45 protein-coding genes (1 of these 45 running past the window's edge) are annotated in these 57,671 nt (G+C 67.6%); 20 read left to right on the forward strand and 25 right to left on the reverse strand.

Annotated elements, in window-relative coordinates; genetic code table 11:
- The 3 genes from J8I82_RS32800 to J8I82_RS32810 all read right to left on the reverse strand — a co-directional run.
- The coding region (locus J8I82_RS32800) for an efflux RND transporter permease subunit (RefSeq protein WP_209763806.1) at positions 1-3,017 on the reverse strand (3,017 nt) is incomplete at its 3' end.
- A gap of 129 nt (positions 3,018-3,146) precedes the next feature.
- Positions 3,147-4,391 carry an efflux RND transporter periplasmic adaptor subunit gene (locus tag J8I82_RS32805; RefSeq protein ID WP_209763807.1) on the reverse strand — a complete coding sequence of 415 codons (1,245 nt, stop codon included), beginning with the start codon at positions 4,389-4,391 and terminating at the stop codon, positions 3,147-3,149.
- Positions 4,392-4,574: 183 nt separating this feature from the next.
- Positions 4,575-5,525 carry an alpha/beta hydrolase gene (locus tag J8I82_RS32810; protein ID WP_209763808.1) on the reverse strand — a complete coding sequence of 317 codons (951 nt, stop codon included), beginning with the start codon at positions 5,523-5,525 and terminating at the stop codon, positions 4,575-4,577.
- A 386-nt stretch (positions 5,526-5,911) separates the two neighbouring features.
- Here J8I82_RS32810 and J8I82_RS32815 point away from each other — a divergent pair, with 386 nt between their 5' ends.
- The 3 genes from J8I82_RS32815 to J8I82_RS32825 all read left to right on the forward strand — a co-directional run bounded on the left by J8I82_RS32815 (position 5,912) and on the right by J8I82_RS32825 (position 9,345).
- Positions 5,912-6,847, forward strand: coding sequence for a LysR family transcriptional regulator (locus J8I82_RS32815; RefSeq protein ID WP_209763809.1), 936 nt, complete (start codon positions 5,912-5,914; stop codon positions 6,845-6,847).
- A 130-nt stretch (positions 6,848-6,977) separates the two neighbouring features.
- Complete coding sequence (locus J8I82_RS32820; RefSeq protein ID WP_209763811.1) at positions 6,978-7,577, forward strand: superoxide dismutase family protein; 600 nt, start codon at positions 6,978-6,980, stop codon at positions 7,575-7,577.
- A gap of 190 nt (positions 7,578-7,767) precedes the next feature.
- The gene (locus J8I82_RS32825; protein WP_209763813.1) at positions 7,768-9,345 is read left to right on the forward strand and encodes a phospholipase D family protein; all 1,578 of its coding nucleotides are present in this window, start codon (positions 7,768-7,770) and stop codon (positions 9,343-9,345) included.
- 9 nt (positions 9,346-9,354) lie between these two features.
- On the opposite strand, the gene J8I82_RS32830 is transcribed toward J8I82_RS32825, so the two are convergent.
- A complete protein-coding gene (locus J8I82_RS32830; protein WP_209763814.1) occupies positions 9,355-9,618 on the reverse strand; it encodes a hypothetical protein in 264 nt (87 codons plus the stop codon).
- 204 nt (positions 9,619-9,822) lie between these two features.
- Entirely contained in the window at positions 9,823-11,079 is a 1,257-nt protein-coding gene (locus J8I82_RS32835; protein WP_209763815.1) for a M20/M25/M40 family metallo-hydrolase, read from the reverse strand.
- A 200-nt stretch (positions 11,080-11,279) separates the two neighbouring features.
- Here J8I82_RS32835 and J8I82_RS32840 point away from each other — a divergent pair, with 200 nt between their 5' ends.
- Positions 11,280-12,380, forward strand: coding sequence for a helix-turn-helix domain-containing protein (locus tag J8I82_RS32840; protein ID WP_431831602.1), 1,101 nt, complete (start codon positions 11,280-11,282; stop codon positions 12,378-12,380).
- A gap of 12 nt (positions 12,381-12,392) precedes the next feature.
- On the opposite strand, the gene J8I82_RS32845 is transcribed toward J8I82_RS32840, so the two are convergent.
- On the reverse strand, positions 12,393-13,124 hold the full coding sequence (locus J8I82_RS32845) for a BON domain-containing protein (protein ID WP_209763817.1): 732 nt from the start codon (positions 13,122-13,124) through the stop codon (positions 12,393-12,395).
- A 147-nt stretch (positions 13,125-13,271) separates the two neighbouring features.
- Entirely contained in the window at positions 13,272-14,930 is a 1,659-nt protein-coding gene (locus J8I82_RS32850) for an AMP-binding protein (RefSeq protein WP_209763818.1), read from the reverse strand.
- A 288-nt stretch (positions 14,931-15,218) separates the two neighbouring features.
- Here J8I82_RS32850 and J8I82_RS32855 point away from each other — a divergent pair, with 288 nt between their 5' ends.
- The 3 genes from J8I82_RS32855 (at position 15,219) to J8I82_RS32865 (ending at position 18,161) form a co-directional block, all read left to right on the forward strand.
- A complete protein-coding gene (locus J8I82_RS32855; protein WP_209763819.1) occupies positions 15,219-15,893 on the forward strand; it encodes an SOS response-associated peptidase in 675 nt (224 codons plus the stop codon).
- A 526-nt stretch (positions 15,894-16,419) separates the two neighbouring features.
- Positions 16,420-17,505 carry a calcium:cation antiporter gene (locus tag J8I82_RS32860; protein ID WP_209763820.1) on the forward strand — a complete coding sequence of 362 codons (1,086 nt, stop codon included), beginning with the start codon at positions 16,420-16,422 and terminating at the stop codon, positions 17,503-17,505.
- Positions 17,506-17,639: 134 nt separating this feature from the next.
- Positions 17,640-18,161, forward strand: coding sequence for a DsbA family protein (locus tag J8I82_RS32865; protein WP_209763822.1), 522 nt, complete (start codon positions 17,640-17,642; stop codon positions 18,159-18,161).
- 8 nt (positions 18,162-18,169) lie between these two features.
- Here the strand turns inward: J8I82_RS32865 and J8I82_RS32870 are convergent, their stop codons facing one another.
- The 4 genes from J8I82_RS32870 to J8I82_RS32885 all read right to left on the reverse strand — a co-directional run bounded on the left by J8I82_RS32870 (position 18,170) and on the right by J8I82_RS32885 (position 23,564).
- Positions 18,170-20,374, reverse strand: a complete 2,205-nt coding sequence (locus J8I82_RS32870) for a TonB-dependent siderophore receptor (protein ID WP_209763824.1) — start codon at positions 20,372-20,374, stop codon at positions 18,170-18,172.
- A gap of 211 nt (positions 20,375-20,585) precedes the next feature.
- Entirely contained in the window at positions 20,586-21,134 is a 549-nt protein-coding gene (locus J8I82_RS32875) for a TetR/AcrR family transcriptional regulator (RefSeq protein WP_209763826.1), read from the reverse strand.
- 116 nt (positions 21,135-21,250) lie between these two features.
- A complete protein-coding gene (locus J8I82_RS32880; protein ID WP_209763828.1) occupies positions 21,251-22,651 on the reverse strand; it encodes a dihydrolipoyl dehydrogenase in 1,401 nt (466 codons plus the stop codon).
- A 181-nt stretch (positions 22,652-22,832) separates the two neighbouring features.
- A complete protein-coding gene (locus J8I82_RS32885) occupies positions 22,833-23,564 on the reverse strand; it encodes a glutathione peroxidase (protein ID WP_209763829.1) in 732 nt (243 codons plus the stop codon).
- A gap of 258 nt (positions 23,565-23,822) precedes the next feature.
- On the opposite strand from J8I82_RS32885, the gene J8I82_RS32890 reads away from it, so the two are divergent.
- A complete protein-coding gene (locus J8I82_RS32890) occupies positions 23,823-25,595 on the forward strand; it encodes a dipeptidase (protein ID WP_245180387.1) in 1,773 nt (590 codons plus the stop codon).
- 71 nt (positions 25,596-25,666) lie between these two features.
- Here the strand turns inward: J8I82_RS32890 and J8I82_RS32895 are convergent, their stop codons facing one another.
- Complete coding sequence (locus J8I82_RS32895; protein ID WP_209763830.1) at positions 25,667-26,146, reverse strand: nuclear transport factor 2 family protein; 480 nt, start codon at positions 26,144-26,146, stop codon at positions 25,667-25,669.
- Positions 26,147-26,430: 284 nt separating this feature from the next.
- Here J8I82_RS32895 and J8I82_RS32900 point away from each other — a divergent pair, with 284 nt between their 5' ends.
- Together J8I82_RS32900 and ada are read left to right on the forward strand one after the other, a co-directional pair.
- On the forward strand, positions 26,431-27,180 hold the full coding sequence (locus J8I82_RS32900) for a 2OG-Fe(II) oxygenase (RefSeq protein ID WP_209763860.1): 750 nt from the start codon (positions 26,431-26,433) through the stop codon (positions 27,178-27,180).
- A gap of 8 nt (positions 27,181-27,188) precedes the next feature.
- Complete coding sequence (gene ada / locus J8I82_RS32905) at positions 27,189-28,283, forward strand: bifunctional DNA-binding transcriptional regulator/O6-methylguanine-DNA methyltransferase Ada (RefSeq protein ID WP_245180388.1); 1,095 nt, start codon at positions 27,189-27,191, stop codon at positions 28,281-28,283.
- 8 nt (positions 28,284-28,291) lie between these two features.
- On the opposite strand, the gene J8I82_RS32910 is transcribed toward ada, so the two are convergent.
- Positions 28,292-30,049, reverse strand: a complete 1,758-nt coding sequence (locus J8I82_RS32910; protein WP_209763831.1) for an FAD-dependent oxidoreductase — start codon at positions 30,047-30,049, stop codon at positions 28,292-28,294.
- A gap of 211 nt (positions 30,050-30,260) precedes the next feature.
- Between J8I82_RS32910 and J8I82_RS32915 the strand changes: the two genes are divergently transcribed.
- From J8I82_RS32915 to J8I82_RS32925, 3 genes are all read left to right on the forward strand, one after another.
- Complete coding sequence (locus tag J8I82_RS32915; RefSeq protein WP_209763832.1) at positions 30,261-31,004, forward strand: YceH family protein; 744 nt, start codon at positions 30,261-30,263, stop codon at positions 31,002-31,004.
- 277 nt (positions 31,005-31,281) lie between these two features.
- A complete protein-coding gene (locus J8I82_RS32920) occupies positions 31,282-32,184 on the forward strand; it encodes a patatin-like phospholipase family protein (RefSeq protein ID WP_209763861.1) in 903 nt (300 codons plus the stop codon).
- A 48-nt stretch (positions 32,185-32,232) separates the two neighbouring features.
- Positions 32,233-32,832, forward strand: a complete 600-nt coding sequence (locus tag J8I82_RS32925; protein ID WP_209763833.1) for a TetR/AcrR family transcriptional regulator — start codon at positions 32,233-32,235, stop codon at positions 32,830-32,832.
- Between the two features lie 27 nt (positions 32,833-32,859).
- Here J8I82_RS32925 and J8I82_RS32930 read toward each other — a convergent pair whose 3' ends face one another.
- From J8I82_RS32930 to J8I82_RS32945, 4 genes are read right to left on the reverse strand one after another with little or no spacing between them, the layout of a single operon-like run.
- Complete coding sequence (locus J8I82_RS32930; protein ID WP_209763834.1) at positions 32,860-33,396, reverse strand: hypothetical protein; 537 nt, start codon at positions 33,394-33,396, stop codon at positions 32,860-32,862.
- A complete protein-coding gene (locus tag J8I82_RS32935; protein WP_209763836.1) occupies positions 33,393-33,578 on the reverse strand; it encodes a hypothetical protein in 186 nt (61 codons plus the stop codon). The genes J8I82_RS32930 and J8I82_RS32935 overlap by 4 nt, the downstream gene beginning before the upstream one ends.
- A gap of 32 nt (positions 33,579-33,610) precedes the next feature.
- Positions 33,611-34,294, reverse strand: coding sequence for an Hpt domain-containing protein (locus J8I82_RS32940; RefSeq protein WP_209763837.1), 684 nt, complete (start codon positions 34,292-34,294; stop codon positions 33,611-33,613).
- Between the two features lie 45 nt (positions 34,295-34,339).
- The gene (locus J8I82_RS32945) at positions 34,340-34,963 is read right to left on the reverse strand and encodes a response regulator transcription factor (RefSeq protein WP_209763838.1); all 624 of its coding nucleotides are present in this window, start codon (positions 34,961-34,963) and stop codon (positions 34,340-34,342) included.
- A gap of 571 nt (positions 34,964-35,534) precedes the next feature.
- Here J8I82_RS32945 and J8I82_RS32950 point away from each other — a divergent pair.
- Positions 35,535-37,457, forward strand: a complete 1,923-nt coding sequence (locus J8I82_RS32950; protein WP_284183234.1) for a PAS domain-containing sensor histidine kinase — start codon at positions 35,535-35,537, stop codon at positions 37,455-37,457.
- Between the two features lie 32 nt (positions 37,458-37,489).
- Here the strand turns inward: J8I82_RS32950 and J8I82_RS32955 are convergent, their stop codons facing one another.
- Positions 37,490-37,963 carry an Lrp/AsnC family transcriptional regulator gene (locus J8I82_RS32955; RefSeq protein WP_063240375.1) on the reverse strand — a complete coding sequence of 158 codons (474 nt, stop codon included), beginning with the start codon at positions 37,961-37,963 and terminating at the stop codon, positions 37,490-37,492.
- Positions 37,964-38,361: 398 nt separating this feature from the next.
- Between J8I82_RS32955 and hppD the strand changes: the two genes are divergently transcribed.
- The 6 genes from hppD (at position 38,362) to J8I82_RS32985 (ending at position 46,389) form a co-directional block, all read left to right on the forward strand.
- A complete protein-coding gene (gene hppD, locus J8I82_RS32960) occupies positions 38,362-39,441 on the forward strand; it encodes a 4-hydroxyphenylpyruvate dioxygenase (RefSeq protein ID WP_209763839.1) in 1,080 nt (359 codons plus the stop codon).
- A 183-nt stretch (positions 39,442-39,624) separates the two neighbouring features.
- Positions 39,625-41,019, forward strand: coding sequence for an amino acid permease (locus J8I82_RS32965; RefSeq protein ID WP_209763840.1), 1,395 nt, complete (start codon positions 39,625-39,627; stop codon positions 41,017-41,019).
- 118 nt (positions 41,020-41,137) lie between these two features.
- Entirely contained in the window at positions 41,138-42,334 is a 1,197-nt protein-coding gene (locus J8I82_RS32970; RefSeq protein ID WP_209763841.1) for an amino acid aminotransferase, read from the forward strand.
- Positions 42,335-42,589: 255 nt separating this feature from the next.
- On the forward strand, positions 42,590-43,162 hold the full coding sequence (locus J8I82_RS32975) for a (2Fe-2S)-binding protein (protein ID WP_209763842.1): 573 nt from the start codon (positions 42,590-42,592) through the stop codon (positions 43,160-43,162).
- A gap of 8 nt (positions 43,163-43,170) precedes the next feature.
- Positions 43,171-44,163 carry an FAD binding domain-containing protein gene (locus J8I82_RS32980; protein ID WP_209763843.1) on the forward strand — a complete coding sequence of 331 codons (993 nt, stop codon included), beginning with the start codon at positions 43,171-43,173 and terminating at the stop codon, positions 44,161-44,163.
- Between the two features lie 12 nt (positions 44,164-44,175).
- Positions 44,176-46,389, forward strand: coding sequence for a xanthine dehydrogenase family protein molybdopterin-binding subunit (locus tag J8I82_RS32985; protein ID WP_209763844.1), 2,214 nt, complete (start codon positions 44,176-44,178; stop codon positions 46,387-46,389).
- A gap of 893 nt (positions 46,390-47,282) precedes the next feature.
- On the opposite strand, the gene J8I82_RS32990 is transcribed toward J8I82_RS32985, so the two are convergent.
- The 7 genes from J8I82_RS32990 to J8I82_RS33020 all read right to left on the reverse strand — a co-directional run.
- The gene (locus J8I82_RS32990; protein ID WP_209763845.1) at positions 47,283-50,681 is read right to left on the reverse strand and encodes an error-prone DNA polymerase; all 3,399 of its coding nucleotides are present in this window, start codon (positions 50,679-50,681) and stop codon (positions 47,283-47,285) included.
- Positions 50,678-52,246, reverse strand: coding sequence for a Y-family DNA polymerase (locus J8I82_RS32995; protein WP_209763847.1), 1,569 nt, complete (start codon positions 52,244-52,246; stop codon positions 50,678-50,680). The genes J8I82_RS32990 and J8I82_RS32995 overlap by 4 nt, the downstream gene beginning before the upstream one ends.
- Positions 52,179-53,093 (reverse strand): translesion DNA synthesis-associated protein ImuA, encoded by a 915-nt coding sequence (gene imuA / locus J8I82_RS33000; RefSeq protein ID WP_209763848.1) that lies wholly within the window; start codon positions 53,091-53,093, stop codon positions 52,179-52,181. The genes J8I82_RS32995 and imuA overlap by 68 nt, the downstream gene beginning before the upstream one ends.
- Positions 53,094-53,287: 194 nt before the next feature.
- Positions 53,288-53,719, reverse strand: coding sequence for a PaaI family thioesterase (locus J8I82_RS33005; RefSeq protein ID WP_209763863.1), 432 nt, complete (start codon positions 53,717-53,719; stop codon positions 53,288-53,290).
- Between the two features lie 138 nt (positions 53,720-53,857).
- A complete protein-coding gene (locus J8I82_RS33010; protein ID WP_209763850.1) occupies positions 53,858-56,002 on the reverse strand; it encodes a PQQ-dependent dehydrogenase, methanol/ethanol family in 2,145 nt (714 codons plus the stop codon).
- Positions 56,003-56,038: 36 nt separating this feature from the next.
- Positions 56,039-56,959, reverse strand: coding sequence for a transporter (locus tag J8I82_RS33015; RefSeq protein WP_209763852.1), 921 nt, complete (start codon positions 56,957-56,959; stop codon positions 56,039-56,041).
- A 52-nt stretch (positions 56,960-57,011) separates the two neighbouring features.
- A protein-coding gene (locus J8I82_RS33020) for an aldehyde dehydrogenase family protein (RefSeq protein WP_209763854.1) crosses the window boundary here: on the reverse strand, positions 57,012-57,671 show its end. 759 nt of this gene lie beyond the right edge of the window; 660 of the gene's 1,419 nt are visible here — the last part of the coding sequence; the start codon falls outside the window, past its right edge — the gene reads right to left on this strand; the stop codon is at positions 57,012-57,014.

Here is a 57,671-nt window from a genome sequence, read left to right on the forward strand (position 1 = left end):
ATCTCCGAGCCGGCACCGCTGGACACCACCAGCGGCACCACGCCCATGATGAACGCGAACGACGTCATCAGGATCGGGCGCAGGCGCAGGCGGCTGGCTTCGATCGCCGCCTGCACCACGCTGCGGCCGTGATGCTCAAGCTCGCGCGCAAACTCGACGATCAGGATCGCGTTCTTGGCCGATAGCCCCACCAGCACGATGAAGCCGATCTGCGTGAAGATGTTGTTGTCGCCCTGCGTCAGCCATACGCCCGTCATGGCGGCCAGCAGGCTCATTGGCACGATCAGGATCACCGCCAGCGGCAGCGTCAGGCTTTCGTACTGGGCAGCCAGCACCAGGAACACCAGCAGCACGCACAGCGGGAAGATCCACACACCCGCATTGCCGGCCAGGATGTCCTGGTAGGTCAGCTCGGTCCACTCGAACTTCATGCCCTTCGGCAGTGTTTCGGCGGCGATGCGCTCGGCGGCGGCCTGCGCCTGGCCCGACGAGAACCCGGGCGCGGGCCCGCCGTTCATGTCGGCAGCCGTGAAGCCGTTGTAGCGCACCACGCTGTCCGGGCCGAAGCCCTGCTTCACCTGCACCAGCGACGACAGCGGCACCATGTCGCCAGCGGCATTGCGCGTCTTCAGCTGCAGGATGTCCTCGGCATGGGCGCGGAACGGCGCATCCGCCTGCACCTTGACCTGGTAGGTCCGGCCGAACTTGTTGAAGTCGTTGACGTACGCCGAGCCCAGGTAGGTCTGCAGCGTGTCGAACACTTCCGTCACCGGCACGCCCAGCTGCTTGGCCTTGACGCGGTCCAGCTTGACGTCGAGCTGCGGCACGTTGACCTGGTAGTTGCTGAAGATGCCGGTCAGCTCGGGCGTGGCGCGCGCCTTGGTGGCGAACGCATTGGTCGCCTCGAACAGCGCGTCATAGCCCAGCGCGGCACGGTCCTCGATCATCAGCTTGAAACCGCCGATGGTGCCGAGGCCCTGCACGGGCGGCGGCGGAAACACCGCGATAAACGCATCCTGGATCGCCCCATACTTCTTGTTGAGATCGGCGGCAATGGCCGCGCCAGACAGCTCCGCGCTCTTGCGCTCTTCAAACGGCTTTAGCGTCGCGAACACGATGCCGGCGCTCGGGCTGTTGGTGAAGCCGTTGATCGACAGGCCCGGGAAGGCAACGGCCGATTCCACGCCCGGATGCTTCAGCGCGATCTCGCTCATCTTGCGGATCACGTCCTCGGTACGGTCCAGCGTGGCGCCATCGGGCAGCTTGGCGAAGCTGACCAGGTACTGCTTGTCCTGCGCCGGCACGAAGCCCTTGGGCACCAGCTGGAACACGCCCCAGGTCAGCGCCAGCATCACCGCATAGACGCCGAACACCGAACCCTTGCGACGGATCACGCCCTTCACGCCACGGCCATAGCTTTCCGCGCTGCGGCCGAAGAAGTTGTTGAAGCGCTTGAAGAAGCCGCCGAACACGCGGTCCATGCCGCGCGACAGCCAGTCCTTCGGCGCGTCATGGCTCTTCAGCAGCAGGGCCGACAGCGCCGGCGACAGCGTCAGCGAGTTGAACGCGGAGATGATGGTCGAGATGGAGATCGTCAGCGCGAACTGCTTGTAGAACTGCCCGGTCAGGCCGGTCATGAAGGCCAGCGGCACGAACACAGCGATCAGTGTCAGCGCGATGGCGATGATGGGGCCGCTGACTTCGCGCATGGCCTTGTAGGTGGCTTCCTTCGGCGTCAGCCCTTCCTCGATATTGCGCTCGACGTTCTCCACCACCACGATCGCATCGTCAACCACGATACCGATCGCCAGCACCAGTCCGAACAGCGACAGCGCGTTGATCGAGAAGCCGAACGCATGCATCAGCCCGAAGGTACCGACGATCGACACCGGCACCGCCAGCAGCGGAATGATCGACGCGCGCCAGGTCTGCAGGAACAGGATCACCACCAGCACCACCAGCGCGATGGCCTCGAACAGCGTATGCGTCACCGCCTCGATCGAGTGGCGCACGAACTGCGTGGGGTCGTAGACGATGCTGTAGTCGATGCCGTCCGGGAAGTTCTGCTTCAGCTCTTCCATGGTCTTGCGCACGTCATCCGAGATCTGGATGGCGTTGGAGCCCGGCGCCTGGAAGATGGGGATGGCAACCGCCGGCTTGTTGTCCAGCAGCGAGCGCAGCGCGTACTCGGATGCGCCCAGCTCGATGCGGGCAACGTCCTTCAGGTAGGTCACGGCGCCGTCGGCGGAGGTGCGCACGACGATGTCGCCGAACTCCTCCACCGTGCCCAGGCGGCCCTGCGCATTGACCGACAGCTGCAGGTCGGCGCCCGGCAGCGACGGCGACTGGCCGATCACGCCGGCCGCCACCTGCACGTTCTGCTCGCGGATGGCCTTGATCACGTCGCTGGTGGCGAGCTGGCGCTCGGCCATCTTCTCGGGGTTGAGCCACACGCGCATGGCGTAGTCGCCCGAGCCGAACAGCTGCACCTGGCCCACGCCCTGGATCCGCGCCAGGCGGTCCTTGACGTTGATCACCGCGTAGTTGCGCAGGTACGTCATGTCATAGCGGTCGTTGGGCGAGACCAGGTGGACCACCATGGTCAGGTCCGGCGAGCTCTTGACCGTGGTAATGCCCAGCCGGCGCACGTCTTCCGGCAGGCGCGGCTCGGCCTGCGACACGCGGTTCTGCACCAGCTGCTGCGCCTTGTCGGGGTCGGTGCCCAGCTTGAAGGTCACGGTCAGCGTGAGCAGGCCGTCGCTGTTGGACTGCGACGACATGTACAGCATGTCCTCGACGCCGTTGATCTGCTCTTCCAGCGGCGAAGCCACGGTTTCGGCAATCACCTTGGGGTTGGCGCCCGGATACTGCGCGCGCACCACCACCGAAGGCGGCACCACTTCCGGGTACTCCGAGATCGGCAACTTGAACATCGAGATGGCGCCAATCAGGAAGATCAGCACCGACAGCACCCCCGCGAAGATGGGGCGGTCGATAAAGAATTTAGAGAGATTCATGTTGGTCTCTGCCTGCATTGGCCTGCATTGGCCTGCGTTGGCGTAGCACGCCCCCTGGCGGCCCGCCGTGGCGGGCGCCATCCACATCTACGGGGAAGTGCTAGCGTTTTTCTGCTGTCGGTGGGCTGATCAGCTCACCGGCTTGCCTTCGTTGCCGTCACCCTTGCCGCTGGCGGCCTGCTTGCGGTCAGGCGCTGCCTGGCGCGGCTCAAGCTCGCTGCGGTAAGCCATGGCCACGGCCTTGGGCTGCACCGTGTCGCCCGGCCGCACGCGCTGCAGCCCGTTGACGACAATGCTCTCGCCCGGCTTCAGCCCCTTGCGGATCACACGCAGGCCTTCATAGTTGGGCCCGAGCTCGACTTCGCGGTAGACCAGCTTGTTGGCCTTGTCGACCACCAGCACGAACTTCTTGCCCTGGTCGGTGCCGACGGCACGGTCGTTGACCAGCACCGCCGCATGCGGCGCGCCGCCGCCCATCTTGACCTTGGCGTACAGGCCCGGCAGCAGGCGCCCGTCGTCGTTGTCGAACACCGCGCGCACGCGGATGGTGCCGCTGCGCGTATCGAGCCGGTTGTCGACCGACTGGATCTTGCCCTGGTGCGGATGGCCGTCTTCGTTGGCCAGGCCGAGGTAGACCGGCAGGTTAGCCTGCCCGCCGCCCGCGCCGGGAGCGGTGTAGCGCAGGTAGCTCTGCTCGTCGATCTCAAAGCTCGCGTAGATCGGCGACACCGACACCACCGTGGTCAGCGGCGGCGTCGCCACGCCCGGGGCCACGAGGTTGCCCACCGTGATCTCGGCGCGCGAAACGCGGCCAGACACTGGCGCGGTGATGCGGGTATAGGCCAGGTTCAGGCGCGCGGTTTCCAGCTGCGCTTGCGCGGCGCGCACGTTGGCGCTGGTTTCGCGCGCGGCGTGGATGCGTTCGTCGAACTCGCGGCGCGAAATGGCGTTGTCGTCCAGCAGCCGCTGTGCGCGTTCGCCCTCGGTTTTCGCATGCGCCGCGCGAACTTGCGCGGCGGCCAGCGCGGCCTCGGCGCGTGCGACTTCCGCGGCGTAGGGGCGCGGGTCGATGGTGAAGAGCGGATCGCCCTTCTTCACCAGCGCGCCCTCGCGGAAATGGACCGCATCGATGGTGCCGCCCACGCGCGGGCGGATCTCCACGCGGTCTACCGCCTCCAGGCGGCCGGAAAACTCGTCCCACTCGGTGATGGTCTGGCCCACCGCGGCGGCCACTTCGATCGACGGGGCCGGCGGCGGGGTGTTGGCATGGGCCTCGCCGCTGTGCCACGGGCGCAGGACCGAACCGGCCACGCCGGCACCGAGCACCACGACGATGGCAAGAGCAATCAGGGTACGTCGCTTCTGCTGCTGCATTTCTCAAACTCCTGTTCGGGTTTTCTTCAACCGGAAAAGCAAATGGCCGAACGCCGCCTGCCGGTTCGCGCAGGGCGGATCGGAACCGATTCAGATTGGATGGTCGGACTTAGGGCCGCCCATGCAAACCGGCGGACCTGGCTCTGGCCGATACAGAGCCGGCTGGCGATTGGCTGGAGCGGCTCAGCCGGCGGGCTTGGCTCCAGGCCGGCTGGCGCTCGCGCCAGCCGGGCGTTCGGTCAGGGGTGAGGTATCGTCGGCCGCAGCCAGACATCGCTGCAGGAACCGCGCACCTTCGTCGACCCATGCCTGACACGCGTCATGGGTCTCTTCCACGCCGTCGCCACAGGCGCCGGGCATGATCATGGCCTGGGCCGGCACACCGGCCTTGCCCAGGCGCTGCGCGAAGGCTTCGCCTTCGGCGCGCAGCGTATCCTGTTCCGCGACCTGGACCAGCGTGGGCGGCAGCCCGGCCAGGCGCGAGGCCATCGCCGGCGCGGCATAGGGATGCACGCTGTCCGCCGGCGTCGGCAAGTAATCGCGATAGTTGCAGGCCATGCGCCGCAACGTTTCCATCAGCACCTGCCCGCTGCCGAAGCCCGCGCACGACGCGTGCTGCAGGCACGGGTCGGTCACCGGCCGGATCAGCCACTGGCCGCGCGGCTGCGCGGTGCCGCGGTCGCGCAGCATCTGCGCCAGCGCGATCGCCAGGTTGCCGCCGGCTTCCTCGCCCACCAGTGCGAAGCGGGTCTTGTCCAGCTTCAGGCGCCGGGCATTGCGCAGCACCCATTGCACCGTGCTGTGCGCGTCTTCGGGCGCGGCCGGGAACGGGTTTTCGGGCGCCAGCGAATAGGCCGGCGTCACCACCACGGCCGGCACTGCCGTGGCCAGGTCCTGCACCAGCTTGCGTGCATGCTCCAGGCCGCCATCGACAAAGCCGCCGGCATGCAGGTACACCAGCCAGGGCAGCCACGTGGCCGCCTCGGCGCCTGGCGCGGGATAGCCCGGCGGGTAGCACACGCACACCGCGATCTCGCGGCCGTCGCTCGTTACCGTATGCTCGGCCACGCGCGGCTCGCCCTGGCCGGTGGCGGCGGGAGCGGCATTCTGGCGTTGGCCTGGCTTGTTTGGCATGGCGTCCGGCGCACGGGAAAAACAATGCGCTTGAGTGTTGCGATGCAACGGATTATGGTGATTGACGAGGATGGGATAAAGCGAGAGAACGCCAATGCACTGTTCCGGGATTGGAATAATCGAACTGCTGACGACGACCGAAACCCCACGCGTGACAAGGTCATCGGAAATGTGATTCACTCCAGCTCCTGGCACGCACGGCGCGATTCGCAACTTTGCCCTCGTTGCGGGCGCTGCACGCCCTGACAAACCCACGCCGGCCCGCGCCCCCGCGCATCCGGCGCCAGCCAGCCGGCAGCAACTCCCCCAATAACAACAGCCAGCCACGCCGTGCGCGTCACGAGCGCGCGCGGCACGCCGTTCGGATCTCTCGTCGGAACCTCATCATGGACCGTCTCGTATCAATGCAGGCATTCACACGGGTCGTGGACGTCGGCAGCTTTGCGCGCGCCGCCGAATCGCTGGACCTGCCCAAGGCCACGCTGACCCGCCTGATCCAGAACCTGGAGACGCACCTCGGCGTCAAGCTGCTGCACCGGACCACGCGCCGCATCAGCGTGACCAACGATGGCGCGGCCTACTACGAACGCTGCGTGCGCATCCTCGCGGACGTGGAAGAAGCCGAGCAGTCGCTGACGCGGCAGAACAATTTGCCGCGCGGCACATTGTCGGTCGACACCACCGCGCCGCTGGCCAACCTGGTCCTCGTGCCCGCATTGAATGACTTCCTGCAGGCCTACCCCGACCTGAAGCTGGAACTGACCATCAACGGCAAGCCCATCGATCTGCTGCAGGAAGGCGTCGACGTGGTGTTGCGCGTGGGGATCCCGCTGGATGAATCGATGGTGGCCCGCCGCATCGGCCACGTAAAGCTGGCGTTCTACGCCTCGCCGATCTACCTGAACCGCGCCGGCACGCCGCGCGACCTGGCCGAGCTGGCGCAGCACAAGGCGGTGAACTACCTGTCGAACCGCAACGGGCGCGAGATGCCGTGGCCCATGGCGCGCGGCCCGGAGCGCGGCGAGGTGCTGCTGCCCTCTGCGATCTCGACCAACGATCCCGAGGTCTACGTGGGCTGCACGCTGGAAGGCCATGGCATCGCCCGCATCTCGCGCGCCATGGCCGAGCCTTACGTGGCCAGCGGCAGGCTGGTCGAGATCATGGCCGACTGGCAGACCGACGAACTGCCGATCTCGGCGATGTATCCGCAGAACCGGCACCTTTCGGCCAAGGTGCGGGTGTTCGTCAACTGGGCGGCGGACCTGTTCTCGCGCCACCCGCATTTTGGTGCGGTACAGCAGCCCCTGGCGGTGGCGGCCTGACCTGCGCGCTGGCGCAAGCTGCAAGCGCCGGACCACCCGAAACGTGCCGCATAGGACAAAACCGGAAGCCGCGAGCGCGTTGCCCGACCTATACTGTTTCATCCGAAATCACGACGAGAAGAGGATTCCGATGAAACAAGTGCTTATCCCCCTGGCCGCCTGCGTTGCCGCCACCGTGGTGCTGGCCGGCTGCTCCGGTTCCGGCAAGAGCGCCTCGGCCTCATCCAGCGCTACCGGCGCCAGTGCCAGCGCTTCGGCCGCATCGTCGTCGGCCACGAGCGGTGCCCGCGCCGCGGCCGCGCTGCAGCCCAAGAGCGGCACCAACACCGCCGGCACCGTGACATTCCAGCAGCAGCCGGGCGGCGTGCTGATGACCGCCGCGATCACCGGACTGCCACCGAATACCGTCCACGGCTTCCACGTGCATGAAAAAGGCGACTGTTCCGCGCCCGACGCGATGAGTGCCGGCGGCCATTTCAATCCGGGTGGCAAGCCGCACGGCCAGATGACCACGCCAGATCACCACGCCGGCGACATGAACAACATCACCGCCGACTCCAGCGGCAATGCCAGGGTCAGCATGCTGCTGCCGTCTCTGTCGGTGGGTACCGGAGCCAACAGCGTGATCGGGCGCGCAGTGGTTGTGCACAAGGATCCTGACGACTACAAGACACAGCCGACCGGCAATGCGGGCGGGCGCATTGCATGTGGAGTGGTGGCGGCTTCGTAAGCCGCAAGCGTTTCGCCCCTGCTGGTGTCTCCTCTTCCTCTCCCGTTCGCGGGAGAGGGTCGGAATGTCATTGAAGTCCGCGCGCCGGCATGGCAACGGCGCGGATAAACCAGGCGCCGCCCCGGCATGGCAACATGGTGGACATTGCCGCCACGCGCAGCCTCGCCCGCGGGACGCGCCGATTATCGCCATGCCATTGCCCACAGACGCTGCGTTCGTGCCCCACCACCGCCTGCACGCCAGTTCGCTGGTGCTGTGCTGCGCCGCCCTGCTGGGCGGCTGTGCGCTGCCGCCGCTGGACCACCGCACCGAATCCACCGCCATCACACCCGCCGAGGCCGCAGCCACGCCGCTGGGCCGCGCGGTCGCGGCCGCGCTGGCCGGCCACCCCGGACTCAGCGGCATCCACCCGCTGAACAACGCTCACGCCGCCTTCGCCGCGCGCATACACCTGGCGCGCACCGCGCAGCGCACGCTCGACGTGCAGTACTACATCTGGCGCAACGACCTGACCGGCACGCTGCTGCTGGAAGCGCTGCACGAGGCCGCCGACCGAGGCGTGCGCGTGCGCCTGCTGCTCGATGACAACGGCCTGTCCGGCATGGACGAGCTGCTCGCGGCCATGGACGCGCATCCGCAGGTCGAAGTGCGGATCTTCAACCCCTTCGTGCTGCGCCGGCCCAAGGCGCTCAATTTCCTGACCGATTTCCGGCGCCTGAACCGGCGCATGCACAACAAGTCGTTCACCGCCGACGGCGTTGCCACGATCATCGGCGGACGCAATGTCGGCGACGAATACTTCGGGGCCACGGACGGCGTGCTGTTCGCCGATCTGGACGTGATTGCGATCGGCCCCGCCGCCGCCGACGTGGCGCACGACTTCGACCGCTACTGGGCCAGCGCTTCGGCATACCCGGTGGACCGGCTGGTGCCGCCGGTCAGCGTGGAGCGCCTGCACGAGCTGGCCGGCAGCGCCCGCGCTGTCGAGCAGAACCCGGCCGCTACCGCCTACGTGGCGGCGCTGCGCGAGGTGCCCGACGTGCAGCATATGCTGGACGGCACGCTGGAGTTCGAGTGGGCCAGGACGCGCATCGTCAGCGACGATCCCGCCAAGGCCCTTGGCGAGGCGGGGCGCGACACGCTGGTCGCGCACCAGCTGCGCGAGATTCTGGGCGAGCCCCAGCGCGAGCTGGACCTGGTCTCGCCCTACTTCGTCCCGTCCACCGCCGGCACCGCCTACTTCTCGCAGCTGGCCGAAAAGGGCGTTGCCGTGCGCGTGCTGACCAACGCGCTGGAGGCAACCGACGTCGCCGCCGTCCATTCGGGCTATGCCAGGCGCCGCAAGGCGCTGCTGGAGGCAGGCGTGGACCTGTACGAGCTGCGGCGGTCGGCGGCACCGGGCAAGAAAGAGGACCGCGCCGGACCGTTCGGCAGTTCCGGCTCAAGCCTCCATGCCAAGACCTTTGGCGTCGATGCCAGCCGCGTGTTCGTCGGCTCGTTCAATTTCGACCCGCGCTCGGCCCACCTCAATACGGAGCTGGGCTTCGTGATCGACAGCCCGACACTGGCCGGACGCATCGAATCGACCTTCGCCACGGTGGTGCCGGAAGTGGCCTACCAGGTCAAGCTAGACGAGCAAGGCAAGCTGTACTGGCTGGAGCGGCGCGGCGACGAGGTAGTACGCTACGACACCGAACCCAACACCAGCTGGTGGCGCCGGCTCGGCATCTGGTTCCTGTCGATCCTGCCGATCGAGTCGATGCTGTAGCCGCGCCGTTCAGATCTGGTCGATCAGGCTGCGCACGACGTCGGCCAGGCGGCCGGCGCGCTGGCGGCCATTGGCGTCAAGGTCCATGGCAGAGCCGCTGGCGAGGGCCTTGAGGCCGAACAGGGCATCGCCGACATCGCGCCAGCCCGGGTAATCGGCATGGATCTTCTCCAGCGCGGCGGCGCCTGCCGCGACTTGCGCGGCAGCCGGCACATTGCCGGCCGCCAGGGCTTCCAATGCCGAGGCGGCATCGACCAGGCCTTTGCGGTTCATGCTGCGGTCTCCCCACTATGTCTTGTCATGGCCGCCACTTTGCATGGCGGCCATGACACTGTAGCAGGATGCCGGGGCATGTGGCCGCCAGCCGCGCATGACCCAGGTGTCCGGAACAGACTAGAAGCGCCACATCGGCGCCCGCGGGTGTCATGCTCCGCACACTGGCGCAGGCCTTGGTCGCGCCCGCTCAGTTGCGCCCACTCAGTTGCGCCCGATATCCTCCAGGATCCGCGTCATCAGGTACAGCCGCGGCACGATCGAATCCAGCTCGATGTACTCGTCGCGGGCGTGGTAGCCGAATCCCGCCAGGCCGAAGCTCTCCACCACCGCCGGCTTGCCCGAGCGCGCTGCATAGCTGGCGTCGGTGGCACCGCCGGTGCCTTCGGCCAGCGCCAGCGTGCGGCCGTCCAGCTCGGCGTAGATCTCCTGCGCGCGCCTGGCCAGCGCGCGGCCGCGCGCGTCGGCCACGAACGGCGGGCGGCCTTCTTCCATCGTCACCGTGGTCTGGGTGTCGGGCACCAGCTGGCCCGACCTGACCTTGTCCTGCAGCGCGACCTTCAGCTTGTCGGCGGCGCCGCTGGCAGTGGTGCGCACGTCGCCGTAGGCCACCGCGCTTTCGGGGATCTGGTTGCGCACGGTGCCGGCCTGCGCCTGCGTCCAGTTCAGCTGCGAACCCGGCACCTGCGTGGCGACGTCGCGGGTCTGCTGCAGCTGGTAGGCCAGCTCGACCAGCGCATTGCGGCCGCGCTCGGGCGCGGCGCCGGCATGCGAGGCGCGGCCCTTGACCTGCATGGTGGCGGTGGCGGTGCCGGAGGCGCCCAGCAGCAGCGATTCGGCCTTGACCACATCCTTGGCGGCGGTCGGCTCGCACGACAGCACCACGTCATGCTGGGCGGCCAGCGCGGCAATGGTTTCACCGGAGCCGACCGAACCCACTTCCTCGTCCGGGTTGAACAGCACGGTGATCTGCGCGTAGTCGCGCCAGCCCTTGTTCTTCAGGATCTCCAGCGAATGCAGGATGACCGCGATGCCGCCCTTGTCATCGGCAATGCCGGGGCCGTAGAGGCGGTTGCCCTCCTCGCGGATCGGCTGCGTCGCCAGCGTGTTTTCCGGATAGACCGTGTCCATGTGGGCGATCAGCATGATGCGGCGCTTGCCGTTGCCAGCAAACGTGCCCTTGACCATGGTGCCCGGGCCCTTGGTGACCGGTACGCGCTCCACCGTGGCGCCCAGCGCCTGCAGCCGCTTCTCGGTGTAGCTGGCCATCCGGGCCAGGCCCTGTACGTTGGCACTGCCTGATTCGATCGACACCATTTCCTTGAGCGACTGCACCACCGCCGGCTGGGCGGTGCGGGCAGCGGCCAGCAGCGCGGCATCGGGCTGGGCGGCAGCAACCAGTTGGCCGGCGCCGGCAAGTGCCAGGGCGGCGGCGGCAACGTGTCGAACGGAAAACGGCATGGAAGCTCCTCGGGTTGGTTTTGTTCGGGTCTTTTTGGAATCTTGCTGGGGGCCATGCCGTGTCGCAATGCCGGCGTCCACGGCACAACGGCAAGATGCTAGCCCTTGCCAGCAAGCATGTGGAGGATCAATATCGCCAATCACAATGCCGATCCCGCCACGCTGGCCCGCGATCGGACCCTGCACCAACCGCCCCCGATATGCGCGTCCCCGCTGATCCCCTGGTCCCCGACACTCCCACCGCGTCCGCAACACCTTTGCATGTCCGCCTGCTATGGCTGCCCCATGCGATGCCCGGCACCCTCTTCACTACGCTCGACGTGCTGCGCACCGTCGCCGGCGTGGCCAGCCTGCAGCGACCCGATGCCGCGCCGACGCTGAGCTGGCAGCTGTGCGGCGCCAATGGCCGCATGCTGTCGGCCGACCTGCCCGGCCTGGAAGCCTCCACGCGCCGCACCCGCGCGACGGGCAGCCGCTCGCTGCTGGTGATCCCGGCCCTGCTGGCCAGCAATGCGCACCAGCTTGGCGACATCGTCCGCCGCGATACCGCCGCGCTGCGCATGGTCGAGCGCCATGTGGCAGCGGGGGGCTGGCTTGCCGCGTGCTCGTCGGGGATGCTGTTGCCGCTGCAGCTCGGCCTGCTGGACGGCGCCCGTACCGGCGCGCCCTGGATGTACCAGAGCTGGATGACGCACCAGTTCCCGCGCACGGATCTCGGCGCGGACCAGGCCATGAGCGTGCACGGGCAAGTGTTCTCTTGCGTAGCGCCCGCGCTGCAGGTGGAATTCATGCTGCGCGTGCTGGGCCACCTGCACGACCCCGACCTGGCGCAGGCCGCCGCGCAGTTGATGCTCTACCAGCCCGAACGCCAGCGCAGCGTGCCGGCGCTGGTCTCGCAGCGCTGGCTCAGCCGCACGGCGGACAGCCCGGTCTACCGGGCTGTCCAGTGGCTGCAGGAACATGTGGCCGAGCCCTACCAGCTGGCAGCGGTGGCGCAGGCCGCGGCAGTCAGCGAGCGGACCCTGCTGCGGCATTTCCGGCAGGTTACCGGCATGACGCCGCTGGACTACCTGCACACGCTGCGCGTGGAGCGCGCGCGCATGCTGCTGGAGGTGACGCTGCACGGCACGCAGGCGATCGCCGAAGCCTGCGGCTACAGCGACGCGGCCGCGTTCCGGCGGCTGTTCCAGCGCATCACGGCGATGTCGATGTCGGACTATCGCGCCCGCTTCGCGCTGCGGGCGCGACGGCGCTACTGGCGCATGGAGGATGCGGTGGCCCGGCGCGGCATGCCGGGCTAGGCCGCCGCAAGATCAGGCGCGCAGCGAGATGTGGTTGACCACGTCCTCCACGCCTTGCACGTACCACGCGTCGCGCTCGACCTGTCGGCGCGTGTTCTCGCTGGCAACGCAGCCTTCCAGCGTGACGACGCGGTTTTCGGTATGCACGGTGACCTGGCTGGCGTCGACGAAGGGATCGGTCTCCAGCACCAGCATCAGCGCCTCGGTGATCTCATCGTCGCGGTCGGCTTCGGCGGGCGCCACCACCAGTTCGTTGACCACGCAGCGGCAACCGCGCGACCACCAGGCCAGCACGCCGGCCAGGCGCATGTGCGACAGGCTGATCACCTGGCCCCACAGCGTCACCACGCCGTCGTGCGCCTCGACCTCGATCCAGCCGCTGCGTTCGCCCACGGGCTCGCGCACGGTCTCGTGCTGGCCCTTGACGCGCGCGCAGATCCTGCAGCTACGGAACTCGATGGCATTGAGCAGGCGCTCGCATACCGCATCGCGCAGTTCGCCGTCGCCAACGGTAGCGCCGCCGTCTGTCACGCGCAGGTGGTCGATCACGCTGGTCACGCCGTCCACGCGCCGCAGCGCGGTGGCCGCGCGGGTCTTGTCGACGATATCGGCTACCTCGCCTTCCAGGATCAGCGCGCCGTCCGACAGCCGCAACTGGATAGTGGGATGGAGAACATGCCCCTGATAAGGCACATGCGCCAAGGCTGCGCGCGCCTGCGTCAGCACCGCTTCGCTAGTCTGCATTTTGATCGCCTCGCCCGAATGGTCTGGAGATGAAAAGACGTGCGCCCGGCCTGCGGGCGCGCCTGGCGCGGCGCCGCGGCCTCCATCACCGCCGGGGACCTGGCAACCGCTTCCTCATTATAGGAAGCGGACCAGGGGCGTCCGGGCTCAGGCCGGGCCCGCCTCGCGGGCGCGCGCCACTTCCTGGTTGCGCAGGATGAAGCGCTGGACCTTGCCGCTGGGGGTCTTGGGCAGCTCGGCCACGAACTCGATCTCGCGCGGATAGGAGTGGGCGGCCAGGCGCTTGCGCACATGCTGGCGCAGCGCCTCGGCCAGTTCGGGCGTGGCCGCGTGCTGCCGGTCGAGCACGACGAAGGCCTTGATCAGCTCGGTGCGCTCCGGGTCCGGCTTGCCGATCACCGCGGCCTCGACCACGGACGGATGCTCGATCAGCGCGCTTTCCACGTCGAACGGGCCGACGCGGTAGCCCGAGGTGGTAATGACGTCGTCGGCGCGGCCGATAAAGCTGATGCTGCCGTCGTCATTGAGTTCGGCGGAGTCGCCGGTCAGGTAGTAGTGGCCGGCAAACGCGCTGGTGGGCGTGCCGTGGTAGCCGCCGAACCAGCACATCGGGGAGCGTTCCAGGTCCAGCGCCAGCGTGCCGGGCTGCCCGGCGGGCAGTTCGCGCTGTTCGTCATCGACCACGACCACGCGGTGGCCCCGGCTGGCAAAACCGGCGGCGCCCATGCGCACCGGGTGCGACAGCGCGTGATGGTTGCACAGCACCATGCCGAGTTCCGTCTGGCCATAGTGGTCGTGGATCGGCGCATCCAGCTCGCTGGCAAACCAGCGGATCACTTCTGGATTCAGCGGCTCCCCGGCGCTGCTGACCGCGCGCAGCTGCCCGCGCAACTGCTCCGAGACGGCCTGCCCGGCGGCGATCAGCAGCCGGTACGCGGTGGGCGAGCCCGCCAGGTTGGTGATGCCGTACTTGCGGATCACGCGGCAGGTGCTTTCCACGGTGAACGGGCCATCGTAGAAGGTGGTGGCATGCCCCAGCGACAGCGGCCCGGTCACCGCGTAGTAGAGGCCGTAGGCCCAGCCCGGGTCGGCCAGGTTCCAGAATGCGTCTTCGTCGCGCAGGTCGACGGCGTCGCGCATGTAGCCGGCAAACGCGGCGATGGCCTTCAGCGGCACCAGCAGCGGCTTGGCCGGCCCGGTGGTGCCCGAAGTGAACATCATCAGGAAGGGATCGGCGCCGCCGCGCATGACCGGCTCGAAGCTGGCCGGCTGGCGCGCCAGCTCGGTCCAGAAGCTGAAATCGCCGGAGGCCACGTCCCCGCGCGCTTCGCTGGTGCCGGCCACGGTGACGACCGGCGGCGCGCCCTCCACCTCATCGAGCTTGGGACGGTTGACGGTATCCGTGACCACCACTTTCGCGCCCGAGCTGTTGAGCCGGTGCTCGATGGCCTTGGGACCGAACGCCGTGAACAACGGCTGGTACACCGCACCGGCACGCCAGGTACCGAGGATGGTCACGAGCAGCTCGGCCGTGCGCGGCAGCAGCCCCGCAACGCGATCGCCCGGCTGCACGCCCTGCGCCTTCAGGAAGCCGGCAAACTGCGCCGACAGCGCCTGCAGTTCGGCAAACGTCCAGCTGCGCGAGTTGCCGTCGCGGCCTTCCCAGTACAGCGCGATGCGGCCGGGCTCGGCATGGCGGTCGCAGCATTCCACGCAGGCATTGATCGCATCGAGGCTGCCGTGCAGTTGCCGGGCCACCGCCTCGTCATAGGAAAAGCCGTTGTAGGCCTGGGCGTAATCGCGCATGGTGTCTCCTGTATGTCAGGTATGTCCGGCTGCCTGCCACGGACGCCGCCCGGGACATGGTGCCTGTTATCGTCTGTGATCGTCGGTGCCGCGCGGCGCGACAGCCGCAGCAGTGTGCGGCAGTGCCGGGCCGGCGGGCAATAACCGAATCCGCCAGCGCACCTGACGGTTTTTGCCATGCCCAGGGGCAACGCGCAGTGCGCTTGACGCCATGCGGCCCGGCGCCGACGATACTACGAGGCGACAATATGGCGATCACGGCGGACATTTCGCCAGGGAGGTCAGCGCATGTGCACCAACTACGCCCCGGTCCAGCGCCAGATCCTGCGCGACATCTTCGGCGTGGAGCCGCCGCCGGGCGTCTTCAAGGCCGAAACCTATCCCGACTACCTGGCGCCGATCGTGCGCGCCACGGACGACGGTGTTCGGCATGCCGAGCTGGCTTCGTTCGGCATGGTGCCACGGCAGCGCATCCCGCCCGGTTCGCGCCGCTACGACACCACCAACGCACGCAGCGAAACCGTCGGCGAGCGCCCGGCGTTCGCCCGCTACTGGCGGCAGGGGCAACTGTGCCTGGTGCCGGCCACGGCCTTCTACGAGTACGCCTACCCCGAAGACGCGGTGCCGGGCGGGCCGCCCGGCAAGCCGGTGCGCTGGCGCGTCTGGCTGCCAGGCGAGCCTGCCTTCGGCATCGCCGGCCTGTGGCGCGGCTGGCCCGATGCGGCCCCGTCCTTCACCATGCTGACGGTGAACTCCGCGCAGCATCCGGTAATGGAGCGCTTCCACAAGCCCGGCGACGAGAAACGTTCAGTGGTCGTCCTCCCGCGCGAGCAATGGGACGACTGGCTTGCCTGCCGCGACCCCGAAGTCGCCCGCACCTTCCTGAAGCTGCTTCCCGCCGAGGCCATGCGTGCAGAACCGGCGCCCAAGATCACCGGCGCTCCGATCCCGGACGCCGACTGATTCGTGCCCAAGCCGGTGCAAGCCAGGGCAGGGCCGGCATCGAACGGCACGTGCCCTCCGTCAAGAGGGTGTCGGGCGATAAGAATGCTGCGCATACTGCCCCGCACACCGGCCACAAGAGCCGACATCCCCGGGGTCAATCCATGCAAAACGTTGTCGCCTTGTGCGCGTATTTTTTCGGGTGTCTGGTCGCACTACTAGTTGCCGCACGCTGGATCCTGCGTAACCATCCGGCGCTGCGCGAGCGGCCGCCCGCCCACTCGCCTTACGCCGCCAAGGACGATCCGCCAGGGTCCAACTGAACACCTTCCGGCCCGGCACCACTCTCCCAATGCCGTTGAATCCCTGTCAATTTCAGCGAATTTCTATCAAATAACGGGAACTCATAGCCTTCTCGTTTGCCATACCCCTGCTGCTAGAGTCATTAAAGTGGCGTTTGCGGCATATCTCCAAGCTATCATGCGTGCCTGCATTGGCACGCCCGTGCCGCCCGGCACGGCATAACGACAAGAAAGGACACACAGGGATGGCACTCACTTCCAACAAGCTGCCGGCATGGACCGTCGGCGCGCCGGTCGCTGCCGCGGCCACGCTTGCCCTCGCCTGGCTGGTGCCCGGCCAGGGCTGGCTGATCGCGCTGGTGGCCGTGGCGCTGGCCGGCGCAGTATTTGCCGCCGTGCACCACGCCGAGGTGGTCGCGCACAAGGTGGGCGAACCGTTTGGCACGCTAGTGCTGGCGATTGCCGTGACCGTGATCGAAGTGGCGCTGATCGTCTCAGTGATGTTGTCGTCAGGGCCGGAGAAAGCCGGCCTGGCGCGCGATACGGTGTTTGCCGCGGTCATGCTGATCTGCAACGGCATCGTGGGGCTGTGCCTGTTCGTCGGCGGCCTGCACCACCGCGAGCAGGCGTTCCAGGCGCCAGGCGCCAATGCCGCCATGGCGGTGCTGGCGGCGCTGCTGGTGCTGACGATGGTGCTGCCCAACTACACCAGCTCGTCGCCGGGGCCGGTGCTGACGCCGGCGCAGCTGGCGTTCTCGGGCGTGATGTCGCTGGTGCTGTACGGCTCGTTCGTATTCGTGCAGACCATCCGGCACCGCGATTATTTCCTGGCCGAAGGCAGTTCGGACGAGAACGAGCATGCGCCGCCGCCGCCCACGCGCGTGGCGCTGGCCAGCGGCGTGCTGCTGGTGGCTTGCCTGGTGCTGGTCGTGGGCCTGGCCAAGCTGCTGTCGCCGTCGGTCGAGGCGGCAGTGCTGAAGGCGGGTGCGCCGGCCGCGGTGGTAGGGATCGTGATTGCCGCCATGGTGCTGCTGCCCGAGGGGCTGGCGGCACTGCGCGCCGCGCGCGCGGACCGCATCCAGACCAGCCTGAACCTGGCACTCGGTTCGGCGCTGGCCAGCATCGGGCTGACCATCCCGACCGTGGCGGCGGTGTTTATCTGGATCGGCCAGCCGCTCGAACTGGGGCTGGGACCGAAGGACATGGTGCTGCTGTTGCTGACGCTGGTGGTGTCGTCGCTGACGCTGGGCATGGGCCGCACCACGATCCTGCAGGGCGTCGTGCACCTGGTGATCCTGGCTGCCTACCTGTTCCTGTCGATCGTGCCATAGCCGGTCCGCCCTCCGGAACCGCGGCGTGTAGCGGCTGGCTGCCGGGTCCTTGGCCTGGCGTCCGCGGCGTCTACACTGGAACCTCCCGACCGGAATCCGCGCATGCCTTGCCGCGCACGCACCGGAGAACGCCAATGCTGGAAGTCGCCGTCACCGCCGCCGACCATGCCGTCGGCCCCGATACCGCCAGGGTCACCGTCGTCGAATACGGCGACTTTGAATGCTCCTACTGCCGCATCGCCTACGGCGCCATGAAGATCCTGCTGGAGCACTATGGCCCGCAGGTGCGCTTTGTCTACCGGCACTACCCGATGGCCAACTGGCACCCGTCCGCCGAGCCGGCGGCCGAGTGCGCCGAGGCCGCCGCGGCGCAGGATCGCTTCTGGCAGATGTACCGCATGCTCTACGAGCACCCGCAGGGGTTGAAACCCGACGCCTTGCGCCATTACGCCGGCGTGGCCGGCCTGGATCTCGATCGCTACGACAAAGACATGTCCACGCACCGGCACCTGCCGCGCATCCGCGCCGACCAGCACGGCGGCACGCGCTGCCGGGTGCGGGGCACGCCGTCGTTCTTCGTCAACGGCACGGTGCAGGATGTGACCTTCGGCATGGAGCGGCTGCAGCGCGCCATCGATACCGCGCTGGCAGCCTAGAGGGTGCGTCAGAAGCGGTACGTCACGCTGCCGACCACGGTACGGCGCGCGCCGAAGTAGCAATCGCCGCGTGCCAGGCAGGTGGTCAGGAACTGCTTGTCGAACAGGTTGTTGGCGTTCAGCGCGACGCGCAGCGGACCGTGGTCGTAGGCAATCATGGCGTCGTACAGCGTGACCCCACCGACGCGGTTCTGGTCGGTGCCGTCGTAGCTCGGGCCGACATAGCGAACGCCGCCGCCGGCCACGAAGCCCGGCAGCCCGAACAGCTTGAAGAGGTAATTCGCCCACAGCGAAGCCATGTTCGACGGCGTGCTGGCCAGGCGCTTGCCGACCTCGGCGGCGCTGCCTTCGATCACGCGCGCATCCAGGTACGTATAGGTCGCGATCAGGTCCAGGCGATTGGTCAGCGAGGCCAATGCCTCGACCTCGATGCCGCGCGTGCGGGCTTCGCCCACCTGCACCTGGTCAGGAATGCCGTTGACCACGCCAGCCGTCTTCCGGTTCTTCTCGCGCATGTCGAATGCCGCAACCGTCAGCGAAGCATTCTTGCCCGGCGGCTGGTACTTGATCCCCGCCTCCCACTGCGAACCACGCAGCGGCTTGAAGGCCTGGTTGGAGCGGTTGAAGCCGGGCAGGCCCTGGAACGACTCGGTGTAGCTGACATACGGGTTCAGGCCGATGTCCGAGCGGTACATCAGGCCGGCGCGCTTGGTCAGTTCGTTGTCTTCGCGGCTGGCGGCAGGCGTGTTGTCCTGTGCCGCGCGCGACCAGTCATAGCGCAGGCCCAGCATCAGCAGCCACTTGTTCCACGACAGCTGGTCCTGGAGGTACACGCCGGTCTGGATCTGCTTGCTGGGGTTCAGGTCGCGCGTGCCAGGCAGCGTGAAATTACCGTAGACCGGGTTGAACACATCCAGCGGCGCAGCGGTGCCGCCCACGCCCGAGCGGCCGGTGATCTCGGCATGCTGGTAGTCCATGCCGGCCAGCAGCGTATGGTCGACCGGGCCCGTGCGGAAGTTGCCTTGTGCCTGCGTGTCGACCACGAGGGCATTCAGCGTCGGCTGGTTCAGGTAAACCGTGCGACGCATCAGCGTGCTGCTGCCGGGCACCCAGCCGTGCGTCGCGCCGGTGAAACCGGCGGCGTAGATGCTGCGGTAGTCCACGGTGCTGTGCGAGTAGCGCAGGTTCTGGCGGACGGTCAGCGCATCGTTGACCTTGTGCTGGAATTCGTAGCCTACCGAGGTCTGCTCGGCGTTGTAGCGGTCATAGCCCGGCTCGCTGATGAACAGGTGATCGGGAATCTGCCCGCCCGGGTTCGGATAGAGCGTGCCGCGCCACGGGAAAAAGCCGACCGAGGTCCCGCTTTCGTCGCGCTGGAAATTGGTCAGCAGCGTGAACGAGGTATCGGCATTGGGACGGTATGTCAGCGACGGCGCGATCAGGTAGCGGTTGTCGGGCACATAGTCCACCTGCGTGTCGCTGTCGCGCGCCAGCGCCACCAGCCGGTACATCCACTTGCCCTCGGCATCGAGCGGCCCGGTCAGGTCGGCCTGCACCTGCTTGCGGTTGTAGTTGCCGAACTGCACGCCGACCTCGCGCGCGGCCTCGGCCTGCGGACGCTTGCTGACCAGGTTCAGGATGCCGCCCACCGCGCCCTGCCCGAACAGCATCGACGACGGGCCGCGCAGCACGTCGATGCGCTCCAGCCCGTAAACGTCGGCGCGCACGTTGTTGTAGAAGCCGACCTGGTTGAGCAACCCGTCGCGGTACTGCGTGAAGTCCGTGCCGCGGAACTTGCCCCAGTCGCCGCGCGCGTCATTGCCGTACGGCCCGGCATAGACCCCGGCGGTATAGCCGATAGCCTGCTGGACCGACTGCGCACCCTGCGCTTCCATCCGGTCGCGCGTGATGACCGTGATCGACTGCGGCGTCTCCATCACCGGCGTATCGGTCTTGGTCGCGGTGGCGCTGCGCCTGGCAACGAAGCCGTGCACCTGGCCGGTTGCAGTTTCATCAGCGCCAGAGGCACGCACAGTCACGGCCGGCAGCTCGGCGGCCGCGCCGGAGGCGGCCTCGGGTGTGGCCGCCGACTGGGCAAACACGCCGCCGGCGTGCAGGCTAATGGCCAGGGTGGTCAGTGAAAGGCCGCGGGGAGGCGTCAGCCGGGAACGGGCAAGGCGCGGCTTGGCCCGGGAGATCGGATGATAGGACATCACTCAGGAACGGAAATGTAGCGTGCCGTGCGCCGGAAGCGGCGACGGATTGCCAGTGGAAATCTCTGATTACGAATACGAATGCGAACAATTCGTAATTACATTTGAATTGTAACCTGAATGTGTCAGTGGAGAGACATTTTCCGTTGATGCCGTAGTGCAATGGCGCACAATGGGACAGCTTTCTGTCGCTGCCTCGTGGCCAAGCTGCTCAGTCGCCCTGCAAGCGGCCCAGCAACCGCCTTCCGGCCTCGATCACCGCCGGGTCGCGGTGCATCTGGTAGCGCACGATCATGCCTTCAACGCACAGCATGGCTTCCTCCGCCACCTGCACTGGCTGGCTCAGCCCGAGCCGGGTGGCGATATCGGCAATGAACGCCGCCAGATCTTCCTTGTGTGCGGCAGCCTGTTCAGCCGCGCGGGCATCGCCGCCGGCCTCGGCGACCACGTTGATGAAGGCGCAGCCGCGGAAGTCCGCGGCGAACCAGTCGGCCAGTGCGTCGGCAATCACGTCCAGATGCGGGCGCGCGGCCAGGCGGGCCTCGACTGCGCCGCGGAACCAGGCCATCCACTCGTCATGGCGCCGCTCCAGGAAGGCCAGGATCAGCTCGTTCTTGGAAGCGAAATGCCGGTACAGCGACATCTTGGCGACGCCCGATTCCGCAATGATCCGGTCGATGCCGGTGGCGCGGTAACCCTCCTGGTAGAACAGGCGGGCGGCGGTATCGAGGATGCGGTCGCGGGCGGACGGATTGGCCATGGTGGCGCGGCGAAAGGCTGGTGAGGAAATGGGCAGGGCCGGCGGCGTTTCCTCGCCGCCGGCCCGTATGCGTCATACTATGACAGACAGACCTGTCTAGCAATCGCGGGCAACCGTCATGCCGCAAGCCTGGCCGCCGCGTCGCGCAGCGCCGTACGCAGTCCCTCTTCCACGACCGGGTGGTAGAAAGGCATGCCCAGCATCTGCTCGATAGTCAGGCCCTGCTGGTACGACCACGCCAGCAAGTGTGCGATGTTTTCGGCACGGGGGCCGATCCATTCCGCGCCCAGGAAACGACCGCTCGCCTTGTCCGCGTAGACATGCATCAGCCCGCGGTTCTTCAGCATCACCCGGCTGCGGCCCTGGTCTTCGAAGCTCACTTCGCCGGTGACGAAGCTGCCTTCCCCGCGTTGCGCCAGGTCGGCGTAGCGCTGGCCGACCATCGCGATCTGCGGGTCGGAGAACACCACCGCCAGCGGCGCCCGGCGCGCCAGCCGCCTTACCTGCGGATAGCTCGCGGCGTTCTCTCCCGCAGCCTTGCCCTCGTCCGCGGCTTCGTGCAGCAGCGGCAGGATGTTGTTGGCGTCGCCGGCGATAAACACCGGCGCATTGCCGCACTGGAGTGTTTCGGGATCGAACACCGGCACGCCGCGCTGGTCCAGTGCCAGGCCGGTGTTTTCCAGGCCCAGGCCACGCACATTCGGCGCGCGGCCGGTGGCGGCCAGCGCGTAGTCGAAGCGCTCGGTCACGCTGCGGCCTTCGCGGTCGGCATAAGTTACCACCACCTGGTCGCCATCGCGGCCCATTTCACTCACCTTGGCATCCGGGTCGAGGTAGAACTCATCGTTGAAGGCCTTTGCCGCATAGGCGCGAATCGCCGGATCGGTCAGCGGCCCGAGCGAACCGCTGACGCCGAACACGCGCACCCGCACGCCGAGGCGCGACAGCGCCTGCCCGAGCTCCAGCCCGATCACGCCCGGCCCGAACACCACCACGCTGCCCGGCAGTTCTTCCCATGCGAACACATCGTCATTGACGATCAGGCGGTCGCCAAAAGCCTGGAACGGTGCGGGCAGCGCAGGTTTGGAGCCCGTGGCAATGACTACGCGGCTGGCGCGCACGGTCGTGCGGCCGTCCACTTCCAGCGTGGTGTTGTCGATAAAGCGGGCGTAGCCGCGGAGCCGGTCGGCTTCGGGGATGCTCTCCACGCCGCGCACGACAAAGCCGACAAAGCGGTCGCGCTCGCCGCGCACGCGGGCCATGACCTCGCGGCCCTCGATGCGGACCTGGCCATCCACGTGCACGCCGAACGGCGCGGTGTGGCGCAGTTCGTGCGCGGCCTCGGCGGCGGCGATCAGCAGCTTCGAAGGCATGCAGCCGACGCGGGCGCAGGTGGTGCCGTACGGGCCGCCTTCGATGATCACGGCGCGCTTGCCGGCGGCAATCGCGGCCCGGTAGGCGGCAAGGCCGGCGGTGCCTGCGCCGATCACGGCGACGTCGGCCTGGATAGTAGTCATGGCGTACGGTTCCTTGGTTGTCATGGCGTGAATCAGAGGTCAATCAACGGGCTGGATGGCACCGCCCTGCCCTTGCCAGCGAACTCGGGCAAGACGGTGCCATCGGGTCCGGCGACTGCCGGTCCCGCGCAAGCGGAAGCGAATGGATCCGGGCGGCTTAGCTGGTCACTAAGCTGGCCATTTAGCTGGCCAGGTACTTCTGCAGCGCCTCGGCGCCGCCGACCAGCTTGCCGTTGATGAAGACCTGCGGCGCGGTCATCTCGCCCGACACGGCGCCCAGCACCTTGCCGCGCACCTTGTTGTCCAGCGGCACGTCGATGTAATCGAAGCCGTTGTCGTCGAGCAGCTGCTTGGCCTTGGCGCAGAACGAACAGCCCACCTTCGAGAACACCACCACCTGGTCAGGCTTGCGCGCACCCGGGGCGATGTGGTTCAGCATGGTGTCGGCGTCCGAAACCTTGAACGGGTCGCCCGGCTCCTCCGGCTCGATGAACATCTTCTCGACCACGCCGTCGCGCACCAGCATCGAATAGCGCCAGCTGCGCTTGCCAAAGCCCAGGTCGGCCTTGTCCACCAGCATGCCCATGCCTTCGGTGAATTCACCGTTGCCGTCGGGGATCATGGTGATGTTTTCGGACTCCTGGTCCTTGGCCCATTCGTTCATCACGAAGGTATCGTTGACCGACACGCACAGGATGTCGTCGACGCCGTGTTTGGCGAACACCGGCGCCAGTTCGTTGTAGCGCGGCAGGTGGGTGGACGAACACGTCGGCGTGAAGGCGCCCGGCAGCGAGAACACGACCACGGTCTTGCCACTGAACAGCTCGCCGGTGGTGACGGTCTTCCACTCGTTGTCTTCACGGACGCGGAACGAAACATTGGGAACGCGTTGGCCTTCACGGGATTGCAGCATCGGAATCACTCCTTGGTCTGGATTCATGCGGTTGTTTCGGCTGCGTGTTGCAGCGAAGGCCCCATTCTGTCGACCGGAATGTGATTTGTACAATTCATCGTTTCAAACAAGCCAATTGTTTTTAGCTATCATTAGTTCATAGGAATCTGCTATTGCGGCCTGGGACACGCCGCGCGCGCGCATTCTCCGGCATATTTCTTCGGCAAACCCTGGCGAGTGCCCTATCATGCGGCATCCAACCTGACACCCTGCTTTGCAATGACCCCAATTTGCCGCCCGCACCACCGGCCGACGCCACGCCGGTGGGCTGCCCTGCTTGCGCTATCGCTGCTGATTGCGCACCCGGGGCAGGCGCAAACCCTGAAGAAGCCGGCGCTCGAGGCGCTGGTCAGCAGCCCCCGCACCGCCGCGACGGCCGACCTGCAGGCCTTCATGGCCGCCGCCGCCAAGGCCGAGCCGGCGGCCGCCCCGGCCGTGGCGGCCTGGCAAGCCAAGGCGCCGCTGGCCGGCGACAACCTGGTCAATATCGGCCGCCTGCTGGGCGTCTACAACCGCGTCCACAACGAGGCGGCGGTGATCGACACCATCGGCAAGATGGTGGCGTTGCGTACCGTGCGCGATGAAAAGATCGCCCAGCACGACAACCCCGCCATCGTGGAGTTCGGCAAGCTGGTGGAAAGCATGGCGCGCGACTTCGGGCTGGCCTACCGCAACGTGGACAACCGCGTGTTCGAAGTCACGCTGGCTGGCGGAGGCAAGGACACCTTCGGCATCCTGACGCACGCCGACGTGGTTCCGGCCGTAGCCGAGGAATGGGTGCTGGACGACGGCACCCGCCTCGATCCGTTCCGGCTGACGCGAGTCGGCGATGCGCTCTACGGGCGCGGCACCATCGACGACAAGGGCTCGATCGCCGCCGTGCTGTATGCGATGAAGACCGTCAAGGAAAGCGGCGTGCCGCTGGACCGCACCATCCGCCTGATGATCGAGACCACCGAAGAAACCGGCGGCGACGGCATGAAGTACTACCGCCAGCACGCCCCGCTGCCGGAGTACAACATCGTGCTCGACAGCAAGTACCCGGCCGTGGTCGCGGAGAAAGGCGCCGGCACCCTGACGGTCTCGTTCGGCATCAAGTCGGCCGACGGCAAGGCCGAACGCGGCAAGGCAGACGACAAGGGCCCCGTTATCGTGGCCATGCGCGGCGCCGCCTCGGCCAATGCCATTCCCGAGACCGCCACCGCGCGCATTGCCGGCGGCGATGCCGCCGCGGTGGCCGCGGCCCTCGAACAGGCGAAGGCGGACTTCGTGCGTCGCAACGCGCCGCGCGGCAAATTCTCGATCGACGTGAAGCGCGACGGCGATGAAGTCGAAGTCAAGGTCACCGGCGCATCCGCGCACGGCTCGCGCCCGGAGGAAGGCGTCAACCCGCTGCCGCGGCTGGCGCTGTTCCTGCAGGCCAGCGGCGTGCGCCTTGCCGACAACCACTACCTTAACGCGGTGCGCTACCTGAACGACCTGTACGGGCTGGACTACCTCGGCAACAAGATGGAGGTGGCATATCGCGATGCCTTCATGGGGCCGCTGACGATGTCGCCCACGCTGGTGCGCGAGCGCGGCGAGTATGTCGACGTGGTCACCAACGTGCGCATGCCGCGCGGGCGCACGCCAGACGAACTGGGCGCCCGCATCACCAAGCGCATCTTCGGCTGGGCCGCGACGCACGGGCCGGTGGAGATCAAGTACGACCAGGGCAACTGGATGGCGCGCGACCCCAAGGGCGCCTGGCTGTCCACGCTGCTGAATATCTTTGGCGACACTACCGGACTGGAAGCCAAGCCGGTCGCGACCGCGGGCAGCACCACCGCCAAGCTGATGCCCAATGCGATCAACTTCGGGCCGGCGATGCCGGGCAAGAAGTACACCGCGCACAATGCGCGCGAGTACAAGGAAGTGGGCGACCTGAACCTCGACATGCAGATGTTCACGGAAATGCTGGTGCGGATCGGCAACCTGGACAAGATGCAGTAGCGCTGGCTTGGCCGATTGTCTGGCGCCCTCTCCCGCGTGCGGGAGAGGCAGGACACAACAGCAGTCTTCGCTTACAAACCCAGCTCGCTCAGGCCCGGATGCCCGTCCGGACGACGCCCCAGCGGCCAATGGAACTTGCGGTCCGCGTCGCGGATCGGCGCATCGTTGATGCAGGCGAAACGGCGCCGCATCAGTCCCGCCTCATCGAACTCCCAGTTCTCGTTGCCATACGACCGGTACCAGTTGCCGGAATCGTCGTGCCATTCATAGGCAAAGCGCACCGCGATGCGGTTGCCGTCGTGCGCCCACAGCTCCTTGATCAGGCGGTAATCCAGTTCCTTCTGCCATTTGCGCTGCAGGAAAGCGACGATATCCGCGCGCCCATTGGCAAACTCTGCACGGTTGCGCCAGGCACTGTCGACGGTATAGGCCAGCGCCACGCGCTCCGGGTCGCGGCTGTTCCAGCCGTCTTCGGCGGCGCGGACCTTGGCGACGGCGGAATCGTGGGTGAACGGCGGCAGTGGCGGGCGGATTTCGGGTTGTGCGGACATCGGGTTTCTCCAGCAAGGCGAAGGGTGTTGGTGTGGCGGCCTGTGTCGTCCACGAGTGTCACGCCTCGACAATGATACAGACCTGTCTCATTATTTGTAGACAGATCTGTCTTGTCAAGGCAATTTCTCGTGCAGAATTCAAAAGCAAGACCCGGAGTGCCACGACCGATTGCCGGGCCTAAAGTGGGCACCATGCAAGCCAACACCGGAGAACGGCAGTGACGATCAAGCAGGCACAGGGTCCCCAGGCACGTGCGACGGCGGCTGGCGGACCGCGCCGTCCCGTGCCGGCACCTCAGGAAACCGGGCGCCAGCCGCCATCGCAAGCGGCCATTGGCGCGCGCATCGATGGCATCGACTGGGCCACGCTGGAGAGCGAGCTGGATGCTTATGGCTGCGCGGCCATCCGAGGCCTGCTGGCCGAAGCGGAATGCCGGGCGCTCGCCGCGTGCTACGAGCAGGACGGGCTGTACCGCTCGCGCATCGTGATGGCGCGGCACGGCTTCGGCCAGGGCGAGTACAAGTACTTCGCCTATCCCTTGCCGGACATCGTCGGCGCCTTGCGCACGGCGCTGTACCCGCGCCTCGTGCCCGTTGCCAACCGCTGGAACGCCGCCATGGGTTTCGACACTCGCTTTCCGGTCGCGCATGCGGACTACCTGGCGCGTTGCCACCAGGCCGGCCAGTCGCGCCCCACGCCGCTGCTGCTGCGCTACGGCCCCGGCGACTACAACTGCCTGCACCAGGACCTGTACGGCGAACATGTGTTTCCGCTGCAGGTGGCGGTGCTGCTGTCCGAGCCCGGACGCGATTTCACCGGCGGCCAGTTCGTGATGACCGAGCAGCGCCCGCGCATGCAGTCGCGCCCCGAAGTGGTGTCGCTGCGCCAGGGCGATGCGGTGGTGTTCGCCGTCAGCCAGCGGCCCGTGCAGGGCAGCCGGGGCAGCTACCGGGTCAACCTGCGCCATGGCGTCAGCCGGCTGCATGCGGGCCAGCGCTACACGCTCGGCATCATCTTCCACGACGCCAGCTGAGGATCGACATGCCTGCATCCATGCCAGGGCCCCGCCGCAACGCCGCCAGCCATGACAACGCCACTGCCATCGAGAACGACCCGCGCTGGGCGCGCGTGCTGGCGCGCGATCCCGCCGCCGACGGCAGCTTCGTCTACGCGGTCAAGACCACGGGCGTCTACTGCCTGCCCAGCAGCCAGTCGCGGCTGCCGCACCCCGCCAATGTCGAATTCTTCGACAACGCCTCGGCGGCCGAAGCCGCAGGCTACCGGCCAAGCCGCCGCGCCGCGCCACCGGCGCTGGCCGCGCAGCACGCCGCCATGGTGGCCGAAGCATGCCGCCGCATCGAGGCCGCCGACACCTTGCCCGCGCTGCACGAGCTGGCGCGCGCAGCCGGCGTCAGCCCCTACCACTTCCACCGGCTGTTCAAGGCCGCGACCGGCCTGACTCCGCGCACCTACGCGGCCGCGCACCGCGCCAGCAAGCTGCGCACGCAACTGGGCAGCAGCGAATCGGTGACGGAGGCCATCTACGATGCCGGCTTCGGCTCCAACAGCCGCTTCTACGAGACTGCGGACGCGGTACTCGGCATGACGCCGTCGCGCTACCGCGCCGGCGGCGCCGGCACCGATATCCGCTTCGCCATCGGCCAGTCCGCGCTGGGAGCGATCCTGGTTGCGCAGAGCGACCGCGGCGTCTGCGCGATCCTGCTGGGCGACGATCCGCAGACGCTGATTCAGGAGCTGCAGGACCAGTTCCCGCGGGCCAACCTGATCGGCGGGGACGCTCGCTTCGAGCAACTGGTGGCGCAGGTGGTGGGCTTTGTCGAGGCGCCATCGACCGGTCTGGCGCTGCCGCTGGACGTGCGCGGCACCGCCTTCCAGCAGCGCGTCTGGCAGGCGCTGCAAGAGATCCCGCCGGGCAGCACCGCCAGCTATGCCGAGATCGCTGCCCGCATCGGCGCGCCACGGGCGGTACGCGCGGTGGCGCAGGCCTGCGCGGCGAACCACCTGGCAGTGGCGATTCCGTGCCATCGCGTGGTGCGCAGTGACGGCGGCCTGTCAGGCTACCGCTGGGGCGTGGCGCGCAAGCGGGACTTGCTTGAGCGCGAAGCAAAAGGCTGAGGCTTGCGCTATCTTGCGGTCGCCAGCTGGACCTTCGCCAGGTAGTCGTGGATCTGCGCCACCACCGCGGCGCCCTCGCCCACCGCTGCCGCAACGCGCTTGGTCGAGCCCGAGCGCACGTCGCCGATGGCGAAGACACCCGGCACGCTGGTCTGCAGCGGATAGGGCACCGCTGCCGCGCAGCCAAGATCGCCGCCTCCGGTGCGCACAAAGCCCTTGTCGTCAACCTCGACATGACAGGTGCGCAGCCAGCTCGCATTGGGGTCGGCGCCGATGAACAGGAACAGGTGGCGCACGTCCATTTCCACCGGCGCGGGGCTCTCGCCTGGCGCGTCGTAGCGCACCCGCGACAACCAGCCGTTGCCCATCAGCGCGGTGATGTGCGCATGGGTATGCAACGTGACATTGGGCAGCGAACCGATGCGGTCGATCAGGTAGCGCGACATGGTCGCGGCCAGCCCGGGACCACGCACCAGCATATGCACGTGCGCGGCGTTCGACGCCAGGTAGACCGCCGCCTGCCCGGCCGAATTGCCACCGCCGACCAGCATCACGGGCTCGTGCCGGCACAGCTTGGCCTCTACCGGCGAAGCCCAATAGTAGACGCCGCGCCCCTCGAAGCGCTCGAGCGACTCGATGCCGGGCCGCCGGTATTGCGCACCGGTGGCGATCACCACGGTATGGGTCGGAATCATGCGTCCGTCGACCAGCTCGAGCCGGATCGGGTCGGTGCCGCAATGCAGGGCCTTCACTTCCAGCGGGATGGCGATATGCGCGCCGAACTTCAGCGCCTGCACGAACGCGCGTCCGGCCAGCGCTTGGCCGGATATGCCGGTAGGGAAGCCTAAATAGTTCTCGATGCGCGCGCTGGCGCCAGCCTGGCCGCCAGGCGAGCGGCAGTCGATCACCGCGACCGACAGCCCTTCGGATGCCGCATACACCGCCGTCGCCAGGCCGGCCGGCCCCGCGCCCACCACGATCACGTCATAGACATGGTCCGGGTCGAACTCCGGCAACAATCCCAGGCATGACGCCAGCTGGCCCTCGTCCGGCGCGCGCAGCACGCGGCCGTCGGGGCAGATCACCAGCGGGAAGTCGCTCGCGGGCGCGTGGGCATACTCGAGCAGCAGCGAGCAGTCGCCGTCCACGTCCATGTCGATCACGGTATGCGGATAGCCGTTGCGCCGCAGGAACGCCTGCAGCGCCAGCAGCAGCGGCTCGGTGCCGTGGCCGACCAGGACCGGGCCACTGCCGAACTCGATCAGGCCGACGCGTCGCAGGATCAGCGCGCGCATGATGCGCTCGCCCAGTTCGGCCTCGGCCACCAGCAGCGCGCGCAGGCGCTCGGGCGTGATCGCGTAGCCGTCGGTGTCGCTCACGGCGACGCCGTCGACCAGTGCCGGCCGGCCGCTGAGCGTGCCCACCTCTGCCAGGAAGTGGCCCGGTCCCTGTTCGGTGATCGTGTGCTCGCGGCCCAGCCCGTCGCGGCGCACGATGCGCACGCAGCCGCTGGTGACGAGATACATGCCGCGGCCGCTCTGGCCGATCGAGAACAGCTTCTCGCCGGCGCGCCAGCGCTGCGGCGTGCCGAAGCGCTGCACCCGTGCCATGTCTTCGGCGCCAAGCTGCGGGAACATCTGGTGCCAGCGCGACTCCAGCGTGGAGTACGGCGCTTCCAGGCCGGCGCCGTCAGGCGTTGCGCCCGCGCCGCCAGCCTCGCCGTCCGTGGCACCCGTTGCCATCGCTTCCGCCTGCGAAATCGCCATGTTGCCCCCCTGTAGTCGGTGCGCGCGCCGCCAGTCGCTGCGCGGCCTATCGATAGTAGACGGCACGCCGCAGAATGCGAGAGACGAACCCGGCGCAAACAGCGGTGCGGCGGCGCCGGCATGGCATAGTTGCGCCTGGCGCTGCCTTGCGCTTGAATGGGAGCGCGCTGCCAGGCCGGCAGGCGCGGCCCGAGTCCAACCCAGAGTCTTGATGCAACCCGATTCCGTCTCCGACGCCAGCCAGCCTGGCGACCGCCCCGCCCGCCCCGCGCCGCGGCCCCTTTCCGCCGTGGAAGGACGCGTACTCGGCGTGCTGGTGGAAAAACAGCACACCGTCCCCGACACCTATCCGCTGTCGCTCAATGCCCTCGCCTCGGGCTGCAACCAGAAGACCGCCCGCGCCCCCGTCATGAACGTGAGCGAGCCCGAGATCCTCGACGCCATCGACGGCCTCAAGCACCTGAGCCTGGTCTTCGAGGGCAGCAGCAGCCGCGTGCCGCGCTTCGAGCACAATATGCAGCGCGCGCTGGCCGTGCCGAGCCAGTCAGTGGCGCTGCTGGCAATGCTGTTGCTGCGCGGGCCGCAGACCGCGGCAGAACTGCGCCTGAACACGGCGCGCCTGCACGCGTTTGCCGATATTTCGTCGGTGGAGGGGTTCCTGGATGAACTGGCGGAGCGCGAGCCGCCCTTCGTAGTGCGGCTGGCGCGCGCGCCCGGCGCGCGCGAGCACCGCTGGATGCATCTGCTGGGTGGCGATGCGGGGCTGGAAGCCGCGCAGGAGCCGGCTTACGGCGGCGGCCAGGGCGGCGCCGACGGAGGTGCCGGGACGACCGCCGAACTTGCCCAACTGCGCGCGGAACACCAGGCGCTATCGGAGAAGGTTGTCCGCCTGCAGGCGCTGGTCGAGCATATGGCCAGCCAGCTTGGGATTTCTCCCGACGAATTCCTGGAATAGCGCACCCAAATACTTTTCGCGTCCCGGCAGGCCCTGCCGTGGCCGCGGGTACTGCCAGGGGGACCGTCCTGCTGCCAGCCCTGCGTGAACTTACCGACAATATTCTCCTGGCGGTTAATTGCATTATTTAGCCCGAAGCATGGACGTGGCAGATCGGCGCTTCGGGGACACCATCATGTCCAGCCGGTCTGCTGTCGGTTATGCTTTTCCAGGGTCGGGACACGCAAGCCGACATGCAAAGGAAACGGCGCGGACGCACCGCGCCATGACGACAGCCATGGACAAGACAGCCTTCGTATTTGCCGGCGGCGGCAGCCTCGGCGCAATCCAGGTCGGCATGCTGCGCGAGCTGGTGGCATGGGGCGTGACGCCCGACATCGTCATAGGCGCCTCGGCGGGTGCAATCAACGGAGCCTATTTCGCCTGCAATCCCGGCGTCGACGGCGCTGGCCGCCTTGAGCAGTTGTGGCGCGGCATCCGCCGCGCCGACATCATGCCGTGGGGCTGGCGCAGCGTGCTTGGCATGGTCGGGCGCAGCCGCGGGCACCTGGTCGAGTCGGCGGGCCTGCGCGCGCTGCTGGCCCGCCATTTCGGGCCGCGCCGGCTCGAAGCCGCCGACCTGCCCCTCCACGTGGTCGCGACCGACATGAGCAGCGGCGACGAGGTGCTGCTCTCGCACGGCAACATTGTCGATGCGGTGCTGGCCAGCGCCGCCATTCCCGGCGTGTTCCCGCCGGTGCAGTTCGAAGGCCGCACGCTGATCGACGGGGGCGTGGCCAACAATACCCCGGTATCCACCGCCGTTGCCCTCGGTGCCACCCGGGTGATCGTGCTGCCCGCCGGGTTCACTTGCGCCGAGCGCCGGGCGCCGCGCGGCGCGCTGGAGCATGCCTTCAATGCGCTATCGCTGCTGGTGGCGCGCCAGCTGGTGAACGACCTGCAGCACTTTGCCGACCGGGCATATATCAGCGTGGTCCCACCGCTGTGCCCGCTCGATATCTCGCCCTACGACTACACGCGCTGCGGCGAACTGATCGACCGCGCCGCCGCCACCACCGCCCAGTGGCTGCAGGGCAAGGGCCTGGAGAGCCGACATGTCCCGCACGCGCTGCACGTGCACTCGCACGACGACGCATCGCCCAGCTGCAGTACCGATATTCCGGCGGAAGCGCCGCACTGACGGCGCCCGCCTTCGGGCAGGTTCCGGCACGTTGCTACAATGGCCGGCATGCCGTCCCAGACCGAGCGCAGCGCGAGTACCCGCCAGGCCCTGATCGAAGCCGCCGCAGCCTTGCTGATCGAGCAAGGCTATGCGGCTTTCTCGGAAGCGCGCGTCAGCGAAATCGCCGGCACCAGCCGCGGCTCGCTGCGCCATCATTTCCCCGATGGCCGCTATGACCTGCTGCCCGCCATGCTGGCGTGGCTGCTGGAGCGCGAGTCCGCCAGGCTGGCGGCTCTCGGGCCGCTCACTCCGACGCTGCGGCTGCACCTGATGCTGCATATCCTGGCGAACCGCCCGCAGCGCCACAGCTCGCTGGCGGTCCTGGAAGTCTGGATGGCGGCGCGCGGCGATGAACGCCTGGCACGCGCGGTCCGCGACCCGCTCGAGACCGTGCCGTCGCTGCTGTTCGGCCAACCTGCCGATGCGCCGCCTCGGCCGGAATGGCTGGCGCTGCGGTGCTTCCTGCACGGTGCCACGCTGCAGAGCTTCGCGCCCGACTATGACGGCCATGCGCTGGCCGATGCCGTGCGCTGGCTGCTGGTCCAGATCCCCGCGCCGGCCGGGCTCGACGCGGTGCTGGGGCGGATGAACCTGGCGCAGCGATAACCAGCCGGGTTTCCTGGCTTCAGGGATTCAGGGCAGCCGCGCCAGCAAGCGGTCGCGCCATGTGGGCGGCAGCGCCAGCCGGCCTGGCGCGCCCCCGGCCGGAGACGCGTAGACCAGCGCCTGGCCATCCCAGCTCACGTGGACCGGGCCGACGCTGGTGATGGTTCGATGGGCCAGCAAATGCTCGCGCCCTCCACCACCTCCATCGCCTCCACCACCTCCATCGCCATACACGCGCAGCAGCAGCCGGTCATGGCGCAGGTAGCAGGTTTCCGCGGCGTAGCGTGCGGCCGCGTCGACCGCCGGCAGGTGCCGGCAGTTGTGGGCACCGGCGCGCTCCCATGCACCGTGCCCATAAACGATCGCCGTCCAGATGGCGCCGAGTGCGGCCAGCCGGCCAATTGCAACGCGCACCAGGCGCTGCGCCCGTTCGCGGCGCCCCTCGCGCGTGGCCAGCACCTGCAAGATGGCGCGGCCGGAAAAGAACGACAGCAGCAGCAGCGCCAGCGCAGCCAGGTGGAAATAGAAGGCCGATTCCGGCAATGCCGCCAACGCATGATTCATGACCCGTTCCCGGAAAATGCCGGCGCCGGGTCTGGAGAAATCTGGCTGGAAATGCCACGCCAAAATCCATCCATGCCCGCACCGAATGAATCGGCAGCATTCATTACCGGATATTCAGGATAACCAGCCACCGTTAATCCAGAATAATCACGCGGCGTACTTGCGCCAATCAGGTAAATCACCGTGCCTGATAATCGCGTCAATTGGCCAGGCGTTATGTCCTGGCTGCCATTGCCGCCAGCAATTCAACCAGGCGCGCGCAGGTGGGCTCGAAAACCGCGCGGAGTGCCAGCACCGTGCCGGCATCGCCGCTGCGGGCGGCATCTTCCATGCGTTGTGCCAGCATGCGCAGGGTGTCGCAACCGACATAGTGCGCAGACGATTTCATCCGATGCGCAATGCTGCCGCAGGTTTCCATTTCGGTGCCGGCGGCGCGCAGCTGCGCCAGGTCGGCCTGCGCCGACGTCATCAGCGCTTGCAGCAGTTCGGCTGCGAAGCCCTTGTCGCCGAGGGTCTGCGCGGCAATCGCAGCGGGGATCGCAGCAGCCTCGTGCGCAGGCAGCGCAAGGTAGTGGCGCTCGGCCAGCATGGCAAGTATCGCCGCCTCGGTTGTCGGCACCGGCAACCGGGCCACGAAGGCACCATGGACCACCTGCGTCCCGGGCGCTATCGCGACCCCGCACAGCGCGCCGGCGGCATGCCAGCCTTCCAGCAGCGTGGGCGGCAAGGACGTGCCCGGCCCGGCGATGACCAGCCCGGCCTTGCCCGCCGATGCCGGCGAAAACGCCGTACCCGGCGTAGCTAGTTGCGGCGCAAAGCCCAGCCGCTGCAGCAGCGCCGCCAGGCCGGCGGCCCACTGTCCGTCGTGCAGGGCCGCAATCAGCAGCGCGCCGGTCATGGCAGCGCGCCTCCGGGCAATGCGAATGAAATCAGGTCCGCCATGTCAGCCGATCGCAATATGGTGGCGCCGTGCAAAATCAATGACATCCACAATCGAGCGCGCCCCGAGTTTTTCCATGATCCGCGTCTTGTGGGTGCTGACGGTCTTGTTGGAAATAAACAGGACTTCGCCGATCTCCTTGTTGCTCATCCCTTTCGCCAGCATTTGCATGATAATCAGCTCCTTGTCCGACAGGCTGGCCAGGCGCAATGCCTCATCGCCGAACCCGGCTTTGCCGCTCTCGAGTTCGGGCATTACCGTGTACCCCGCCAGCACCGATTCGGCGCAACGCACGATTTCCGAAATCTCCTGGGTCTTGCTGACGAAGCCATGCGCGCCCGCCTGGCGTGCCCTTGGTGCAAAGGTATTCTGGTCCTGGCCCGAGATCACCAGGATGCGCACGCCCGGATGCACGGACTTGAGGCGGGGGATCACGTCAAGCCCGTTGATCTTCGGTATGTCCAGGTCGAGGATCACCACGTCCGGGGCATACTGCCGCACGATTTCCACGGCAGCCTGGCCATTGTCCGCTTCCAGCACATGCGTGACGCCCAGCACCTGGGACAAGTGGGTCTTGAGGACGACTCGCACGGGCGGATGATCGTCGACGATCAGGATAGTGGCCACTGCAATGACTCCATAGCGAACTTTTCTGTGCCTGAGTGAAGGAACACAAACGCAGGCGTTGCAGAATTGTGCTCAGCATTTGCTCACGAGAACACCTGAAGGCTCCGAGGAGTGAAAAGAATCTTCCCATCTTCGTGGGCAGGCAAGTGGGTGTCCTGCTTTCCTATCCCGGACCGTGTTTCTGTCGCGAGCGCCGCAGCATGGATGGAGCGCACAACATCGCGATTGGGCAAGGTGAAATCATAGCGCTCCGGTCGGACTTGCAATGTGCAGAAAGCGTCGCCCGACATGCATTCCGCTGGCGCGCGCGCGGGCTTAACGCCCGCTGCAGGCCAGCCAGTGGCAGTGCATTAGGCACCGTCGCCACGCAATTCGGAAATTTCCACAGGCATTTTCGGCGTTGTCTGAATGAGGTGGCGCAGCTTGGCTCATAGAGTGAATACCAGCCGCATTTTCCTGGTTCGCCTTGCCCCCGTTGCCCTGCCTCCCCTCCTTTTCCTGGTTGCCTGCCTGTTCGAAATCCCACCGCACGGCATCCCGCGCCCCATCGCGCTCCCGCCACGCAAATGCCGTGTTGCATCGTTGGGCCGCGATGCTCCTGATCGCCTTCTCGACCGGCGCCGCGGGCCAGGCCATGGCGCCCCTGCACGCCGCACCGCTCGCCCTTGAACGCCTGTACGGCTGGGCCGCGATGCTGCTCTGCGGCCTCAGTGCATGCCTGCTGGCATGGATCGCCGTACTCCACCGCGAGGTCCGCCGGCGCCGCGCCGCCGAGAGCGCGCTGAACGACCACATCGCGATCCAGTCGGCGCTGCTTGACGGCATCCCGCAACCGGTCTATTTGCGCGATGCCTCGCTGCGGCTCATCACCTGCAACCGCAGCTACGAGGAACTCGTCGGCGTCACGCGCGATCTGCTGCGCGGGCAGCCGCTCGATGCACCAGGCCATGCGCATCCCATCGTCACCGACATGGCCGAGCTGGCGCGCGACTACCGCAAGGTCCTCGACGAGGGCGCGCCGCTGCGAAAGGACCGTTGCCTGCAGCTCGATGGGCGCAGCCATCATGTGCTCAACTGGATCACCCCGCTGCGCGCCGCCGACGGCAAGGTCAAGGGCCTCGCGGGCGGCTGCGTCGACCTGACTGAACGCCATGACATGCTGGCCGAACTGGCGCACGCCAAGGCCGAGGCGGAAGCCGCCAACCGCGCCAAATCCACCTTCCTCGCTTCGGTCAGCCATGAGATCCGCACGCCGATGAACGCGATCACCGGCATGCTGGAGCTGACACTGGCGCAATGCCAGCTGCCTGACCACGAACGGCTCCAGCTGGTGACCGCGCACCAGTCGGCGCTTGGCCTGCTGGCACTGATCGACGACATCCTGGACTTGTCAAAGATGGAGGCCGGCAAGTTCAGCGTCCACCCGGCGCCGGCATCGCTGCCGGCGCTGGTCAAGGACACCCTGCTGATATTTGGTCCCGTGGCCGAGCAGAAAGGATTGACGCTGACCAGCGAAACCGGCCTCGGCGTCGCGCCGCTGCACCAGGTCGACGGCCTGCGCTTCCGCCAGATCCTGGGCAACCTGGTGTCGAACGCGGTGCGCTTTACCGACCGCGGGACGATTCATATACAGCTCGAAGCCGCGCCGGCCGAGTACGGCAGGCAAGGCGTGACGCTGACCGTTAGCGATACGGGCATCGGCATACAACCGGCGGCGCAAGCGCGGCTGTTCGAGCCGTTCGCGCAGGTACACGGCCAGTCGCGCGCGCACGCAGGCGGCACCGGGCTCGGCCTGGCGATCTGCCGGCGCCTGGCGAGCGCGATGGGCGGACAGATTGCGCTGGCCAGCCAGCCGGGCCAGGGGACGCGCGTGACGGTATTGCTGCCGCTGGCGTTGGCCGACGCCATCGCTGCCGCGCCGGCGCAGCCGGTGCCAATGCCGGGCTACGCACGCTGCCATGCCCGCATCCTGGTGATCGACGACCATGCGCCCAATCGCCTGCTGCTGCAGCGCCAGCTGGAGTACCTGGGCCACCATGTGGCTACCGCGAAGGACGGCCGTGACGGGCTGGCCAGACTCGATGGCGCCGTGTTCGATATTGTCGTCTGCGACTGCGCGATGCCGGTGATGGATGGCCTGGCGTTCGCCCGCGCGGTGCGGGCGCGCGATGACGCGGTCCGCAATTTACCGATCATCGGCTGCACCGCCAGTGCCGTGGCGGATGACCATGCCGCGGCGCTGGCTGCCGGCATGAATGCGGTGATCGTCAAGCCAGTGGGCCTGCAGGCTCTGGACGAGGCGGTGGCACGCGCCTGTAGCGGCGGCCATCCGCCGCCGCGGCCTCGGCCAGCGGTGACGGTGCATGCGCCACGATCCGATCCGCCCGCCAGGGATGCGCCGGACGCCAGCAAGCCCGGCTCATGTCCCGCCTGGTGTGCGGTTTGCCGCGCGATGAATGTGGCGTGCGACCGGATCGACGCGGTTTCGGAGTAACGGCCCCCCTCTGAGGAACCCCGCGCGCGCTTTCAGGCTTCCACCGGCACGGCGCTGGTGCACTTGATCTCGTCCAGGCAGACGCTGGACTTGACCGCACTGACACCCGGGATGCGCATCAGCGTATCGAGCAGGAAGTCAGACAACGCCTTCAGGTCCTTGGCGACCACCTTCAGCACGTAGTCGATATCGCCGGTCACGGAAAAGCACTCCTGGATCTGCGCCAGTTCCGCCACCAGCCGTTTGAAGTTGGAGAGCTCGCGGATATGCCCGCGCTCCATGGTCACGTGGATAAAGGCAACCACACCCAGGCCAAGGGCAGCGGCATCCAGCCGCGCTTCGTAGCGCTTGACCAGCCCGGCCTCTTCCAGGCGGCGGTGGCGCCGCAGCGTTTGTGCCGGAGACAGCGCAATGGCCTCGGCAAGCTCCAGGTTTGAGGCACGCGCGCGCTCCTGCAAGACCGCCAGCAGGCGGCGATCGGTACGGTCCAGCTCGATCGTTTGCACTTTGATTTCCTCACTTCAGAGATTCAAGCAATTTTATTTCATAAGCTAGGGTTTCCCTGCGTGGCTAACGAAATCCAATTTTGCTAGGCAGAATATACACTGCATCCCAAGCCAGCGACATAAAGCCAGCGCCATTACCGGGTTGGCTGGCAATGACTGGCGGCGGCGCCACCCGATCCCGGCGACGTCGCCACTGCAATAATATTTCCCGATTGACCGGTTCTGAACGCCCCCATGACCATGAACCTGCCTTCCTTGCCTGGCATGCCAGGCGCCGCCGCCGATGGCGCGGAGCGCTGAACCGGAATCCCGACATCCGACGCGCGCCGGCCCTGCCCACGGCACTCTGCCCGCGTCTCACCGATCCAATCACTCAACTTCCCCTTAGCGAGAAAGCCATGGCCGACCTGTTTGACAACCCGATGCAACTGATGGGCTTCGAATTCGTGGAATTCGCCTCGCCCACCCCGAATGTGCTCGAGCCGCTGTTCGAGCAGATGGGCTTCACGCTGGTGGCGAAGCACCGCTCCAAGGACGTGGTGCTCTACCGCCAGGGCGAGGTGAACTTCATCGTCAACCGCGAGCCACAGAGCCACGCTGCCTACTTTGCCGCCGAGCACGGCCCCAGCGCCTGCGGCATGGCCTTCCGCGTCAAGGATTCGCACAAGGCCTATGCCCGCGCGCTGGAACTGGGTGCGCAACCGGTGGAAATCTCGACCGGCCCGATGGAACTGCGCCTGCCCGCGATCAAGGGCATCGGCGGCGCGCCGCTGTACCTGATCGACCGCTTCGAGGAAGGCAAGTCGATCTATGACATCGACTTCGAGTTCATCGAGGGCGTCGACCGCCACCCGGTCGGCCACGGCCTCAAGCTGATCGACCACCTGACGCACAATGTCTACCGTGGCCGCATGGCTTATTGGGCGAATTTCTACGAAAAACTGTTCAATTTCCGCGAAATCCGCTATTTCGACATCCAGGGCGAATACACCGGCCTGACCTCCAAGGCCATGACCGCCCCGGATGGTAAAATCCGCATCCCGCTGAACGAGGAATCGTCCAAGGGCGCCGGACAGATCGAAGAGTTCCTGATGGCCTTCAATGGCGAAGGCATCCAGCACATCGCCTTCCTGACCGACAACCTGATCGAGGTCATCGACAACCTGCAACTCGCAGGCGTGCCGCTGATGACCGCGCCGAACGACTACTACTACGAAGCGCTGGACACGCGCCTGCCCGGCCATGGCCAGCCCGTCGAGCAACTGAAGTCGCGCGGCATCCTGCTGGACGGCACCACGGAAGGCGGCAAGCCCCGCCTGCTGCTGCAGATCTTCTCCAAGACCGCCCTGGGTCCGGTGTTCTTCGAGTTCATCCAGCGTCGCGGCGACGAAGGCTTCGGCGAAGGTAACTTCAAGGCGCTGTTCGAGTCGCTGGAACGCGACCAGATCGAGCGCGGCACGCTCAAGGTCGAAGCCTGACCGGCATCGGCCTTCACTGACCGGCCGCCTGTGACAGGCACCAGCCGGTTCCGGTAAGCGAACCACTCACGCGGCAGTCACCCTGCCGCGCGGGTGGTGGCGTCCCCCGGCCCAAGCGTCCGACTCCAAACAGCCAGAGGCGCGGGCCCACATTCCATGAGAATGGGTAGAGGAAACAACTGAATGCATGCAAGCAGCAATGACGGCACGCTCAAGCGTGGCCTGAAGAACCGGCATATCCAGCTGATCGCGCTGGGCGGCGCCATCGGCACCGGCCTTTTCCTGGGCATCGCCCAGACCATCAAGATGGCGGGACCGTCGGTCCTGCTTGGCTACGCGATCGCCGGCATCGTGGCGTTCTTCATCATGCGCCAGCTCGGCGAGATGGTGGTGGACGAGCCCGTCGCCGGCTCCTTCAGCTACTTCGCCGACAAGTACTGCGGCCACTTCGCCGGCTTCATCTCCGGCTGGAACTACTGGGTGCTGTATATCCTGGTGAGCATGGCCGAACTGTCGGCCGTCGGCATCTACGTGCAGTACTGGTGGCCGGAAATCCCGACCTGGGTCTCGGCGCTGGTGTTCTTCCTGGTGATCAATGCGATCAACCTGTCGAGCGTGAAATCCTTCGGCGAGATGGAATTCTGGTTCTCGATCATCAAGGTCGCCGCCATCATCGGCATGATCGGCTTCGGCGGCTACCTGCTGATGTCCGGCAATGCCGGCCCGCAGGCCAGCGTTGCCAACCTGTGGCAGCACGGCGGCTTCTTCCCCAACGGCATGGGCGGCCTGGTGATGGCCATGGCGGTGATCATGTTCTCGTTCGGCGGGCTGGAACTGGTGGGCATTACCGCGGCGGAAGCAGATTCGCCCGAGAAGACCATTCCCAAGGCCACCAACCAGGTGATCTATCGCATCCTGATCTTCTATGTGGGCGCGCTGGCAGTGCTGCTGTCGCTGTACCCGTGGGAGAACGTGGTCACCGGCGGCAGCCCGTTCGTGCTGATCTTCCATGCGCTGAACAGCAACTGGGTCGCCAACGTGCTGAACGTGGTGGTGCTGACCGCGGCGCTGTCGGTCTACAACAGCGGCGTGTACTGCAACAGCCGCATGCTGTACGGCCTGGCCCAGCAAGGCAATGCGCCCAAGGCGCTGCTGAAGGTCAACAGGCGCGGCATCCCGCTGACGGCGCTGGGCTTCTCGGCGCTGGCCACCGCGGCCTGCGTGGTGATCAACTACTTCATGCCGGGCAAGGCCTTCGAGCTGCTGATGGGCCTGGTGGTGTCGGCCCTGATCATCAACTGGGCCATGATCAGCCTGATCCACCTGAAGTTCCGCGCTGACAAGCGCCGTGCCGGCCAGTCCACGAAGTTCCAGAGCTGGGGTTACCCGCTCACCAACTACCTGTGCCTGGTGTTCCTCGCCGGCATCCTGGTGGTGATGTACCTGACCGAAGGCCTGCGCCTCTCGGTCTACTTGATCCCGGTGTGGCTGGTGGTCCTCGGCGTCAGCTACCTGCTGCGCCAGAAGAATGCGGCCGCCACGGTGCAGGACGGCGTCACCGCCCAGCAACTGCGCTGACCGGCCAGTGCGGCGCCTGCAGGCTGCGGGCGCCGCCGGTTAGAATCCTTGCTGCGCGGTGCCCGGCGCCTGCCTGTGCCACGCAGCAGCCCCCTCCGACCTGATTCCATCGCATCCCATGTTTGCACACATCGAAGCCTTTCCCGGCGACCCGATCCTCTCGCTCAACGAGGACTTCCAGAAAGATCCCCGCACCGACAAGGTCAACCTGAGCATCGGCATCTATTTTGACGATGACGGCCGCCTGCCGGTGATGCAGGCCGTCGCCAAGGCCGAGGCCGCGCTGCTGGCAGACATGGGCCCGCGTCCCTACCTGCCGATGTCTGGCCTGGTGGGCTACCGCAGCGCGGTGCAGGCGCTGGTATTCGGCGAAGACTCGCCGGCGCGCGCCGCCGGCCGCATCGCCACGCTGCAGACGCTGGGCGGCTCCGGCGCGCTGCGCGTGGGCGCGGATTTCCTCAAGCGCTACTACCCGCAATCGCAGGTGTGGATCAGCGACCCGAGCTGGGAAAACCACCGCGTGGTGTTCGAGCGCGCGGGCTTCACGGTCAACACGTATCCGTACTACGACGATGCCACCGGCGGCCTCAAGTTTGACGCGATGATGGACGCGCTGCGCGCCATCCCCGCGCAAAGCATCGTGCTGCTGCACGCCTGCTGCCACAACCCGACCGGCGTGGACCTGAACCAGGACCAGTGGCGCCAGCTGATCGCGCTGATCAAGGCCAACCAGCTGCTGCCCTTCGTCGACATGGCCTACCAGGGCTTCGGCGCTGGCCTGGAGGACGACGCCTTCGCCATCCGCGAACTGGTGGCGCAGGACGTGCCCTGCCTGGTGGCCAATTCGTTCTCGAAGAACTTCTCGCTCTACGGCGAGCGCTGCGGCGGCCTGAGCGTGTTTTGCAGCAGCGCAGGCGAAGCCGCCAACGTGCTCGGCCAGCTGACCGGCGCGGTGCGCGCCAACTACAGCAACCCGCCGACCCACGGCGCGCGCGTGGTGGCCAAGGTGCTGACCACGCCCGAGCTGCGCCAGCTGTGGGAAGAGGAACTGGCCCAGATGTGCGGCCGCATCGCGCGCATGCGTGAAGCCATCCACCACAACCTGCGCGACCATGTCAGCAGCGAAGCGCTGTCGCGGTACCTGACGCAGCGCGGCATGTTCACCTACACCGGCCTCACCGCCGACCAGGCCGAGCGCCTGCGCGAGCAGCACGGTGTCTACCTGCTGCGCTCGGGCCGCATGTGCGTGGCCGGCCTGAACGAGCGCAACGTGGGAATCGTGGCGAAGGCCATCGGCAGCGTGCTGAAGGGCTAAGGCTTTCCGGCCTCGCTGACAATGCCAGGAGCGGCGCCTTCGTGCGCCGCTTTTCTTTTTGCTGGCCTAACGGCGCAAGCGTAATTTCTACAAGCCCACTTGGAGTTATGACGCACGCGGCGGCACCGCTTCCCCGCCACTGCCGTGTACCGGCCTGCCCCGCCGCCCGGGCACCGAATTTGCTGTCTTTCTTGCTGCACTATCAGGCGCGACGCCATCCCCGCGGTGCCGCCCAGTCCACAAGAGGCCAGCACAATGTCCGAACACAAGGAGCCCGCCCGGCGCGATATCACCGCGCCCACAGGCAGCGCCGCGCGACCCGTTACCCTCAGGATCAACGGCCAGTCCCACACCCTGCAACTCGAGCCTCGCACCACATTGCTCGACGCGCTGCGCGAAGTGATGCATCTGAGCGGCACCAAGAAGGGCTGCGACCGCGGCCAGTGCGGCGCCTGCACTGTCCTCAGCGACGGGCGGCGCATCCAGTCCTGCCTGACGCTGGCCGTGATGCAGGAGGGGCGTGAGCTCACCACCATCGAAGGCCTGTCCGACGGCGATACGCTGCACCCGGTGCAGGCAGCCTTTGTCGCGCATGACGCACTGCAGTGCGGCTTCTGCACGCCGGGGCAGATCTGCTCCGCCGTCGGCATGCTGGCCGAGGCGCGCGCCGGCGAGGCCAGCGCGGTGCAGCCGCTGGCGGCGCCCACGCTGCCGCTTGGCGACGAAGAGATCCGCGAGCGCATGAGCGGCAACCTGTGCCGCTGCGGCGCCTATCCCAAGATCGTCGCCGCGGTCCGCGAGGTCGGCGGCAGGCAAGGCACGCGCTAGGCGGCGGCATGCAGCCCTTTTCCTACGCGCGGCCCGATACCATCGATGAAGCGCTGCAACTGGGCAGCCAGCCGGGCGCGCGCTATATCGGCGGCGGCACCAACCTGATCGACCTCCTCAAGGCGGGCGTCGAAGCGCCGCGGCAACTGGTCGACGTGAGCCGCCTGCCGCTGGCGCAGGTCGAGGCGCTACCAGACGGCGGCCTGCGCATCGGCGCGATGCTCACCAACACCGCTGCGGCCAACATGCGGCCGGTGCGCGAACGTTATCCGCTGCTGGCACAGGCGCTGCTGTCCGGCGCCTCCGGCCAGTTGCGCAATATGGCAACCGTCGGCGGCAACCTGCTGCAACGCACGCGCTGCCACTACTTCTACGACACGGGCTTTCCGGCCTGCAACAAGCGCAAGCCCGGCTCGGGCTGCGGTGCGCTCGGCGGCATCAACCGCATGCACGCGATTCTTGGCGCGAGCGAGCATTGCATCGCCGTGCATCCGTCAGACATGTGCGTGGCGCTGGCCGCGCTCGAAGCCGTCATCGTCGTGCGTGCGCCCGGCGGCGAGCGCCGCATCCTGATCGCGGACTTCCATCGCCTGCCGGAAGACCAGCCCGAGATCGACACGACGCTGGCGCCGGGCGAACTGGTCGTGGCGCTGGAGCTGCCGCCCTCGCCCTACGCCGCCCATGCGCACTACCTGAAGGTGCGCGACCGCTCCAGCTTCGCCTTCGCGCTGGTCTCGGTGGCCGCCGCGCTCGAGCTTTCCGGCCAGACCGTGCGCAGCGCGCGGCTTGCGCTGGGCGGCGTGGCCCACAAGCCCTGGCGCGTCCCCGCCGCCGAGCAGGCGCTGACCGGCCGGCCGCTGAGCGCGCACAGCGCGGCAGATGCCGCCCGCCTGCTGCTCGATGGCGCCCGGCCTTATGAGCACAACGCCTTCAAGGTCGGGCTGGCGCAACGCGCCGTGGTGCGCGCGCTGCAGGTGGCTGCCCGCCCGCAAGGCACTTGAAGGAGCATTGCAATGAGCGTTACCGGGGCTCCCATCGACCGTACCGACGGCGTGCTCAAGGTCACTGGCCGCGCGCGCTACACAGCCGACCATGTCCTGCCGGGACTGGTCCATGCGGTGATGGTCACCAGCACCATCCCCCATGGCAAGGTGGCATCGATCGACAGCGCCGCGTGCGAGCAGTTGCCCGGCGTCCGGCTGGTGATGACCCCCTTCAACGCGCCGAAGCTGCCCAAGGGCGGCAAGGCCGGGGCCGATACGCCGACCGCCGGCCACGTGATGACGCTGCTGCAGGACACCGCGGTCCATTACAACAACCAGCCCATCGCCGTAGTCGTGGCCGATACGCTGGAGCAGGCGCGCGATGCGGCGGCGCGGCTGGTGGTTCGCTACCGCGAGCAGCCGGCCGTGCTGGACTTCGCGCAGGCACGGGCGCACGCCGGCAAGCCGCAGGGCGAAGACGGCGGCCAGGCCGACAGCCGTCGCGGCGATGTCGATGCCGCGCTGCATTCAGCGAGCGCGGTTGTCGACGAGGTTTACACCACGCCGATGGAGCACCACAACCCGATGGAGCCGCATGCCACCACCGCCGCCTGGGACGGCGACGAGCTGACGCTGTACGACTCGACCCAGTACGTCACCGGCGTGCGCAAGGCGGTAGCGGCCACGTTCGGCATCCCGGATGGCAAGGTACGCGTGCGCTGCCCCTTCGTCGGTGGCGGCTTCGGTTGCAAGGGGTCGATGTGGTCGCACGTGGTGCTGGCGGCCATGGCGGCGCGCGCAGCCGGCAGGCCGGTCAAGCTGGTGGTCGAGCGCGTGCAGATGTTCGGGCCGGTGGGCGCGCGGCCCGTCACCGAGCAGCGCGTGCTCGCCGCTGCCGGCGGCGATGGCCGCCTGCTGGCGATGCGCCACGACGTCGTCATCGGCAGCGCGCAACTCGAGGAATGGGTCGAGACTTGCGCCGTGCTGACGCGCTCGCTCTACGCATGCCCCAACCTGCAAACCAGCCATCGGTTGGCACGGCTGCAGATCGGCACCATGACCTTCATGCGCGCGCCGGGCGAGGCCCCGGGGAGCTTTGCCTTGGAATGCGCGCTGGACGAGCTGGCCGATCGGCTCGGCATCGATCCGGTCGAGTTGCGCCTGCGCAACCACGCCGATGCCGATCCGCACAGGGAGAAGCCCTTCTCCAGCAAATCGCTGCGCGAATGCTATCGCGTGGCGGCCGGGCGCTTTGACTGGCCGCGCCGCGATCCGAAGCCGTGTTCGATGCAGGCCGGCGGCAAGCTGGTGGGCCTGGGGATGGCCACCGCCACCTACCCTGCCAACCGCTCGGGCGCGAGCGCCATGGCGCGCATCCTGCCGGACGGGACCGCGCTGGTGCGCAGCGGCTCGCAGGACCTTGGCACCGGCACCTATACCGTCATGACGCAGGTGGCTGCCGACGCGCTCGGCCTGCCGCTGGAGCGCGTGCGCTTTGAACTGGGCGATACGGATTTCCCGGAGGCGCCGGTCTCGGGCGGCTCGCAATCGGCAGCCAGCGTCGCGCCGGCGGTGCAGCAGGCCGCCTCTGCCGCACGCAACAAGCTGGTGGCACTGGCCGTGGCCGGCGCGGCCTCGCCGCTCTCCGGCGCGCGCCCGGATGAGGTGGAAGTCGTGGACGGCTGGCTGCGGCTGCGCAGCGACCCGTCACGCAGCGAGCCGGTCGGCGCCGCCATCGCGCGCGCCGGCGGCCAGCCGGTCGAGGCCCACGCCAGCGCCGAGCCGGGCGACGAGCGCAAGCAATACTCGATGCATGCCTTCGGCGCGGTCTTCGCCGAGGTCCATGTCGATCCCGACCTGGGCGAGGTCCGCGTGCATCGCGTGGTCGGCTGCTACGACGTGGGGCTCGTGCTGAACCGCAAGACCGCGCATAGCCAGCTGGTGGGCGGCATCGTCTGGGGCATCGGCATGGCGCTGCATGAGAAAAGCGACCTGGACCTCGCCACCGGCCGCGTCGCCAATGCCAACCTCGCTGAATACCATGTGCCGGTCAACGCCGACGTGGCCGAGATCGAGGTCGACATGCTGGACGGGCACGATCCGCATATCAATGCGCTGGGCACCAAGGGTATCGGCGAGATCGGCATCGTGGGTGTCGCCGCCGCCATTGCCAATGCGGTGTACCACGCAACGGGACGGCGTGTGCGAGACCTGCCGCTGACGCCCGACAAATTGCTGGACTGAATCCGGCCGGCACGCGGGTTGGATGGATTTGGTTTTTTGATTGCTGTTCCTGCCGCTTGGCATCTGGCAGGTATTGGTATGCCCGGGTTTCGCCCCTGAAGGGGCGAGTCACTTTTGCCCGAGTGGCAAAAGTAACCAAAAACGCGTTCTCTGCCCTGGGCGGGCGGCCACTCTTATCGTAGCGTGCGAGGGGTTTCGTACGGGGCTTCGCTTCGTTGCAGAACAAGACTGCCTGCCGCCTTGGTGCGCCACAGTGGCCGGGATTGATGCGGCGATTGAACGAGCCCAGAGCTGTTGGGTGGCCCCTGCTGCTGACGTCAACGTAGGAACGCCTATGGCTGCGCTGCGCACCGGCAGCATCTCAGGTCACGGACTCGGGCACAGAACGCGTCGCTGCGCTCGCTTGGCGCTCACGCCGTTGAGCCCAGCCCTGTTCCCGCCCGTCTGTCTGCTCCCCTCTCCCGCTTGCGGGAGAGGGGCCGGGGGTGAGGGCCGGAGCATCCACGAAGTGCGAACCTTCACACCATACATCGCTCTACGTTAGGCCACCAAGAACCACTCGATGACGGACTTCCACCCCGCCCGCACGAACTGCTACCGTAGAAATTCCCAAACGGCCTACGTATGTCAACATTCGTTTCCGATCGGTCAGTCTCATTGACCGGTTAATTGCGGGTGTTTGAGAATGGTTCGTCGCCCAGACAATGGCGACCAGGTTTAGCAACCTGTCGAACACTCATCGAAGAGAGCTGGCGGCCCGCAGGGCCGTAAACGCGTTTTTTGGTGACTTTTTGTCGCTCGGACAAAAAGTCACCCGCCCTTCAGGGCGGAACCGGGCATATCAAATATCCGCCAGATGCCCAGCCGCAGCACAAACATATACACAAAAAAACTCAATGAAAATCCCGACTCCCCACCATCAACCTCCCCAGCAAAGAACTGAGATCCACCAGTTCCTTGGCCACAAGGTGACGAACGTCCCCCTGTCGCTGCCAGGTCCCCACCACCCCCAGCAACGTAGCCCCCAACACCTCCTTCCGCTGCCTTTCCACCAGATCCGGCCATAAGATCAGATTGACCGTACCGGTCTCATCCTCAATCGTCGCAAAAATAGTCCCACTGGCCGTAGAAGGCCGCTGCCGCACCGTGACAATCCCGCAAGCCCTCACCCGCCGCCCATTGCCACAGCGCTGCAGCTGACTGGCGGTGGCAAACCGCATCGACTTCAACCGGTCCCGCAACAACGCCAGCGGATGCGACTTGAGCGAGAGTCCGAGGCTGGCGTAGTCCGCCGTCACATCCTCTCCCAGCCGCGGCGCAGGCAGTACAAGCGCATCTTCCGCCGGCGGCGCCTCGTACAGAAGATCGCGGTGCGCCGCGTGCCCGGCCGCCGCGCGGGCCTGCCACCGCGCCTGCCGACGATGCCCCGCAAGCGGCGCCAACGCGTCTGAAGCGGCAAGCACATCGATATCATGCCGATCCAGCGCGGCACGCAGCGCCAGGTCTTCCACGCTGTCGAACGCACGCTGCGCACGGGCATCCTCGATCCGCAGCGCGGCTTCTTCACGCATGCCCTTGACGCGGCTCAGGCCCAGGCGCACGCGCGGATGCGTTTCCGCGACATCGACCTCCGCCGGCTCCAGCGTGCTTTCCCACCGGCTCAGCGTGACGTCCACCGGCAAGACCACCACTTCATGCCGCTGCGCATCCTGCACCAGTTGCGAGGGCGAATAGAACCCCATCGGCTGGCTGTTCAGCAGCGCGCACAGGAAAGCCGACGGATGGTGGCATTTGAGCCAGGAACTGACGTACACCAGCTTGGCAAAACTGGCCGCATGGCTCTCCGGAAAGCCGTATTCGCCAAACCCCTCGATCTGCTTGCAGATCGCCAGCGCGAACGATTCCGGATAGCCGTTGCCGGTCAGTGCGCGCACCAGCGCGTCCTGGTGCTGGCGCAAGTCGCCGCGCCGCCGCCATGCGGCCATCGAGCGCCGCAGCTGGTCGGCCTGCCCCGGCGAGAAACCGGCCGCGTCGATGGCCAGCTGCATCACCTGCTCCTGGAAGATCGGCACGCCCAGTGTGCGGCCCAGCACCTTCTCGATCACGGCGTTGAAGTAGACCGGTGGCTTCTTCGTCAGGCGGAACGCCTCGCGCCGCTTCAGGTAAGGGTGGACCATGCCGCCCTGGATCGGACCGGGGCGCACGATCGCCACTTCCACCACCAGGTCGTAGTATTCACGCGGTTGCAGCCGCGGCAGCATCGACTGCTGCGCGCGCGATTCGATCTGGAATACGCCGATGGTGTCGGCTTTGCAGATCATGTCGTAGGTCTTTTTATCTTCCTTCGGGATGTCTTCCATGCGCGCCGGCAAGCCTGCGCGCGCGGGATCCTCGCTGGGGTTGGGAATCATCTCCAGCGCACGCCGGATCGCCGACAGCATGCCCAGCGCCAGCACATCGACCTTGAGCAGGCCAAGCGATTCCAGATCATCCTTGTCCCACTGGATCACGCTGCGGTCCGCCATGGCCGCGTTCTCGATCGGCACCAGCCGCGACAGCTTGTGGCGCGCGATCACGAAGCCACCCACGTGCTGCGACAAGTGGCGCGGAAAGCCGCGCAGCTGCGCGGTCAGGCTGGCCCACTGCTGCACCGCCGGCGAGTCGGGATCGAGACCGTAGCGAGTGATCTTCTCCGTGAAGCCGGGGCCGTCCCACCACGCCTGGCCCTTGACCACCTGCTCGACCACGCTCGCGTCGATGCCCAGCGCACGGCCCACGTCGCGCAGCGCGCTGCGCGAACGGTAGGTGATCAGCGACGCCGCCAGCGCGGCACGGTGGCGGCCGTACTTCTGATAGATGTACTGGATCACCTCCTCCCGCCGCTGGTGCTCGAAGTCGACGTCGATATCGGGTGGCTCATCGCGCTCGCGCGACAGGAAGCGGCCGAACAGCAGGTTAGCCTGCTCGGGGCTGACCTCGGTCACATACAGGCAGAAGCACACCAGCGAGTTGGCGGCCGAGCCGCGGCCCTGGCACAGGATGCCGTTGGCGCGCGCAAAGCGCACGATGTCGTGCACGGTGAGAAAGAATGGTTCGTACTGCTTTTCCTCGATCAGTTGCAGCTCTTCCTCCAGCTGCTTATCCCATTCCGGCTTCAGGCCATCTGGAAAACGTTCGGCCTTGCCGCGCTCCACTTCCGCGCGCAGGTAAGAGATCGGCGTAAAGCCCGGTGGCACCAGCTCCTCCGGATATTCATAACGCAGCATGCCCAGCGAGAAATCGCACTGCGCGGCAATCTTCAGCGTCTGCGCCAGCGCATCGCGCGGGTAAAGGCGCGACAGCACCTGGCGCATGCGCAGGTGCTGCTCGGCATTGGGCGCCAGCGCCATGCCGCATTCGGCCAGCGGCTGGCCGAGGCGGATCGCGGTCATCACGTCTGACAGCGGCTTGCGCGAGCGCACGTGCATGGTGACCGCGCCGGCGGCGGCCAGCGGCACGCCGGTCTGCGCCGACACGGCTTCAAGGCGCGCGCGGTGCAAGCCGTCGGCATGGCCTTGCAGCAGTTCCAGTGCGATCCACGCGCGCTCGCCGAAGACGTCGCGGCACCACTGCGCCTGTTCGCGCAGCAGCTCGGGATCGGCGCAATAGTCGGGCAGCAGCAACGCCAGGCAGCCCGGCATGCCGCGCAGATGCGCTTCGTCGCCGGTCGGCGCGGCAATGTCCTCGGGATGCAGCCGGTAGCTGCCCTTCTGCGCGCGGCGGCGACCCAGCGTGATCAGCTCGGACAGGTTGCCGAAACCGTCGCGGTGCTGCGCGACCAGCACCAGCCGCAGCGGCGAGCGGTCGGAGCCGTCGGAGCCGTCGGCCGGCGGCAGGCTGAAGCGGCTGCCGATCAGCAGCGCGAAGCCATCGGCGGCGGCGGCCAGCGCCTGCAGCCGCTGGTGGCGGCTGGCATGCGCGGCGGGGTCGTCCTCGCCGGGTTCGACATCGACCTCTGGATCTAGCAGCGGCTCGTCGATGTCTGCCTCCGCACCGCGCGCCGCGCTGCGTGCCACCGCGTCGTGCAGGCGCTTGCGCAGCGTCTGGATCGCGTCGTGGGCGCGCGCGGTGCCGGCCACCGAGCATTCATCGGTCAGCGCCAGCCCGCGGTAGCCCAGGCCGAAAGCGCGTTCGATCAGCTCGCCCGGGTGCGAGGCGCCGGTGAGGAAGGTGAAGTTGGAGATGCAGTGCAGCTCCACGTAGTCGGGCAGCGCCGGCAGCAGGCCGGGCAGCGAAGGTATCACCGGCGTCATGCGAACAACCCGTGCAGGAACCAGCGGTACTCGCTGCCCTCGTCCGCGCCGTGGCCGGGGCGTTCGCGATAGATCCAGCAGCGCAGGCCGTCGGCGCGCTCGGCGATGAAGTAATCGCGCGTGGCCAGCGCGCCGTCCCACCAGCCGGCCTCGATGCGCTCGGGCCGGCTCAGCAGGGCCAGCGGCCCGCCGTGGCTGGGGCGGTGCTGCTGCACCGGCAGCGGCAGCGGTTGCGGCAGCAGCCACAGCGGGCGCTCCGGCAGCGGACCCGGCATGGCGGTGGCCTTGCCGCCGGGCTGGGGTTCGTCGACCGGCACCCAGCGATTGGCGCGCTCGGGCCGATGGTCGGCCAGCGGCCGCGGCTGCAGCACGTTGTCGCGGCCCAGCCGCGCCATCAGCGTATCGAGCAGGCGGCCCAGGTCTTCCGGCGAGCCGCCGGGCTCCGGGAACAGCGCATCGCTCTGCGGCACGCAGGCCTGCATCGCTTCCACGCGCAGCGCCAGGCCGGTGACCGGGGCGTGGAAGTTGAGCTTGTCGAGCTTTTCGCGCAGCAGCCGCGACAGGTGCGCGGGATCGCGGCTGGGTTGGGCCAGGCCGAGCGCGACCGGAGTCCCTTCGGTATCGACGCCGCGCCGGTAGCGCTCATGCTCCAGCACCAGCACGCAGCGCGTGACGCCGGCCTGCAGCAGCGCCAGCCAGCCGGCCAGTGCCAGCAGCAGGCGCTGCGCGCCGGCCAGCACGCCTTCGGCGGCTTCAATGCGCCCGGGCAGGTCCATGCGCTGCGCAAACGTGGGCGGCGCCGCGTACCAGGCAAAGCGCGCCGGGGCCTCGCCATAGGCCTGGTCCAGCCGCGCCAGCAACGCGGGGCCCAGCCGCCGCGTCAGGCCGGCGCGCGGCAGGCGCCGCACCTCGCCCAGCGTGCGGCAGCCGACGCCGTCGAGCCAGGCCGGGTCGGCCAGCGTGTGCAGCGCCTCGACCGGCAGGCAGTCGAGCAGCCGGTGCAGGCGCGCCATGCCCACCGCCCGGCGCGCGGGCCGCACCACGCCGCGGCGGGTGCGCCGCAGCGGCTGGCGCGCCAGCCAGGCGGCGCCGTGCGCAGTCGGGCCGCTGCCCACCTGGGCAATGGTGCCGAGCTGGCGCACGCAGGCGCGCACCGCGCGGCACAGCGCGCGGTGGCCGCCGAAGAGGCGCAGGCTGGCGGTGACGTCGAGCATCACGGTGGCCGATTCCGGCTCCTCGTCGAACGTCACGGCCGGCGTGAAGCGCAGCAGCGCCAGCGCGACCGTTTCCATCAGCGCCGCTTCCGCAACCGGGTCGCGCTCCAGCTGCACGATGTCCGCCGACAGCGCCTGCACGCCGCCGCGCCGCATGCCGTAGCGCACGCCCAGCTGCATCGCGGGACCGTTGGCCAGCACCACCTGCTCCTGCGCCATCACCGCCACCGGCAGCGCATGGTGCAGCGTACCGGCGAGGGGGGATGGGCTGGAGGCAACCGGCTCAGGCCAGTTGGGCTGCAGTGCGTCCAGGGGCAGGCGCGGCAGGTGCACCGCGATCCAGTACGGCATCGGGAGAAGACTGAGAAGACGAAGACACAATGGAAGGCGCGGCGGCCGGAGCGCCGGCGGGCACGGGCCAGGCGGCCGTGCGCGTGGCAGCCTCCATCCCGCCCAGGCGCAGCAGCAACGGGGTATCGCGCACCGGGCCGCGCCGCTTGTGGAAGGTGATCGACAGCACATTGCCGGGTTGCGGCGCCAGCAGCAGGCGCAACACCGCCGGCGACGACTCGCGCAGCGCAGCGGCCGGGCGCAGCGCCCACACCACCGCGTCGCCGGCCTGCGCCAGCACCTGCAGCCGGCGCAACGCCTCGGGCCGGGCCATGGGCAGCCACACCAGCACGCCGCCGAAGGCCTGGCTGCGCAGCACCTGTTCGGCCGCCCACAGCATGTCGGCCTGCTGCGCGGCCTTGGCGGCCCCGGCAGGCGGACGCAGCCAGTACAGCTGGCGCGCCGGCAGGCCGGCCGCGGCGAGGCCCATCGCATTGGGCAGGCAAGGCGGCGCCACCAGCGCGATGCGGCGCCCCGCCCCGGCCAGCGCGCGCAGTGCCGGCAGCAGCAGGCGCAGTTCGCCCGCGCCGCCCTGCGTGGTCAGCAGTTCGGTCAGTCCGCCAGCCGGCCAGCCGCCGCCGGGCAGTTCGGCCGAGAGCGCGTCATACCCGGTCGGGCACACCGCGGCACTGCCGGCACGGCCAAGCTGGCCGGCGCGCCACAGGCCGGGATAGCGCTGCTCGAGCGCCGACAGCGCCTGCTGCCGCGTGGCATGGGCCGCTGGGGCTGCGGGCCTGGCCGGCGTTGGCGCGGGGAAAGGAACGCCCTCCGCCGCCTTGGGCGGGGCTGCGTAAGATTGCGCAGGCATGTGAAGTCGGGATCGCTCGCGGGAAGCGAGGACATAGGATATTTACGATAACTGTATATTTATACAGTATCGAGGGCGAGCGCAAGGGGTAGCCGCGCGAAGGATGCCAGGGGTGGTGCGCGGGGCACCGAAGGTTCGGGCGGACGGGCTCCAAAACCTCCGTGAAGAGAAAGGGGCGCGAACGCCCCATGGGTTTATTTCAGGTACTTCATCGTGGCAACGCCCGTCGCCACCAGCAATTCCTGGTCAAGCCAGACTTCAGCACGCGAAAAGAAAATCGAGCGCCCGCGCCGGTCGACAGTGCCCCTGGCCATCAGCACACTGCCCGTGCCATTGCTCAAGAAATTGGAAGTCAGCGACAGCGTCACCGCATGCCGCGCCGCCTCGCCCGGCGCCGAGAACAGGCCGGCATAGCCGGTGGCGGCGTCCAGCAGTGTGCAGATCGTGCCGCCATGGACGACGCGGCTGCGATTCAGCATGCTGGACGTGACCGGCAGTTCAAGCTCCACGTAATCGGGGCGCCACTGCGTGATGCGGACACCGATGCTTTCGAGGGCGGGGTTGTCCAGGGAGAAACCGCCCCCGGCGCCACCTTCCGTCACGGTTTCCGTTGATTGGATTTTCATTTCACTGCTCACCACGGCTCAAATTGTCCAGGCGCTATTTCCTCGCGATTTGCGGCACCAAACAATTCCGATTTGGCGAACAGCCACTTTTGCGTGCATGAAGCGCGCGGGCCGGGCCTGGCCCGCGCGCACTCCACGTCAGGGCTTCTTCGGCCGCACCGCGTCGGCGGTGCCCTGGATGAACGCCTGGATCTTGACCACGTCCTCGGCCGTCAGCTTGCCGGTGAAATCCGGCATGCCCTTCTGCACGAACGGCCCGTTGAACAGGATCTTGTCGAGGTGCTCGATCATCGGCGCGCCGACATAGGCCAGGTTGGGGATATTGCCGCCCTTGTCGACGCCAGGCACGCCATGGCAGAAGACGCAGTTGTTGACGTAGAGCTTCTGCCCGTCGGCAACCTTGGCGGGGTCGTACTTCACCCCGCTCAGCAGCGGCGCCATCGCGTACGGCGCCGACTCCGGCATCGGCTTCTTGCCGTTCAGGACAAAGGTATAGACCCGCCCCGGCGCCTGCTTGTCGCTGCCGCGCTGGCTCAGGCCATACACGCCGCCCCAGCCCACTGCCACCGAGACGTACTGCTTGCCGTCGAGCAGGTAGGTCACGGGCGCCGCCACCACGCCGGAGCCGGTCGGCGCCTGCCACAGCTTTTCGCCGGTGCCGGCGTGGTACGCCACCAGCCGTCCGTCCGCGGTGCCCTGGAACACCAGGTTGCCGGCGGTCGCGAGCGTGCCGCCGTTCCACGGGCCGGCATGGTCCTGGTGCCATACCGCCTTCTGCGCCAGCGGGTCCCAGGCGATCAGCCGCCCCATCGGCTTGCTTTTGGGCGGCTCGGCATTGACCAGCATGCCCAGGTTCCAGCCCACGCCGCGATGCGCCTCGGGCGAGTCCTTCTGGTTGTGGACCCACTCCTTGTTGTCGGCCAGCGTCAGCGGCACGTGCTGCGCCGGGATGAAGGCCAGCCCCAGCCTGGGGTGGAACGACATCGAATGCCAGTTGTGCGCGCCGAACGGCCCCGGCACGATATCCGCCGGCTTGCCCGAGGTGTCCGACTGCGGCGTCTCGATCGGCCGGCCGTCCTTGTCATAGCCTGACGCCCAGTTGACGTCGACGAAGTTCTTGGCCGAGATGAACTTGCCGTTGGTCCGGTCGATCACGAAGAAGAAGCCGTTCTTGGGCGCGTGCAGGATCACCTTGCGCGGCTGGCCGTCGATCTTCAGGTCGGCCAGGATGATGTCCTGCGTCGAGGTGTAGTCCCAGTTGTCGCCCGGCGTTTCCTGGTAATGCCAGACGTATTCGCCGGTGTCGGGATTCAGCGCCACCACGGAAGCCGCGTAGAGATTGTCGCCGCCCTTCGGGCTGCGCAGCTTGCGGCTCCAGGGGCCGGCGTTGCCGGTACCGATGTACATCAGGTTCAGCTCGGGGTCGAACGCCATGGTATTCCACACCGTGCCGCCGCCGCCGTTGATCCAGTACTTGCCGCTGGGATCCCAGGTAGCCGCGGCCTTTGCCATGGCTTCGTTCTCGAAAGGCCTGGCGGGGTCGCCCGGCACCGTGTACCAGCGCCATTGCTGCTTGCCGGTCTCGGCATCGTAGGCGGTGATGTAGCCGCGCACGCCGTACTCCGCGCCGCCGTTGCCGATGATCACCTTGCCGTTGTAGACGCGGGGCGCGCCGGTGATGGTGTAGGACTTGCCGCGGTCGACGATGGTGTCCTGCTCCCACACTTTCTTGCCGGTGGCGGCGTCGATCGCCACCAGCCGGCCATCGAAGGCACCGACGAAGACCTTGCCCTTGTACAGCGCCACGCCGCGGTTGACCACGTCGCAGCAGCCCTTGTAGGCCTGGTCGCGCGGCACCTGGGGATCATAGGTCCACAGGCGCTTGCCGGTGCGCGCGTCGATGGCATGCACCACGCTCCACGGCGCGGAGACGTACATGACGCCATCGACCACCAGCGGCGTCGCTTCCACGCCGCGCGTCGACTCCAGGTCGTAGGACCACGCCAGCCCCAGGTCCTTGACGTTGCCTGCGTTGACCTGCTCCAGCTTGCTGAAGCGGGTCTCGGCGTAATCCAGGCCATAGCTGGGCCAGTTCGGCGTGCCGGCCTCGTTGGCGCGGATGGCGGCGCCGTCCACGCGCGCGGCAGCGTGGGCCGGTTTGTGCGCCTTTTTTGCCGGGCGGGAGGCGGCATTGCCTTCGGCGCCGAATGCCATCGGCACCGGCAGCGCCACGCTGGCCGCGGCCATCATGCTGACTATCAGGCGTAGCTTGTTGCTATGCATCTTGGTCTCCTCTGTCTTCATTCTTGATATGGCGATTCAGAACACCTTGAGCAGGCGCAGGTTGACGCGCAGGTTTTCCAGCGGCCCATTGCGTACCGAGATATCGCGGCCGAAGGTGCCGAGGACCTGGAACGTCGCGGCCGGGAACCAGGCGAAGCCGAGCGAGAACTTCGACGTATTGGTGCGATCGTCGCGCGATACGCCGTTGACCGCGGTCTCGCCACCGAACGCATACGACAGTGCGCCGCGCACATCGAAGCGCTCGGTGAAGTGGTAGCGCAGCCAGCCCTGCCCCTGCACCAGCGCGTCCTGCCTGAGCGTGGCGGCATTCGGGCCGAACTTGCTGTTGTTGCCGAACACGGTGACGTCGGCCACCAGGTCGAGCGTGACTTTGTCGGCCAGCGGCGTGATATAGCCCGCCTGCAGCGCAAATTTCCAGCGGTGCTCGCCGAGGTTCAGCGGCCGGTTCTGGTCGTAGCTGCCGGTCGGCACGAACAGGAACGGCGTGATGCCGACATAGCGCTTCTTGTCGGGCTGGTTCACCAGCCACACCGTCGACGCCAGTATCAGGTCGCCCACGCCGCCGGCACTGCCCAGTGCGCTGAGGTTATCGGTGGCGCGCAGCTTGCCGAACGGCAGCAGAAACTGCGGGTCGATGGTGATGCCGCCGACTTCCATGAAGCGCACATAGCGCACGATGCCCACGTCCGAATCCAGGTTGCCGCCCGCGACGCGGTTGCCGCCGGCATAGACGCGGTCGCGCTGCGCATGCTGGTAATACAGCAGGCCGAGATTGGTGCCCGCGGGCAATGCAGTGTAGTCGCTCGCGTCCACGTCAATGGCGCGCGCCGGCGATACGCCGAACAGCAGGGCCAATGCCACGCCGGCCGCCTGCGCCGCAGCGCTGCGTACGGGCGAGCGCCGTCCCCGGCCCCCGGCCGTTCTGGTTTGATCCATGTCTCCTCCGGTTTTTTTCTTGCGCCGCCCGCCGCGCGGCGGGCGTGCCGCGTCAGCTGGACTGCGCGCGCGCGATATTGATCACGCTCAGTTGCGCATACTCGGCCAGCCCCTCCGGCCCGAATTCCACGCCGACGCCGGACTCCTTGGCGCCCACCAGCGGGATATGCGGGCCGAAATGCAGGTGGTGATTGACCCATGCCGTGCCCACGTCGAGACGCCACGCCACCGCATAGGCGCGCTCTTCGTCGCGGGACCACACCGAGCCGCCGAGTCCGTACGGCGTCCCGTTGGCGCGCGCCACGGCTTCGTCGATGCTGTCGAACTTCAGCACCGGCAGGATCGGCGCGAACTGCTCCTCCGCCACCAGTTCGCTGCGGTCGGTCAGGTCGCGCACGATGGTCGGGGCGACGAAGTATCCATCGCCCTTGAGCAGCGCGCCGCCCGCCAGGATCTTGCCGTCGCGGCGCGCGCTGGCCAGGAAGCGGCCGGCCTTGTCGTACTGCATCGCATTCTGCAGCGGCCCCATCGTGACACCGGCTTCCGCGCCATTGCCGACCACCGCGCGCCCGGCCAGGTCGGCCAGTGCATCGCACAGCGCGTCATGGACCGAGGCATGGACGTACAGCCGCTTCAGCGCCAGGCATACCTGACCGCAGTTGTAGAAGGCGCTGCCGAAGATCTTCGGCGCGATTTCCGCCACGTCGGCATC

Origin of the sequence: Cupriavidus consociatus, assembly GCF_017814975.1 — a bacterium.
GTDB classification, from domain to species: Bacteria; Pseudomonadota; Gammaproteobacteria; order Burkholderiales; family Burkholderiaceae; genus Cupriavidus; species Cupriavidus consociatus.

Excerpts from the sequence above, each read along its gene's own strand:
- J8I82_RS32805 (WP_209763807.1), bottom strand. The coding sequence starts at position 4,391 with ATGCAGCAGCAGAAGCGACGTACCCTGATTGCTCTTGCCATCGTCGTG.
- J8I82_RS32810 (WP_209763808.1), bottom strand. The coding sequence starts at position 5,525 with ATGCCAAACAAGCCAGGCCAACGCCAGAATGCCGCTCCCGCCGCCACC.
- J8I82_RS32815 (WP_209763809.1), top strand. The coding sequence starts at position 5,912 with ATGGACCGTCTCGTATCAATGCAGGCATTCACACGGGTCGTGGACGTC.
- J8I82_RS32820 (WP_209763811.1), top strand. The coding sequence starts at position 6,978 with ATGAAACAAGTGCTTATCCCCCTGGCCGCCTGCGTTGCCGCCACCGTG.
- J8I82_RS32825 (WP_209763813.1), top strand. The coding sequence starts at position 7,768 with ATGCCATTGCCCACAGACGCTGCGTTCGTGCCCCACCACCGCCTGCAC.
- J8I82_RS32830 (WP_209763814.1), bottom strand. The coding sequence starts at position 9,618 with ATGAACCGCAAAGGCCTGGTCGATGCCGCCTCGGCATTGGAAGCCCTG.
- J8I82_RS32835 (WP_209763815.1), bottom strand. The coding sequence starts at position 11,079 with ATGCCGTTTTCCGTTCGACACGTTGCCGCCGCCGCCCTGGCACTTGCC.
- J8I82_RS32840 (WP_431831602.1), top strand. The coding sequence starts at position 11,280 with ATGCGCGTCCCCGCTGATCCCCTGGTCCCCGACACTCCCACCGCGTCC.
- J8I82_RS32845 (WP_209763817.1), bottom strand. The coding sequence starts at position 13,124 with ATGCAGACTAGCGAAGCGGTGCTGACGCAGGCGCGCGCAGCCTTGGCG.
- J8I82_RS32850 (WP_209763818.1), bottom strand. The coding sequence starts at position 14,930 with ATGCGCGATTACGCCCAGGCCTACAACGGCTTTTCCTATGACGAGGCG.
- J8I82_RS32855 (WP_209763819.1), top strand. The coding sequence starts at position 15,219 with ATGTGCACCAACTACGCCCCGGTCCAGCGCCAGATCCTGCGCGACATC.
- J8I82_RS32860 (WP_209763820.1), top strand. The coding sequence starts at position 16,420 with ATGGCACTCACTTCCAACAAGCTGCCGGCATGGACCGTCGGCGCGCCG.
- J8I82_RS32865 (WP_209763822.1), top strand. The coding sequence starts at position 17,640 with ATGCTGGAAGTCGCCGTCACCGCCGCCGACCATGCCGTCGGCCCCGAT.
- J8I82_RS32870 (WP_209763824.1), bottom strand. The coding sequence starts at position 20,374 with ATGTCCTATCATCCGATCTCCCGGGCCAAGCCGCGCCTTGCCCGTTCC.
- J8I82_RS32875 (WP_209763826.1), bottom strand. The coding sequence starts at position 21,134 with ATGGCCAATCCGTCCGCCCGCGACCGCATCCTCGATACCGCCGCCCGC.
- J8I82_RS32880 (WP_209763828.1), bottom strand. The coding sequence starts at position 22,651 with ATGACTACTATCCAGGCCGACGTCGCCGTGATCGGCGCAGGCACCGCC.
- J8I82_RS32885 (WP_209763829.1), bottom strand. The coding sequence starts at position 23,564 with ATGCTGCAATCCCGTGAAGGCCAACGCGTTCCCAATGTTTCGTTCCGC.
- J8I82_RS32890 (WP_245180387.1), top strand. The coding sequence starts at position 23,823 with ATGACCCCAATTTGCCGCCCGCACCACCGGCCGACGCCACGCCGGTGG.
- J8I82_RS32895 (WP_209763830.1), bottom strand. The coding sequence starts at position 26,146 with ATGTCCGCACAACCCGAAATCCGCCCGCCACTGCCGCCGTTCACCCAC.
- ada (WP_245180388.1), top strand. The coding sequence starts at position 27,189 with ATGCCTGCATCCATGCCAGGGCCCCGCCGCAACGCCGCCAGCCATGAC.
- J8I82_RS32910 (WP_209763831.1), bottom strand. The coding sequence starts at position 30,049 with ATGGCGATTTCGCAGGCGGAAGCGATGGCAACGGGTGCCACGGACGGC.
- J8I82_RS32915 (WP_209763832.1), top strand. The coding sequence starts at position 30,261 with ATGCAACCCGATTCCGTCTCCGACGCCAGCCAGCCTGGCGACCGCCCC.
- J8I82_RS32920 (WP_209763861.1), top strand. The coding sequence starts at position 31,282 with ATGGACAAGACAGCCTTCGTATTTGCCGGCGGCGGCAGCCTCGGCGCA.
- J8I82_RS32925 (WP_209763833.1), top strand. The coding sequence starts at position 32,233 with ATGCCGTCCCAGACCGAGCGCAGCGCGAGTACCCGCCAGGCCCTGATC.
- J8I82_RS32930 (WP_209763834.1), bottom strand. The coding sequence starts at position 33,396 with ATGAATCATGCGTTGGCGGCATTGCCGGAATCGGCCTTCTATTTCCAC.
- J8I82_RS32940 (WP_209763837.1), bottom strand. The coding sequence starts at position 34,294 with ATGACCGGCGCGCTGCTGATTGCGGCCCTGCACGACGGACAGTGGGCC.
- hppD (WP_209763839.1), top strand. The coding sequence starts at position 38,362 with ATGGCCGACCTGTTTGACAACCCGATGCAACTGATGGGCTTCGAATTC.
- J8I82_RS32965 (WP_209763840.1), top strand. The coding sequence starts at position 39,625 with ATGCATGCAAGCAGCAATGACGGCACGCTCAAGCGTGGCCTGAAGAAC.
- J8I82_RS32970 (WP_209763841.1), top strand. The coding sequence starts at position 41,138 with ATGTTTGCACACATCGAAGCCTTTCCCGGCGACCCGATCCTCTCGCTC.
- J8I82_RS32975 (WP_209763842.1), top strand. The coding sequence starts at position 42,590 with ATGTCCGAACACAAGGAGCCCGCCCGGCGCGATATCACCGCGCCCACA.
- J8I82_RS32980 (WP_209763843.1), top strand. The coding sequence starts at position 43,171 with ATGCAGCCCTTTTCCTACGCGCGGCCCGATACCATCGATGAAGCGCTG.
- J8I82_RS32985 (WP_209763844.1), top strand. The coding sequence starts at position 44,176 with ATGAGCGTTACCGGGGCTCCCATCGACCGTACCGACGGCGTGCTCAAG.
- J8I82_RS32990 (WP_209763845.1), bottom strand. The coding sequence starts at position 50,681 with ATGACGCCGGTGATACCTTCGCTGCCCGGCCTGCTGCCGGCGCTGCCC.
- J8I82_RS32995 (WP_209763847.1), bottom strand. The coding sequence starts at position 52,246 with ATGCCGTACTGGATCGCGGTGCACCTGCCGCGCCTGCCCCTGGACGCA.
- imuA (WP_209763848.1), bottom strand. The coding sequence starts at position 53,093 with ATGCCTGCGCAATCTTACGCAGCCCCGCCCAAGGCGGCGGAGGGCGTT.
- J8I82_RS33005 (WP_209763863.1), bottom strand. The coding sequence starts at position 53,719 with ATGAAAATCCAATCAACGGAAACCGTGACGGAAGGTGGCGCCGGGGGC.
- J8I82_RS33010 (WP_209763850.1), bottom strand. The coding sequence starts at position 56,002 with ATGCATAGCAACAAGCTACGCCTGATAGTCAGCATGATGGCCGCGGCC.
- J8I82_RS33015 (WP_209763852.1), bottom strand. The coding sequence starts at position 56,959 with ATGGATCAAACCAGAACGGCCGGGGGCCGGGGACGGCGCTCGCCCGTA.